This window comes from Amycolatopsis sp. NPDC034160 (assembly GCF_055575355.1).
Genome location: NZ_JBVISU010000008.1, coordinates 223,125 through 279,665, shown reverse-complemented (window position 1 = coordinate 279,665; position 56,541 = coordinate 223,125). Strand labels below are relative to the sequence as shown.

Genomic DNA, 56,541 nt, shown 5'->3' with positions numbered 1-56,541 from the left:
CGGGTACGGGAGGATCAAGGCGACGAACACCAGGATCGCGAGCGGCATGAAGAGGCCGAGCAGGTTGCGCCGGGAGTCGACGAGGTCACGGATGTAGGCCTTGACCGGACCGCGGTCGCGCGGGAGCAGGTACTTGTCGTCGCCCGCCATCATCCGCTCGCGACGTTCCTTCGCGGCGTTGCGCTGCTTGGCCTTGTACTGCGGGTCGGCCTTCGCCGCCTTGCGGAGTTCCTTGTTGCGCTTCATCGCCTCCCGCATGCTGGTGGGCGGGGGCGCCACCGGGCCACGGCGCTTGGCCTCGGCCTCACGTCGTTTGGGCGTGGCCTTGCCCTTGCCGGGCGTGTAGGCCTTGGCCTGGACCTCGACGACCTCGGTGTCGGGCGTCTCGGCGTCGGTCGTGGCGGAGTCTGTGGTGCTACGGCGCAGGAACCTCACCTCACCAGGGTAGTTGCAGGCGTCACGGTGCCACGCACCAGGCCGAGCGATATGTCACCATGGAGGGGAACAGATCGGGACTCCGAAGTGTTGGACCATGTGCAAGACGAGTACCCGCAGCGAGTTCGACCAGAGGGAGAACCATGACGACCGCTGAGCAGGCAGCAGCAGCTCAGGCCGAAACCGCCGAGGAGACCCACGGCGTCACGTTGACCGATGCCGCCGCCGCCAAGGCGAAGGCCCTGCTCGAGCAGGAGGGCCGTGACGACATGCACCTGCGCATCGCCGTCCAGCCCGGTGGGTGCGCCGGCTTGCGCTACCAGCTGTTCTTCGACGAGCGCACGCTCGACGGCGACCTGTTCCGTGACTTCGACGGGCTCCGCGTGGCCGTCGACCGGATGAGCGCGCCGTACGTCTCCACCGCCGTGATCGACTTCGTCGACTCGATCGAGAAGCAGGGCTTCACGATCGACAACCCGAACGCGACGGGTAGCTGCGCCTGCGGCGACAGCTTCCACTGACCGGCGTCGGGCATGAAGAAGGGCCGCGAACCTCACCCAGGTCGCGGCCCTTCTTCATGCCCGCGGCTTTTCACGGCCGCAGCGGATCAGACGTAGGCGTCCAGATCGTCGACCTGGGCGAGACACCGTTCGTCGACGGTCCACGGCGGAGCGATCTGCCGGGGCAGTGGCAGGTTCTCGGCCTGGAGGGACGACGGGATGCCGGCGCAGTCGGCGATGAGCTCGCCGATGGATTCCGGTTCGAGGTGATGCGTAAAAGAGGGCACGAACGACAAGTTAATGACTCGCGTACGAGTAGGACACCACTACCAACCGGTAGTGTTCGTGGCCGTGCCTGAAGCAACCCGTATGGGGCATGACCTGCGGGTAACTTAGCCGTCCTCGTCCCACGAGGCCGACAGAACAAGGAGAACCGGTGGCAGACAGCGCCAGGATCGCAGTATCCGGCAGTATCGCAACCGACCACCTCATGCACTTCCCCGGCAGGTTCGCCGAGCAGCTCATCGCCGAGCAGCTGCACCGCGTGTCCCTGAGCTTCCTGGCCGACGACCTCGTCGTCCGGCGGGGTGGGATCGGCGCGAACATCGCCTTCGGTCTCGGCGTGCTGGGTCAGCGTCCGATCCTGGTCGGCGCGGTGGGCTCCGACTTCGCCGACTATCGCTCGTGGCTCGAGCGGCATGGCGTCGACACCGCCGGTGTGCTGGTGTCCGAGGTCGCGCACACCGCCCGCTTCGTCTGCACCACCGACGAGGACCTCTGCCAGATCGCCACCTTCTACGCCGGTGCGATGGCCGAGTCCCGCAACATCGAACTCGCGCCGGTCGCCGCCCACGCCGGTGAGTTGTCGCTCGTGCTGATCAGCCCGGACGACCCCGAAGGCATGGTCCGGCACGCCGAGGAGTGCCGCCAGCGCGGCTACACCTTCGCCGTCGACCCCTCGCAGCAGCTGGCCCGGATGGACGGCGAGCAGGTGCGCGCCTTCGTCGAGGGCGCGAAGTACCTGTTCAGCAACGACTACGAATGGGAGCTTCTGCTCCAGAAGACCGGTTGGACCGAGGCGGACGTCCTCGACCGCGTCGGCATGCGGATCACGACGCTCGGGGAAAAGGGCGTCGAGATCATCGGCAAGGACGGTCTCGCGCTGCAGATCGGTGCCGTCCCGGAGCGCGGCAAGGTCGACCCGACCGGTGTCGGCGACGGCTTCCGCGCCGGATTCATCGCCGGTATCGAGGGCGGCCTCAGCCTGGAGCGTGCGGCGCAGCTCGGTTCGCTGATCGCCGTTCTGGTGCTGGAGACCGTCGGCACGCAGGAATGGTCCTTCGATCGCGCTGATGTCCTGGGCCGTCTCAAGGAGGCCTTCGGTCCGGAGTCCGCCGAGGAGATCGCCGCGGTCCTGCCCGCTTGACCTGATTCGACGCGTGAAGGCCTCCTTCCCTCCGCTCAGCCGAGGGAAGGAGGCCTTCACGCGCGTCCGGTCAGGATTCCGGCGATCTCGGCGGGACGGGACAGCTGGGGGCAGTGCCCGGCGTCGACCTCGACGGCGGTGACACCGAGCCGGTCCCTGGCCGCTCGGCGCAGCCAGCCGGGCCTGAGGGTGCGGTCGCGGGTGGGGACGATCACCGTCGACGGGATCTCCGGCGCGGGCCCGGCCGGGTGCACGGCGAGAACAGCGGGGTCGAACAGCCGCAAACTGCCCAGTGCCAGGTGTTCGGTCTCCGAATCACAGTCGTGGAAGAGGAACTCGGACGCCTTCGCGGGATCGGCCGTCGGATCCACGCCGATCCAGTCCGGTTCGAGCACGCTTTTGGCCTCGTCGCGCAGGCTCTTCCCACCGGGGAAATCGGGAATGTAGGCGGCGAGCCACACCAGCGCCCGCGCGCCGAGCGCGTCGGCGATCGCGGGAAGCAGGACCCCGGAACCCGAATGGGCCACCACGACCGGCCGCTCGCCGACGTACTGCTCGCGCACGTGCTGCGCGTAACCCGCGACAGGCAGATCTTCCGGGGTCAGCAGGTCGACCGCGATCGCGCGGTGCCCGGCCGCGGTGAGCAACGTGGCCACCCGGTCCCAGCCCGCGGGGCTCTGCGTCGTGCCGTGCACGAGGACGAAGTCCATGACTCCATGCTGGCCTCCACCGCGCGAACGGTGAAGGCCGGCAGGGAGTGTCGTGACTGGGCCGTGTCCGGCAAGTCAGTCCGCGGTCTCCGCGCCCAGGCGGCCCCTGACGGTACGGCCGGTCCGGTCGAGTACAACCCGGTACGAGTCCGAACCGGCCGCACCGTCAGGAACCACCTGGAACACGAAGCCCATCGAACCGACTTGCCGGACACGACCTAGCTAGAGCTTCACCGGGTAGACCGGTTCCGGCACCTCGGGCTTGATGCGGTTCTCGACGAAGATGCCGTGCCACAGCATGAACACCAGCAGCGCCCACAGCTGGCGGCTGCGGTCGAGCTGCCCGGCCTTGTGCTCGTCGAGCAGGGCCAGCACGGCCTTCTTGTCGAGCAGCTCGTCGGTCTGGGAGTCCGAGATGATGCCCTTGGCCCAGTCGTACATCTCGTTGCGCAGCCACAGCCGGATCGGCACCGGGAAGCCGAGCTTGCGCCGGTTCAGCACATGCGCCGGGATGATCTTCGCCAGCGCCTGGCGCAGCGCGTACTTCGTGGTGCCGTGCGCGAGCTTCTGGTCGAGCGGGATGCTCGCGGCGACCTTGAACACCTCGGCGTCGAGGAACGGCACGCGCAGTTCCAGCGAGTTCGCCATGGTCACCTTGTCGGCCTTGACCAGGATGTCGCCGCGCAGCCAGGTGTAGAGGTCGACGTGCTGCATCCGCGCGACCGGGTCCCAGCCCTCGGAGATCTTGTACCAAGGAGCGGTGACGTCCTTGAACCCGACGCCTTCCTCATAGGTGCGGAGCACGTTGCGGAGCTGGTCGTCGCGGAAGTTGCGCGCGTTGCCGTAGTAGCGGTCCTCCAGCGGCAGCGCCCCGCGCCGCAGCAGGTCCTTGCCTCGCGTGCCCTCGGGGATCTTCGTGGAGACCTTGCCGATGATCTTCCGCATCCCGCCGGGGATCTTTTCGAACGGCGCCAGCGAGATCGGCTCGTTGTAGATCGTGTAGCCGCAGAAGAGCTCGTCGGCGCCTTCGCCGGACAGTACGGCCTTGACGTGCTTGCGCGCCTCGCGGGCGATGAACCACAGCGGCACGAGCGCCGGGTCGGCCACCGGGTCGTCGAGGTACCAGACGATGAGCGGCAGCGCCTCCATCATCTCGTCCGCCGACACCGTGCGGACCACGTGCTTCACGCCGATCGCCGCGGCCGTTTCGGCGGCGACGTCGACCTCGGAGTAGCCCTCACGCTCGAACCCGGTGGTGAACGCGATCAGGTTCGGGTTGTGCTCCTTGGCCAGTGTCGCGGTCGCGGTCGAGTCGATGCCGCCGGAGAGGAACGCGCCGACCGTGACGTCCGGGTCGGAGATCATGTGCTTGCCGACCGAGTCGCGCATCACATCGGCGATGCGCTCGTACAGCGCCTCCGCCTCGGCCTCGCTGTTGACCGGCTTCGCGGCGAACTGCGGGTGGAAGTAGCGGGTGAACTCGACGTCGCCGCCCGGGACGACCCGGAACGACGTGCCGGACTCGACGCGGCGGATCCCGGTGTGCAGCGACTCGGGCTCCGGCACGTACTGCAGCACCAGGTAGTGCTGCAGGGCCGTGCGGTCCAGCTTCTCCTCGACGCCGAGGACGCTCGAAAGCTCCAGCAGACTCTTCTTCTCACTCGAGAAGGCGATCTTGCCGGGACCGGCGGAGTAGAACAGCGGCTTGATGCCGAACGGGTCGCGCGCGCCGAAGACGACCTTCTCCTGGGAATCCCAGATCATGAAGGCGAACATGCCGCGCAGCTTCTTCACCGCGTCGTCGCCGAGATAGTGGTACGCCGCGACGATCGCCTCGCCGTCGCCCTCTGTGGCGAACTTCGCACCGTGTCCGGCGGCCAGTTCGTCGCGCAGCTCCTTGTAGTTGTAGATCTCGCCGTTGAAGTTCAGCGTGTAGCGCTCAGGGGCCTCCGGCGGGCCCCAGATCAGCGGCTGGTGAGCGTGGTCGACGTCGATGAAGGCGAGCCGGTTGAAGCCGTAGACGACCTCGGCGTCGGCCCAGGTGTCGTGCTCGTCGGGACCGCGGTGGCGCTGGCAGCGCATGGCGGCGTCGACCGCCTCACGGGCGCCCGCGGCGTCGGCTTCGGTCGAACAGATCAGTCCAAGCAGGCCGCACACGTCTAGTTCACACACCTCTTGTTGGCCGAGCGGGGAGAAGGGCCCAGTATGCCGGTGCGCGTGTACACCCGGATGTGGTGGGGGATACGCGTGTTGGGGTTACCCCTTAGTCAGCGCGGCGCCACAACTCGGCTAGGCTCCGCCATGTCACGAAGATCGGTCGAGGAGGCTCTGGGTGAAAGGGCAAGGCGCAGTGGGAAATCCAGAGCGCATCCCGGTTAAGCGGGCTGGTCGCGTCGCAGCGCTCGCCGCGCTGGTGATGCTGACCGCGACAGGTTGTTCCGGAGACGAGATCCTTCGCTTCGGCTGGCCCGTCGGGGTGACCCCGCAAGCGCACGACATGCGCACCCTGTGGACGTGGACGGTCGTCGCCGCGCTGGTCGTCGGTGTCATCGTCTGGGCGCTGATCTTCTGGACCGCGATCTTCCACCGCAAGAAGAAGACCGCCGACGGCGTGGAAGAGGAACTGCCCCGCCAGTTCCAGTACAACATCCCGCTGGAGATCTTCACGGTCGTCGTCCCGACGATCATGGTCTGCGTGCTGTTCTTCTTCACCGCGACCACCGAGAACCGCGTGCTCGCCGAGACGGAGAACCCGGACGTCACGGTCGACATCGTCGCGTTCCAGTGGAACTGGGAGTTCAAGTACAAGAGCGACTCCAAGAACCACGACGACCCCGAGATCACCACGGTCGGCAGCTCGACCGAGATCCCGCTGCTCGTCCTGCCGACGAACAAGACGATCCAGTACAACCTGCGGTCGGCCGACGTCATCCACTCCTTCTGGGTGCCGGAGTTCCACTTCAAGCGGGACGTCATGCCGGACCCGGAGAAGAACAACCAGGACTTCACCTTCCAGAACTCGATCGACCGGGAAGGTTCGTTCGTCGGCCGCTGCGCCGAGCTGTGCGGTACCTACCACTCGGGAATGAACTTCGAGGTCAGGGCCCTGTCGCCGGACAAGTACGCGCAGTACATCCAGCTCCGCGGCACGGTGAACCCGAAGAGCGGCAAGCCGAACACCGCTTCCGAGGCGCTGGCGGCGATGAACTGCGGCGACCTGTGCGCGCCCTACGCCGTCACCACCACCCCGTTCAACACCGACCGCACCGCGCGGGTCGCGTCCAACTGACCCGGCTGTTCGAGCCCGAAACAGGAGTGAGGCAACGTCCATGAAGGTCGAAGGACGGATTTTCTTCCTCGTCGCGGTCTTCTCCGTCGTCGTGGCGGGTATCTACGCGTACATGACCGGAACGATGACCCGGGACGGCGTCGAGCCGGTCGGTGTGGTGGCCCTGATCCTCACCGGTGGCCTGGCTTTCCTGGCCGGAAGTTACCTGCAGTTCGTGGCGCGGCGCATCGAGCCGCGGCCGGAGGACCGGGAAGACGCCGAGATCAGCGACGGCGCCGGTGAGCTGGGCTTCTTCAGCCCGGGAAGCTACTGGCCGATCGCTCTCGCGGCGGCCGCCGCACTGGCCGGTCTCGCGCTCGCGTTCTTCCACATCTGGCTGCTGATCATCGCGCTGGGCCTGGTCATCGTCGCCATCGGCGGGCTGGTGTTCGAGTACCACACGGGCCCGAACCACGAGTGACGTTCTGACGCTTCGCATTTAGAGGACTAAATGCGGGCTGTGGGGGTTTGGCCCACTTCGGGCTTTCCCACTTTGACTTCCTTCACTTCGGGCTTGGCCGCGCGTTTCGGTGCCAGCGCCGCCGCCAGTACCGCCAGCATCCCCACGATCTCCGGCCACGTCGGCCGGTGGCCGTAGGCGAGAACGTCCACCACCACCGCGACCACGGGATAGACGTAGGACAGCAGCGCCACGGTCGTGGTGGGCAGCTTGCCGATGCTCGCGTACATCAGGACGTACATCAGCGCGGTGTGCACGGTGCCCAGCAGCACCAGCCACAGCAGCCCCGACGTGTCCGTGGGCAGCGGTGTGACGAGCAGCGCGGGCGCGAGTACGACCGTCCCGGTCACCAGTTGGACGGCGGCCAGGACGTGCGGGCGGAGGTGTTTGAGCTGCTTCGCGACGAACGAGGCGCCGGCGTAGAGCGCGGCCGCTCCGAGGGCGAGGGCGATGCCCGCCAGTTCCACGGGCTTGCCGTCGGCGCCATGCGCGGACAGTGAGATGAGCGCCACCCCGCCGAATGCGATCAGCGCCCTGACCAGCTGGCTCTTCGCCATTTTCTCGCCGAGGAACGCCGCGGCGAGACCGACCAGCATCAGCGGCTGGGTGTGGTAGACGACGGTGCTCACCGAGATCGACGAAAGCGCGTAGGAAGCGAAGAGCAGCACCCAGTTCCCGACCAGGAACAACCCGCCGAGGACGGCGAACAGCAGGTCTCGCCGGGGCAGCGTCCATGGCCGGAACCAGCCGCGCGCGGCGCTCCAGACCAGGAGGAGCAGGCCGCCGACGAGGCTCCTCGCGAACGCCACGGCGGGCGCGTCGGCGCCGCTTTCGAGGACGACGGCGCCGATCGTGCCGGACAGCGCCATCGCGGCCGTCCACTGCAGCAGGGGGTTGTTCTTGTTCATGGGGACCACTTTCGGCCTCCGGCACCCGCGCGACCAGTGTCAGAGATGACATCGACCGCAAAACTTATGACACACTGCCCGCGTGGATGTGAAGAAGGTCGCGGTGGTGCTCGCCGACCACGTCTCGCCGTTCGAACTCGGCGTCGCGTGCGAGGTCTTCGGCACCGATCGCAGCGCCGACGGCATCGAAGGCTGGGACTTCGCCGTCTGCTCGCCCGGCGGCGAGAACGTCCTGAGCTGGTCCGGCTTCGGGCTGAACAGCCTGGAGACCCTGGACTTCGCGGCGTCCGCCGAGCTGCTGATCGTCCCGACCTGCGCGCCGCGCAGCGCGAGCCCGCCGGAGCCGGTGCTGGAGGTTCTGCGCGACGCGGCGAGCCGAGGCGCTTGGGTCGCGGGCTTCTGCGCGGGCGTCTTCTCGCTCGGGTACGCGGGGCTGCTCGACGGGCGCAACTGCACCGTGCACTGGGTCTACGAGCAGGAGTTCCGGTCGCGTTTCCCGACGGCGAAGGTCGACCCGAAGGCGTTGTACGTCGACGACGACGGCGTCCTCACCAGCGCGGGGACCGTCGCCGCCGTCGACCTCTGCCTGCATCTGGTGCGCGAACTGCGGGGCGTCGCCGCGGCCACCACGCTGGCCAGGCGGATGGTCGCGGCCCCGCACCGGGTCGGCGGGCAGGCGCAGTTCGTGCAGGCGCCGGTTCCCGAGACCGCCGCGCCCGACGACACCGTGCTCGCCGAGGCGCTCGAATGGATCGAGCGACGGCTGGATCAGCCGTTCACCGTCGCGGAACTCGCCCGCCGCAGCGGTTTGGGGGAGCGCACGTTCCTGCGCCGGTTCTCGGCGGCCACCGGCACGACCCCGCACCGGTGGCTCACCGAACGCCGTCTCGATCGCGCACAGGCGTTGCTCGAAGAAGGACGTCTGTCCATTGAGGACATCGCGGTCGCCTGCGGGTACGCCTCGGCCGCGGCGCTGCGGCATCAGTTCGGCAAGCTCCGCGGCACCAGTCCCAGCGCCTATCGCAAGACGTTTTCCGCCGGCTGAGCGGAAATGTCGTGTCCGACGGTTACGTCGACGTACTCGGGAACCTCTTCGTGCGCGTCGCCGACCGTGAGCGTTCCGGTCGGTTCGAACAGCAACAACGATGCACCGTCCACTGAGGACGGTTTGTGGTAGGTGCCGCGCGGGACGACGAACACCGAGCCGCGCGGCAACGTGACGACGCGTTCGCCCGCCTCCTCCCGCAACGCGATGTCCAAGGTCCCGTCGAGGACGAGGAAGAACTCGTCGGTGTTCTCGTGGACGTGCCAGACGTGCACGCCCGCGACCTTGGCGAGGCGGACGTCGTAGTCGTTGACGTGGGCGACGATCCGCGGGCTCCAGATCTCGTCGAAGCCGGCCAGTGCGGTCGCCAGGTCGATCGGCTGCTTGCTCATGTCCTCGATCCTGGCCGCTGGACCGGCAGGGGCGTGAGTGCTAGGAATCGCATATGTCGCATGATTTCTCGCACAGGGTCGCTGTCCTGGTGGACGAGGGGTCCAACCCCTTCGAAATGGGGGTGGCGACCGAGCTCTTCGGCCTGCGGCGGCCGGAGCTGGAGCGGCCTTGGTACGACCTGACGCTGTGCGCCGCCGAGCCGTCCGTGCGCATGCACCTGGGGATGTTCACCCTCACGGGAATTTCCGGGCTCGAAGCCGTGGCGTCCGCCGACACGGTGATCGTGCCCAACCGGCCCGATCCGGAGAGCCCGGCGCGGGAATCGGTGCTGAGGGCCGTCCGCGACGCGGCCGCACGAGGCGCCCGGCTGGTGAGCTTCTGCACCGGAGCCTTCACCCTCGCGCAGGCGGGTGTCCTGGACGGTCGGCGCGCGACGACGCACTGGAAGTGGGCTGATCTGTTCCGCGCCCGGTTTCCCGAGGTGCGGCTGGAGCCGGACGTCCTGTTCGTCGACGACGGCGACGTCCTGACCGCGGCGGGTAGCGCGGCCGCGCTGGACCTGGGCCTGCACCTGATCAGCCGTGACCACGGCGCCGAGATCGCCAACGCGGTGAGCCGCCGTCTGGTGTTCGCGGGGCACCGGGACGGTGGACAGCGGCAGTTCGTCGAACGTCCGGTGCCGTCGGTGCCGGACACCTCACTGGCACCGGTGCTCGAATGGGCCCGCGCACGCCTGGACCGGCCGCTCACCGTCGCCGACCTCGCCACGCGGGCGGCGACCAGCCAGGCGACCCTGCACCGGCGGTTCCGGGCCGAACTGGGGACGACACCGCTGGCGTGGCTCACGACGGAACGGATCGCGCTGGCGTGCCGGCTGATCGAACGCGGGGAGCAGCGGCTGGACCGGGTGGCGCGGGCGTCGGGTTTCGGTACCGCGGCGAACCTGCGTACCCAGCTTCGGCGGGCTACGGGGCTGACGCCTACGGCTTACCGGGCGCGGTTCAGCACCGCTTCGTAGGCGCCCCCCGTGCCATGAAAGGTCCTTTCCTTGCAAAATTTGCAAGGAAAGGACCTTTCATGGCACGGGCAGGAAGGATCCACCGGGGCAGCACCGCTCCACCCGGTCTCGGCGCGCGTGTCGTGTCCGTGAGGGCCTCCTTCCCTACTCTCAAGGTAGGGAAGGAGGCCTTCACGGACTTTCGAGACTTGAGGCTTGCCGCCGGGGTGCCCGTCAGCACCACGCGTGTGAGCAGAGCGTCAGGCGAAAGCGATCCACCGGTTCAGCAGATCGGCCGCCGCGCCCGAATCGATGGCCGAGGCCGCCCGCGCGAGCCCGGTCGTCAGGTCGTCTTCCAGTGATCCCGAGAAGCCGGTGAAGGCCGCCAGCGCGGCCGCCGAGTTGAGCAGCACCGCGTCCCGCACCGGCCCGGTCTTCCCGGCCATCACCTGGCGGAAGACCTCGGCGTTGTGCGCGGCGTCACCACCGCGGAGGTCGTCCGCGGTCGCCCGCGCGATGCCCAGCGCCGAAGGGTCGAAGCTGCGCTCGGTGATTTCGCCGCCGGAGACCACCCACACCGAACTGGTGGTCGTGGTGGTGATCTCGTCGAGCCCGTCGTCGCCGCGCACGAGCAGCACGGTCATGCCGCGCCGCGCGAACACCTCCGCCAGCACGCGGGTCTTGTCCTCGTACGCGCAGCCGATCAGCGAACTGCGCGGTTGCGCCGGGTTGGTCAGCGGGCCCAGCAAATTGAACGTCGTCGGCACGCCGAGTTCACCGCGGGTCGGGCCGGCGTGGCGCAGGGCGGGGTGGAACTTGGGCGCGAAACAGAAGCCGATGCCCAGTTCGTTCACGCTGCGCTGGACCGTCTCAGGCGGCAGGTCGATGGTGACGCCCAGCTCCTCCAGCACATCGGCCGCACCGGACTTCGACGACGCGCTCCGGTTGCCGTGTTTCGCCACCGGCGCGCCGGCCGCGGCCGTCACCACGGTGGCCATGGTGGAGATGTTGACCGAGTTGGACCGGTCGCCGCCGGTGCCGACGATGTCCACCGAAGGCCGGTCGATCGTCACCCGTTTGGCGTGCGCCAGCATGGCATCGGCCATGCCGGAGATCTCCGCCGGTGTCTCGCCCTTCGCCCGCAGCGCGACGGCGAACCCGGCGATCTGGGAGGGCGTCGCCGCCCCGCTCATGATCCGGTCCATCGCCCACGCGGTGTCCTCTTCGGACAGGTCCGTCCGCGCGATGAGCTGGTTGAGCAGGGACGGCCAGGTCTTGGCTGCCGCGCTCATCGGGTCAGCCGTGCACGACCGGCACCCGCCGGGCGCGCAGTACGTCGGCGACCGTCTCCGCGGCCGTCAGCGGGTCGAGCGGGTGGACGAGCACCGCGTCGGCCTGCGACCAGGTCGCGAGCCACCGGTCGTCCTTGCGCCGCACCGCCACCACGATCGGCGGGCAATCCTCGATCTCGTTCTTGAGCTGGCGGGTCAGCCCGATGCCGCCGGTCGGCTGCGCCTCGCCGTCGAGGATGGCCAGGTCCACGTTGCCCGCGTCCATCTCGACGAGCACCTCGGAGATGCCGGACGCCTCGGTGTAGTCCACCCGGCCGAGGTCGGCGGCGGGCCGGCGGCCGACGGCGTTGATGATCGCCTCGCGCACCTCCGCCTTGTGGCTGAACACCAGGATCCGCATCGCCTGCTCGCCCATGAGCGCGCCTCCGCCTCGTCTAGTCATCTCGACACCGGCGATGTTATCCGCCATGACCGACATCACGTGGACGCACCCGACGGCTGGAGCGCGTCCCAGCCCAGCGAATCGCCGCCGAGCCGCTGCGCGAGTCCCGCCATCCGTGACCGTTCCTGCGCGCAGTGCAGCGCGTCGAGGGGCTGGACGCGCAACGCGTGCGCCAGGATGAAGTCACCGTCCGGTCCCTGTTCCCGCAGTTCCCAGCCGTCCTGGGCGAGGATCGAGGTCGCCTCCGCCACCTTTTCGGGCGGCAGTTTCAAGTGGTGGCGCAGGATCGCCGGTGCTTCGGCGACCCAAGCGGGTGATCTCGCCAGCACCGAAGAGTCCGCCTCGGCGGGGTCGAAAGCCGTCACGACGATCTCCACGCCGGGCGTGTCGACGGTCAGACCTGGGAGCTTCGGCTTCTTGACCAGGTCACGAAGCCGATCTAGTAAACCCATGAGTAGCCCTGTCTCCACTTTCGTTCAGATGTGACCCGACACGCACGCGACTTGCCGTGGACCCACCCGGCGGGCCCCGTGCGTGAGAGGACATAATGCGACGCGTGACAACGGCAGCTCCCACCATCAGCCAGCGGGTCCACTCGCTGAACCGGCCGAACATGGTCAGTGTCGGCACCATCGTGTGGCTGTCCAGCGAACTGATGTTCTTCGCCGGACTGTTCGCCATGTTCTTCACCGTGAAGGCGCAGAACGCCTCCGGTCAGTGGCCGCCGCCGCTGCATGGTGAGCCCTTCCACCTGAACATCGCGCTGGCGATCCCGTTCACCGTGATCCTCGTGGCGTCGTCGTTCACCTGCCAGTTCGGTGTGTTTGCCGCCGAAAAGGGTGACGTGTTCGGCCTGCGCCGCTGGTACATCATCACGTTGATCATGGGCGCGATCTTCGTGGGCGGCCAGGGCTACGAGTACCTGAACCTGATCCACGAGGGGCTGACCATCCCGTCCGGCGCGTACGGCACGGTCTTCTACCTCGCGACCGGGTTCCACGGCCTGCACGTCATCGGCGGGCTCATCGCGTTCGTGTACCTGCTCATCCGCACCAAGCTGAGCAAGTTCACTCCGGCTCAGGCCACCTCGGCGATCGTCGTGTCGTACTACTGGCACTTCGTCGACATCGTGTGGGTGGGCCTGTTCGCGGTGATCTACATCCTTCCGTGAACGAAGCCGCCACCACGACCTATCGGCCTGAACTGACAGCAAGGGTTGCCGCAAGATGACCTCCAGCAAGGACAAGACGGATCGCCGCCGCTTCCGCGCGCGGTCCAAGCTGCACCGGCGGTTCGCCGGCGCGCTGGCGCTCGGGATCGCGCTGCTGAGCGTGGGCGGGCTGTACGCCGTCTTCGCCCCGGAGCCGCAGACCGCGCAGGCGCAGGGCGAGTCCGCCCTCCTGCGCGAGGGCGAGAAGCTCTACAACAACACGTGTATCGAATGTCACGGGCCGAAGCTCGAAGGCGTCCCCGACCGTGGCCCGAGCCTCATCGGCATCGGTGACGCGGCCGTGTACTTCCAGACCTCGAGCGGCCGCATGCCCGCGGTGCGCCAGGAAGCCCAGGCGCAGCGCAAGCCGCCGAAGCTGAACGAGGCCGAGATCAACGCGCTGGGCGCCTACATCCAGGCCAACGGCGGCGGCGCGCAGCGTCCGGCCGAGAAGGGTGACGCGCTGCGTGGCGACGACGTCGCGCGCGGCAGCGAGCTCTTCCGCCTCAACTGCGCCTCGTGCCACGGCTTCACCGGCCGCGGCGGCGCGCTCTCGTCGGGCAAGTTCGCCCCGAACCTGGACCCGGCCACGGAAGAGCAGATCTACACCGCGATGCTCACCGGGCCGCAGAACATGCCCAAGTTCTCCGACCGGCAGCTTTCGCCGGAGGAGAAGAAGGACATCATCGCGTTCGTGAAGTCCGTGAGTCACGGGAACAACTCACCCGGCGGTAACTCGCTCGGCGGACTTGGCCCGGCCTCGGAGGGCGCGATCGCGTGGATCGTCGGGATCGCCGCGCTGATCGGCGTGACGTTGTGGATTGGATCGAAGGCATGAGCGCCGAAGGGCCGAAGCCGCCGACAGAGGCGGAGTTGGCGGACATGGATCGCGACCAGCTCGTCAAGCTGGGTACCGCGCTCGACGGGGTCGAGATCATCGAGTACCCGACGCCGTGGCCGGTCGAGGGAACGCGGGCGGAGAAGCGCGCCGAGCGTGCGGTCGCCCTCTGGTTCGTGCTGGCCGCGCTGTCCGGCCTCGCGTTCGTGGTCCTGCTCGCGTGGCCGCACTGGTTCGAGTACAAGGAGCCGGGCAAGGCCGGCTACACCATGTACACGCTGTACACGCCGCTGCTCGGTGTCACGCTCGGCGTGGCCGTGCTCGCCATCGGTGTCGGCGCGGTCCTCTACACCAAGAAGTTCATCCCGGCCGAGGTCGCGGTGCAGGAGCGCGGTGACGGCGCGTCGAAAGAGGTCGACAAGGCCACCATCCTCGCCCAGCTGGCCGACTCGGGCAGCCGCAGCACCATCGCGCGCCGTTCGATGATCAAGCGGTCCGCGGGCGCCGGTGCCGGTGTGCTCGGCCTGGCCGTCGCGGCGCTGCCGATCGCGTCCTTCATCAAGGACCCGTGGAAGGACACCGAGAACCGCGACTCGCTGTGGCACTCGGGCTGGAAGAAGAACTTCCCGGACGAGAAGGTCTACCTGCGCCGCAGCACCGGGCGTCCGCACGAGGTCTCGCTCGTCAAGGTCGAGGACCTCGACGCGGGCGCCATGGAGACGGTCTTCCCGTTCCGCGAGTCCGAGCGTCACGACGAACACGCGCTCTCGGCCGCCTTCAAGCGGGTCGACAACCCGGTCATGTTGATCCGCCTCCGTCCGACCGACGCCGCCAAGGTCGTCAAGCGCCAGGGCCAGGAGGACTACAACTTCGGGGACTACTACGCGTACACGAAGATCTGCAGCCACGTCGGCTGCCCGACCTCCCTGTACGAGCAGCGGACCAACCGCATCCTCTGCCCCTGTCACCAGTCGCAGTTCGACGCGCTCCACTACGCCAAGCCGATTTTCGGACCGGCGACGCGGCCGCTGGCCCAGCTTCCGATTACAGTGGACGAAGAGGGCTACCTGATCGCGCGCGGAGACTTCAACGAGGCCGTCGGACCGGCCTTTTGGGAGCGTAAGTCATGAGTTCACTCACCACCCCGACGAAGGGGACGAACCCGGTCGAGAAGGCCGCGGGCGCTGGTGCGAAGTGGGCCGACGACCGGTATCACCTGGCCAAGGGCATGCGGCACCAGCTCAACAAGGTGTTCCCGACGCACTGGTCGTTCCTGCTCGGCGAGATCGCGCTCTACAGCTTCATCATCCTGTTGCTGTCCGGTGTCTATCTCACGCTGTTCTTCGACCCCTCCATGGAGGAGGTCGTCTACAACGGCAGCTACACCGGCCTCCAGGGCGTCGAGATGTCGCGGGCCTTCGCGACCACGCTGGACATCTCGTTCGACGTCCGCGGCGGTCTGTTCGTCCGGCAGCTGCACCACTGGGCCGCGCTGATCTTCGTGGCCTCGATGATGGTGCACATGTTCCGGATCTTCTTCACCGGCGCGTTCCGGCGCCCGCGTGAGGCGAACTGGGTCATCGGCGCGCTGCTGCTGGTCCTGGGCATGTTCGAAGGCTTCTTCGGCTACTCGCTCCCGGACGACCTGCTCTCCGGTACCGGTATCCGCGCGACCCTGTCGGGCATCGTGCTCTCGGTGCCGGTCATGGGCACCTGGATCCACTGGGCGCTGTTCGGCGGGGAGTTCCCCGGCAACGAGATCATCCCGCGCCTGTACACGATCCACATCCTGCTGCTGCCGGGCATCATGCTCGGCCTGGTGGCCGCGCACCTCGCGCTGGTCTGGTACCAGAAGCACACGCAGTTCCCGGGCGTGCGTCGCAAGGAGACCAACGTCGTCGGCGTCCGCATCATGCCGGTCTTCGCGCTCAAGGGCGGTGCGTTCTTCGCACTGGTCACCGGCGTCATCGCGCTGATGTCGGGGCTTTTCCAGATCAACCCGATCTGGAACATCGGCCCGTACAACGCGGCGCAGGTCTCGGCGGGTTCACAGCCGGACTGGTACATGGCCTGGGCCGACGGCATGCTGCGGATCTGGCCCGCGTGGGAGCTCTACCTCGGGAACTACACGGTCCCGGCGGTGTTCTTCCCCGGCGCGGTCGGGATGCCACTGCTGATCGGGTTGCTGGTGATGTATCCCTGGATCGAGCGAAAGCTGTCCAAGGACACCGCGCACCACAACCTGCTGCAGCGTCCGCGCGACGTCCCGGTCCGGACCTCGCTGGGCATCATGGCCCTGACGTTCTTCGCGGTCATCATGCTTTCGGGCTTCAACGACATCATCGCGTTCGCCTTCGACATCTCGCTGAACGCGACGACGTGGGCGGGCCGGATCGGTGTTCTGCTGCTGCCGCCGCTGGCGTACTACATCACCTACCGGATCTGCCTCGGTCTGCAGCGGGCCGACCGCGAGGTGCTGGAGCACGGTGTCGAAACCGGCATCATCAAGCGTCTGCCGCACGGTGAGTTCATCGAAATCCACCAGCCGCTCGGCCCGGTGGACGACCACGGCCACCCGCTGCCGCTCGAGTACCAGGGCGCGTCGGTGCCGAAGAAGATGAACAAGCTCGGTTCGGCCGGGCACGCCGTCGCGGGTTCGGCCTGGTCGCCGGACCCGGTCGAGGAGACGATCGCGCTGGAGCGCGCCCGGGCCAACGGGCACGGCAACGGCAAGGTCGACGACATCGGCGGCGAGCCCTCGGAGGAGCGCAAGGAGATCACCTCCGGGCACTAGTTCCCAGATACGTGTGAAGGCCCCCTTCCCTCGGCTGAGCCGAGGGAAGGGGGCCTTCACACGTCGTGGGGAGTACGGGCCGGAGGGTGAAGCGTCAGCCGGTGACCTTGAGTTCCCCGGGACGCATGTCGTCGTCGCTCGGGACGACGACCAGTCCCGCGGCGGTGAGGACGGCGGTGAGCGCCGTCCTCACCGCCGCGTGGACCGCGATCTGCTGCCGCACCCGGGGGTGCTGCTTGTCACCGGCCACCAAGAGGTGGAAGGCCTCGTCGCGCCAGGACATGGCCACCACCCAGTCGACCCAGACCCCGCAGGCGCCCTCGAACAGGTCCACCTCGACCACAGCGCCTCCGGCGTCCCGGTGATCGTCCGGATCGGGCTCGACGACCACCGGGAACCCCGCCTCACGCAACACGGCTTCGGTCCGGCCGCCCAAAGCGAGCAGCCGTTCCTGTTCGGCGACGGAGACACGGCGGAGCGGGGTCATCCGCCCGCTCCGCTGCCCACCAGAACACGCTCCGCCGCCTCGGCGTCCTTCGACGAAGCGGAGAAGAGACCACGCCTCTTGTAGGACTTCTTGATCATGTCGATCAGACTTCCCTTGTAGATCTTGTCGATCTCGGGATCACCGGTCCACGGTACCGAGAACGACGTCTTGAGATCGGGCGCCATCTTGCTGAGCCAGTTCCGTTTGCAATCGGGGCACGGCTCCCGTTCGCTGTAGAGGCCCTTGATGTTCTTGGGATCGAAACCCTGCTCGATGACCTGTTCGACGATGTGCTGCTCGGAGTGACGGCCGGCGTCGTTGCTGTTGCCCGCCACATAGCCGTCGGGGAGCTTTCCGTTCGGGTCCTGGTAACCGGGGAGGTAGGCGACGGCGACGTTCCGGCTCGTCCCGTAACCGTTTCCGATCCGGTAATCCAGCGCGATGCCCGGCAAGGTCCCCCCGTTGTCACCGTGATCCACCAGTCCGCAGGAGAAATCGGGGAGACTCGACGTTCTCGCGGTGGCGGGTACCTGGCTGATCCGGTTGCACCATTTGCGGATGGAGGTGAAGACCGGCGCGACCTTGTCCGCGACCTTGCGGAAGATCGCGGACCTGTTCAAGAACTTGGAAATGTTCTGGATGATCTTCACGACCGCCGAAGCCACCTTGGGCAGCTTCAGGAAGATGACGACGATCGACGCGACGTTGACGACGGTCCAGATGCAGGCCTCGATGTTGCCTTCGCCGAAACACCGTTCCGCGTCACGCCAGCCGATCACTTCGAGCAGGACTTCGGCTCCGACCTCCACCAGGAACGCCGTCACACTGCCGCCGTTCTTGGCCTGCTCGGCGGCCTGGCGGTACTCGTCCAGCAGCATCCGGCCGAATTCGGTCGTCGACAGCATGCTGATCTCTTCCGGGGTCAGATCGGGCAGTCCGGCCCCGGTCTGCTCCGCCGCGCGGCGTCTCGCTTCCTCCTCGTCCTTTCGTTGCTGCTCCTCCGCGCGGTCGGCGGCCTGCTGAGCCTCGGTCGCGCTTTGCCGTGCCCGTTCCGCGGCCGCGGCCGCGTTACGCGCGTGTTCCTCCGCCCGGTCGGCCGCGGTCCTGGCTTCGGCCGCCGAGGCTTCGGCGGCGGTCGCCGCGTCCCTGGCGACTTGGGCGTCCCGTTCGGCACGCGATGCCGTGTCCCTGGCCGCCTGTGCGTCCCGTTCCGCCGCGGCGGCGCTGCGGCCGGCGATGGCGGCGTCGGCGTTGGCCTCGTTGGCCGCGGCACGCGCGGTTCGCGCGTCCGCCCGGGCGGACGCGTCCGAAGCGTTCGCCCGTTCGCCCGCGGCGCGGGCCAGCGCGCCTTCGGCCGCGGCGACGGCTGCCGCTTCCTGCGCTTCGGCTGCCGACTTCGCCGCCGCGGCGGCTGAAGCCGCTGCCCGCGACGCCGCTTCGAAGGCGGGTTTCACCTCGTTGTTCGCCCGGGCCGCGGCCTCGGCGGCGCGCTCCGCCGCCTGCGCCGCTTCGGTGGCCCGGGCGCGGGCCGCTTGTGCCTGCTCGGTACCGACTGCCCTGGCCTGTTCGGCGACCAGGATGACGAAATCGGCGTCGAGGTCCGAACCCGCGTACGGCGCGACGACGGTGATCGCCCGGTTGGCCGGATCCGTGATAGCGCTCGACGACGACCGCGCGGCGGTGGACGCCCGCAGGGCGATATCCGCTTGCGTTGCCGCCGAGACCGACTCGTTGAACGCCGCGTCGGCCTCGGCGCGGGTACGCTCCGCCGCCATCAGCGAACGCATCGCTTCGCCGGCCGCTTGTTCCGCGAGCTGGACCGCGTTCCGTGCCGCCTCGGCCGCCTTGGTCTCCTCAGCGGTCGCCTCGGCCGCCTTCACGTTGGCCTGGGTGGCATGGTGATGGGTCTCCGCCGCCGAGGACTCGGCCCGGTTGGCCGCGTGGTTGGCCGCGGCGGCGGCGGCGCGGGCTTCCTGGGCGGCCGCGCGGGCCCGTGCCGCCGCTCGGGTCGCTTCGCCCGCTGCTTCCCTGGCGACCACGGCGGCACCGGTCGCCCGGTTGGCGGCGTCCCGGGACGCGGTGGCCGCGGCGGTCGCGTTGGTGGCCTCGTTCCGTGCCGCGAGGGCGGCGTTCTTCGCGTCCGTCTCCGCCGCGGTACCCCGTGCGGCGGCTTCGGCCGCGTTCAGCGCGTCCGCCTTCGCCTGCGCACTCTGCTTCAGTCGTTCCGCGGTGAAGGCTGCGTCGCGGGCGGCTCTCGCCTTCCCTTCTTCGTCCACCGCCCGCTGTTCGGCTTCGCCGGCGAGCCGTTCCTGGTCCTGTGCGCGGAGGTTGGAATCGTGGGCGATGCCGGCTTGGCGCTGGGCTTCGCCGCGGTGACGACGTGCTTCCGCGGCCGCTTGGTCGGCACGCTGACGGGCGGCGGCCGCGTTGGCGCGCTCGGTCTCGGCGACCCTGCGGGCGCTCTTCGCCCTGTCCCGCTGCCGTTCCGCTTCTTCGCGATGCGCGCGGGTGCGGTCGGCCGAGGCCCTGGCGGCGTTAGCTTCGGCTTCGGCTGCTTCGCGGGCCTGTCTGGCCCGGACAGCCGCATCCTTGGCCGCCACCGCCTGCACTCGCGCCGCTTCGGCCACCTGTGCGGCGGCGGTCGCGTGCTCTTGGGCGTGCAGACCCCATTGGCGAGCCTGCTCGGCGTGTTTCTCAGCGCGTTCCTGGGCGTTGCGAGCCTGGTCGGTGGCTTCGGTGGCGTCGATCGCGTGCTGCGCGGTCTCCGAGGCGTGGACCGCCGCCTGCCCGGCCGCGTTCATTCCTCTCGCCATGTCGGCCCACTGAGTGCCGTAAGGGAGTCCGACGGCGACCAGTTCGGCGGCCTGGACGCCTGCCTGCTCGGCCGCGCGTACGGCGTCGGTCGCGGCGGTACGGGCGTTGCCGACCTGCCGGGCGGCCTCGGCCTTGACCAACGTGAAGGAGTCGGGTGGGTGGTTGCCCGCCGCGTCGTTCGCGTCCAGGATCTGCTTGGCCTTACGGGCTTCGTTCCCCGCGAGCACCATCGCGTTCGCGATCCGCTTGAGCGCGCGCAGCGCGTCCCCGTGCGCCACCATCAGGTTCTGCCGCGCGGTCATCGCCCGCGCGGCCCGCTTGGCGAGGTCGCTCAGCTGCTCGGCGGCGCGTGCCGCGGCTTCCTGATCGCGGAGCTGCTTTTCCCGGTCTTCGGCGTCACGTTTCGCCGCGGCGAGGTAGCCGGTGTCGAGGAACTCCGCGATCGCCGCGTCACCCGCGTCGAGCGCGGCCTGTGCCGCCGTCTTCACGTGATGTCCGGCGACGCCGAGCAGCGCCGTGACCCTGGCGCGCAGCTGCTCGGCGCGTGCCTGGCCGCCCGCCGCGACCTGTGCGTCGCGCTCCTTGGCGATCTCCTTGCCGTAGGCGAGGAACTGCTCGCGGTCGGTATCGCTTCCCGCGAGAACCCGGGCGACCTCGGCGTTGAAGATCGGCCCGCCGGTGCCCGCCATCGCCTGGATGGTGGCCCGGTTCTGACGCGCGGTTTCGGCTTCACGCGCCGCGGCCCTCGCCTTGGCGGCGTCGAGACCGTTCTCGAGGAATTCGTGCAAAGCCGCTTCGGTGCCCGCGTCGAGAGCCGCCCGCGCGGCCTCACGTACTTCGGGCTCCTCGGCCAGCTCGGCCTGATCGGCGATGATCTGCCGGACGACGGGACTGCCCACCAGAGCGGGTACGCCCGATCGGCCGTCCCAGTTGCGGTACGGGTCCTCCGGCATGGGGCGGGCCGGGGACGTCGGTGGTGGCGTGGTCGGTGGTGGATCGGCGGCGGCCACCGCGGGCGCCGGGTTGATGAGTCCGGCGAGTACGGCGGTGGCCAAGAAGACAAGGAACGTTCTCAGTAGATATCTCGTTCTCGACATTAGAACCCCCAGGCATCGGTGAAAAGAAATACTGCGGGGTGAAAGAGGTGCCTTGCCGGTGTACCCGGCAAGGCACCTCGGGCTGGTCAGTTGTAGTACTCTTTCGCGCCTTCGGCGGCGGTGTGTTCGATCCTTCCGTACTGGAAGTAGCTCACGCGTTTACCGGGTACGCCGGGGAAATCCATCTCGTCGGAAGTGGGATAGCCGAGTCTGCTTCGTTCGTATTGCAGGGTCGCCCACCGATCGAGAATGGCTCCGTAGATCAGCTTCGGGCCAATGTTCGGGTGGTACCAGATGCCTCTGGGGCCGGCGAACAGGTTGCGCATGCCCTTCCCGTCGGGCAGGTATCCCGTGTCCCCGCTGGGAATGAATCCCGGGATGCTACGGCCACCGGATTCGAGGTACTTGGCGAGCAGCGGGTCCATTATCCGAACCACGCCGTGCTGGGCCGACCAGAAGGCGCCACCCTTCTGGAAGCGTTTGTACCGGATGCCGTTCAAGATGTTCTCAGGCTGGATTTGCGGCCCGAGTCCGTTCCAGCCCCACCAGTCTTCGTTGAGCCAGCGCTCGTCGATCTTCGTGGTGATCGAGGGATTGGGGCCGACGGGAATCCAGCTGACGTCGGCGGCGAAGTTGCCGTCGGTGTCGAAGTTGTTCTCCTTGCTCTGACCGTTGGCCGCCCAGAGCTCGCCCCAGTACTGACGCAGGTAGCGGCCGGGGTGGGCTTTCGCCTCCAGCGTCACGTTGGTCGGGCTGCCGTCCTTGCCCGCCTTGGCGCACCAGGTCGCATTGAGCTTGTAGACGTCGGTGCCGTCGTTGCCGGCCAACTGGACGCGCAGGTTGGCCGCGATACGCAGGTAACTGCCGACCCGCGTGGCCGATTCGAGGGAGAAACAGGCGGGGTCGGCGAGCCCTGGCACGATCTTCCAGGTGGCGTCACCCAGCGGTGCGGTGACGATGTTCGACGGCTGGGTCCCGGGTGTCGCCCAGGCATCGCCACCGGCGCTGCGGACATGCCAGCCTCGCCGTCCGGCGGTGACTCCGGCGAACGCCTGTTCCAGGACGGTGTACTGGCCTTTGGCGAGGAAGTCCTTGACCTGGTCCCAGGTGCCGTTCGCGGCGACGTCGGCCGCCGCCGCGGCGAGCCGGGGACGGAGCCTGCTCACGTCGGCCTTGGCCTTGATGTCGCGGACCTTCTGCCGGTCGGCCTCTTCCCGTTCGCGCAGGATCCTGGCGTCGTCCCTGGCGCGGGCCTCGGTGACCCCGGTCCTGATGTACCGGTCCCAGTCGGCCGCCACCCCGGCGAGGGCGACGGTGGCCGCGTTCTTGATCTCGCGGTGCGCGGGGTCGGCGAGTTCCGGGGTCTTGAGCAGCTCGCGGATGAAGTCGTCGTCGGCGAGGTCGAGCCAGGCGGGGACGGCGATGAGGGGGACCTTGTCGCAGGCGTCCTTTTTCGCCATTCTGGCGGCTTCCCGGCGGGCGGCCTCCTGGTTCTCCCGGTTCAACCGGTCGAGGTAGTCGAGCTGGTCCTGGTGGTGCAGCTCCCTGATCTTGTTCTCGATGAAGTCCTTCCACACCGCCGCGTCACCGCCGAACGCGTCGAAGGCACCCTGCTTGAGTTTCGGATGCTCTGGTTTGGCCTTCTGGTGGACCTTGTAGACGAACATCTGGTCGTTGTCGTTGAGCATGACGTCGTCGAAGTCGATGATGTCGGCGTCGATCAGGATTTCCCGGCGCAGCTGGACGGTGCGGTCCCAGGCCTCCTGGCGCCGCTGCCGTTCGATGCGGTCGCGGGCGGCGAAATCGAAGACACCGGTGCGGATGAACGCGGTGGCGTCGGGCGCGGTGTTGGTGTCGAGCATGACCTTGTAGACGCGGTAGGCCTCGGCCTTGGTGACGGGGAAGTTCGTCGGGCTGATCTTGTCGTAGACCTTGAAGACGAAATTCATGTCGGTGGCTTCGCGCCATTCCTTGGTGGCTTCGCCGACCTCGATTTCGAAAACCGCGCGTACCTTTTCGAGCTCGGTGGCGGACGGCAGTTCGGCCGCCGCGGCGTCCGGGCTTTCCTGGGGGACCGGTGCCGGGGGGACCTCCGGGGCCGGCGCCTCGACGGTCGGGCTCGACGGTGCCGGTGGAGCGGCGTACCCGGTGGCCGGGGTGAACAGGCCGCACAGCACGGTCGCCGCGGTCACAACAGCGACACTCCTGACAGGTCTTCTGCCGAATATCAGTGATCTTCGCATTTCGATACCTTTGTTCAGCGGAAAGGCCAGCCGGGGGCCTGGGAGCGTTTCCCAGGCCCCCGGCTGGAGCAGATCGAAATCGGTTACTGGCCGGAAATGGACCGGTACACGAGCATTTCGTAGGTGGTGGAGTTCCAGGTGATGTAACCGTGCTGGAAGTTACTTTGGCGGCCGATGGGGATGGTGAACTCGTCACTGGTCGGGAAACCGAGTACGCCGCTTTCCGCGCTGAGCGAATTCCATTTGTCGCGGATGGAGCCCATCACGTACTTGGCGCCGGTCGCGGGTGACCAGTAGATCGCCATGTTGTGGCCGTTGAAGTTGATCATCGACCGGCTGATCCCGTTGACCTGGTTGCTGCTCGGCAGCAGCCACTTGTGCCCGCCGAGACTCAGATAGCGGTCGAGGACCGGGCCGTTGATGAACTTCGCACCGGTCTCCGGGCCCCAGTACAGGCGGCCGTTGGTGAATTCGCGGAACCGGACACCCGCGTCGTGGACTTCCGCCGCCTTGGGGTTCCCGGCGAGTCCGCGCAGCGCGTCGTCGTTGAACCAGTCCAGCATCAGTGGCGTGGATACTTCGGGATTCGGGGCGACCGTCCGCCAGTTCGAGTCTTCGTGGAAGAGACGGTCGGTGTCGAACCAGTTGCCACCGCCCAGTTGGGCGATCCACAGTTGCGCGTCGATATGCCGCATGATCCGGCCGGGCTGCGCCTTCGACTCCAGCAGGACGTTGGCGCCGGTGCGCCGCGGGCACCAGGTGGCGTCCTTCTTGAACTGGTCGGTGCCGTCGTTGCCGTGCAGTTTGACCCGCAGATCCTGCTGCCGCAGGTAGTTCCCGGCGCGGTCGGTGGATTCCAGGGAGTAACACAGCGGGTCGGCGAGCCCGGCGGCCACCTTCCAGGTCGCGTTCGGCAACGGCTTGGTCCCGTCGGTGCCGGGGTTGCCGGTGGTGATCCACGCGTCGCCGCCGCCACTGTAGACGTGCCAGCCCCTGACGCCGGGGGTATAGGTCCCGAACGACTGGGTCAGTACCTCGTACTGGCCCGTGCGCAGGAACGTGATCACCGCCTCGCGGTTGCCCGCCAGCGCCGCGTTGGCCGCCGCGACCAGACGCGGCCGGAGTCCGCTGTTCTCCGCGCGGACCTTGAGCTGCCGGACGGCGTCGCGGTTCGCCTGGTCTTCCTGCGCCTCACGGCGTGCCTTGTCCCGTCCGGCCGCCGCCTTGAGCCCGGTGTCGACGAACGCCTTCCACACCGCCGGGTCCGTACTGCGGGAGGCGCGCTCTGTCGCGTCCTTGATCTCGATGTTCGCCGGGTTGGCCAGTTCGGGCAGCCGCAGCAGCTCACGGATGAAGACGTCGTCCTCGGCGTCCAGCCACACATTCTGGAAGCCGGCCGGGATTTCGGCGACGGCGGTGCGCCGCTTGATGTCGCGCTCTTCCCGAGCCGCCTTCTCGGCGTTTTCCTGCCGGAGGCGTTCCAGGTGTTCCACGATGTCCTGCTCGGCGAGGTCGAGGATGGTGACCTCGATGAAGGTCTTCCAAGCAGTGGCGTCGCCCTTGTACGCGGTCATCGCACCGCTCTGTACCTTGGAGCCGCTCTTGGCCCGGCTGGCGACCTGGAAGACGAAGTTCCGGTCGGTGAGGTCGAGCAGCACGGGATCCAGCGGGATGATGCGGGCGTTCTCCAGCGCCTTCATCCGCGCGCCGATCCGGTCCCGCCGCTCGATGTCGCGGAGGATCTTCTCGTCGTGATCGCGCTGGACGAATTCGTGGATACCGGTCCGGATGAACGCCGAGGCGTCGGCGACGGTGAGGCTGTAGATCCGTGACGCTTCCGCCTTGGTACGGGGAAAATTGTCGATGCTGATCTTCTCGTAGACCTTGAAGACGAAGTTCTTGTCGGAGAGCCTCAGCCAATCGTCGGTCGCCTCGCCGACCTCGATGGCCTCGACGGCCAGCACCTTGTCGCGTTGCGACGCCGGAGGAACCGTGGTCGACTCGATATCGGGTTCCGCGGTGGGCACGGCGGGCGGCACACCCTGGCCGGGTGGTGTTTCGACCGCGCCCGCCGGTGCGCCCGGCAGCCCCGCGAACATGGCGGCGACGGCGGCCACCGCTATGCCACGGCTGAGCCATGGCCTTGACATGGACGTTCTTCGCATACCCCAGTCACCTATTCTCGAGAAGAAGCCGCCGCGGGAAACCGGACGGCGGAATGATCAGCTCGGGTTCTTGATTCTCTGCTCGCCTTCGAGTGCCTTCTGCAGCAACGATTCCCAGTACGCGACGTGCTCGCCGGAGAGCGACCGGTTGTCCGTCCAGTCGCCTTCCGTCGTCCTCGCGGGGTCGATGATCGCTTTCCAGTTGGGGTTCTGCGCCGCCTGCTGCGCGGCGAGCAGGATGGCGTGCCAGGTCTCCGCCTGCCGCTGGGCGAAGTCCCTTGCCTCTTCCCATTTCGACCGCGCCGGCGCGACGTCGGTGCCGACCTTGCGCCAGGCGGCCGCCGCCTGATCACGGGCCTCTTTGCCTGCCTCGCCTTCGATTTCCCGCGCGGCCTTTTCGGCGGCTTCGGCGTCGACGATCAGCTGGGCGATCGTCTGCTGCCATTGGCGGTTCTCGCGCAGCAGCTCTTCACGGAAGGTCTCGATGTCCAGTCGCGCGCCCTGAGCCCAGCCCCAGGCGAAGAAATCGGTCAGGTCATCGTCGGTCGAGCCCTCGCGTACCGCGTAGGCCGCGGCGAAGCGCACCTGGGTACCCGGGTCCCGTTCGGCGAGCATCCGGACGTATCGGCGGTCTTCCTCGACGAGGGCACGTTTCTGCTCCCCGAGTTCGGCGCGGAACTTCTGATCCCGGCCCTTCGCGGCTTCGTAGCCGCCACCGTGACAGAACTGTTCCCGTTTGGACGCGGACGTCGTCAAGTAGAGGTTCGCCGCGTCGTAGACCTCCGGCGAATACGCTCGGAGGTGGGTTTCCAGCAGCCGCCGGAGGAATCGCTTGTTGCCTTCGTCACGGTTGAGCGCCCGCTGTGTCGCGTATTCGAGCCCGCCGCCCGGATAGCGGAGGAACTCGATGGACGCCGCCTCCGGGTCTTCGCTGAGCAAGGCGGTCCACGCGTCCGTCTTCACCGTGCTGTGGACGCTGTACCTGGCGTAGTTGAGCACCTCCCAACGGGCGATCTCGCCGGGTGTCATCGCCGCGGCCGCGGCGTGTACTCCGCTTTCGGCGGCGAGTCCCGCCGGAACGGCGACCGTCCCGGAGAACAGTGCCGCGGCGCAAAGCGCGCAGGACAAAATACGCTTGTACACTCCAAGCCCCCAGTCAGCTTCGGTGTAGTGGGTTCGACGAGAACCCTTCCCGGAACGTGCCGGAAAGGGTGCGCGGGAACGGCATGCGGAATCGATGCCAGATCAGGCAGTAAATTCGATGGTTTTCGAAGCTTTATCGTGGAAAAGCCGACGATTTCCAGGTGACTGATACGTTCATCGGGAAATTGTCACAACCGTGGTCAGTGGCCGCGCATACGGCGGATTCGACGAAAGGTGGTCCGGCCGCTTCGGCCGTCGTGTCGCGCGGAAGGCAGGCGGCGGCGACCGCCGCGATCCCAAGATGGATCGATCATCGGTACATACCTCAGAATCCCCAGTACCAGAATTCCCCCAGTGAAATTCCGGTTCTGTTCCCAGCTAACCGCGACTGCCCGGTTCGCGCAAGATGCACCCCGCCGGTGAAAAAGTCACCGGCGGGGCGGGGTTCTCGTTTGTCGTCAGGCGCCTTCGACGCCGATGTCGAAGGCGGACTCGCTGTCGGCCTTCGAGTACGAGCGGAACGCGATATGCGTGACCGTGCTCAGCACGCCGGGGACCTTGCCGATCTTCGCCGGGATCAGATCCGCGAGGTCCTCATGGGCCGAGACCCGGACCGAGGCGATCAGGTCGACGTCGCCCGCGCAGGAGTAGACCTCGCGGACCCCGTCGATGTCCGCGATCGCCTGGGCCGCCTCGGGGATGGCGTCCGCTTCGACTTGGATCAACACGATCGCGGTGATCACTGGAGGTCCTCCTACGTCGATGATTCCGGTGCCGCGATCCTAGCCCGCCACCCGCTCCAGCGCCGTCGCGCTCGCCGCCAGGTCGAGCCATTCGCCCCAGCCGCCCGCGACGGCGGCCGGCTCCGCCCAGGGGTGCGTGGTGCGCACGAGCCGGACACCGGGGCGGGCCAGCCAGCGCAACAGGATGCGGACCTCTTCCGGGAACGCGCCGAAGAGCGGGCCGGGGCCGGGGAGCACCGTTTCCGCCGAGGCCACCAGCATCTCGACCACCGGCATCGGCGGCACCCCGCGCCGCGCGACCCCCGCCGACGCGAGCCTGCCGTACCGGATCACCGCGAGTTCCCAGCCGCCGTTGCCGTCCGGCCCCGCGGCGATCAGTTCCGGGATACCGGCCAGCGCCGACTGCCGGTGCGCCCGGCCGACCGCGCGGATCAGCCCGGCCAGCTGATCGCGGTGCTGGGCGGCTTGTTCGTAGTGCTCGGCCGCGGCGAGCCTGGCCAGCTGATCGGCGGCGGCTCTCAGTGGCCGCCCGTCCGTCCCGGCGATGAGCCCGGACACCGCCAGTACGCCGGGCCGGTACTCCTCGACCGTCTGGAGCCCCGCGCAGGGCGCCCCGCAGCGCCCGAGTTCGGCGAGCACGCAGGGTTTGCCGTTCGGCGCGGTCGCGGAAATGCGCTGGGTGCACGTCCGCAGTCCGGAGGCGCCGGCGAGGGTGTCCGCGGCCGATCGGGCGTCCGTCTGGCTGCGAAAGGGCCCCAGCATCCCGTCTCGCGGCATGCGGACCACCGACAGGCGGGGGAACGCCTCCTCGGTCAGCGCGACCCACCAGGCGTTGCGCGGGTTCTTGGAACGGCGGTTGTACATCGGTCGGTGGGCGGCGATCAGCCGGAGCTCCCGGACCGCGGCCTCCAGCGCGTGGGCGCATTCGACCGCGTCGACCCGTTCGGCCAGCGCGACCATCTCCCGGATCCGGCCCCGGCTCTCCGAGCCGGTGAAGTACTGCCGGACCCGGCGGCGCAGGTCCGACGACGTTCCCACGTAAAGCACCTCGTCGCTGGGGCCGCGGAACAGGTAGACGCCCGGCCGCGAAGGCAGGTGTTCGGCAAGCGAACGTTTGCGCCGCTGGGCCGGAGTCACCTCGGGCAGGTAATCCAGCAGTTCTTCCAGCGTGTGGACGCCGATGTTGCCGACGCGTTCGAGCAGCGCGTGCAGGACGTCCACGGTCGCCCGCGCGTCCGCGAGGGCACGGTGGTTGGGCGTCGTCCGCGCGCCGAACAGCGCTGCCAGCGCGGAAAGCCGGTAGCTGGGCGTCTCGTCGCGGGAAATGACCCGGCGGGCGAGCCGGACCGTGCAGACGACGGCCGTTTTCGGCCAGTGGTACCCGTGGCCTTCGCAGGCCGCGCGCATGAAACCGGTGTCGAAGGGGGCGTTGTGCGCCACGAGCACGGCCCCTGAGATGAATTCGAGGAAGGCCGGCAGCACCCGATCGATCCGGGGAGCGTCGTAGACCATCGCGCCGGTGATGCCGGTGAGCTCCACGATCTGCGGCGGGATCGGCATCCCCGGATTGACGAAGGTGGCGAACTCGCCGAGGATCTCACCCGCGCGGACCTTGACCGCGCCGATCTCGGTGATCCCGTCCGGACCGGGTTTCGTGCCGGTGGTCTCGAGGTCGAATACGACGAAAGTGGTGTCCCGCAAAGGGGTTCCCAGCTCGTCGAAGGCGAGTTGCGCCGCGCCGGGCCGCCGTCCGGTGTCCATGATCGGGCACAGTAGGGGCGGGCACCGACAATCCCGGGATCGTCGCAGGCCGTCCCATCCAGCGCGCCCCGAGCCCATGGGGCCTACGCTGGAGCGATGCAGCCGCAGCCCGCAGTGCCCGAACTGCCCGAGGACGCCACCGGCGGACCCTCGGGTGTCGTGGCGTCGGCAGGTGGGCACGAGGAGTCCGAAGAGGTCCCGGCCGACGGCTGGACGGCCTTGCCGGAGGCGGTGCGTGAGCGGATCGCCGAGCTCGCCGCGGCCGCCGTCGGCAAACTGCCGGCCGCCGACGTGCCGAGGCAACTGCGCCCGGTCGCGAAGTTCGCCCCCGCGAAACGCGCGAAACTCGGCGGGACGGCGTTGCTCGCCGCGCTGGGGGAGTCGTCGCAGTTCCGGGTCGCGGTCACCGAATGGCTGCGGGACCACCGCAAGGACGCACTGGACCCGAACGCCCCCGATTCCGTCGCCGCCGCGGCCGCGGCCGTGCTCCTCGGCGAGGCGGGTGCGGCCGGACGCGTCCGGCTGGTGGCGAAGAACGCCGACGAGACCGCGTTGCGGGCCGAACGTGATGCCGCGCTGGCCCGCAATCAGCGGCTCGAGGCCGAACTGGCCCAGCTCCGCGGAGAGTTGCGCGAGGCCAAAGAGATGGCGGCCAACGCGCGGGGTGAACGCGAAGCCGAGGTCGAGAAACTGCTGAAACGCCTGCGAGAGCAGGGTGTCCAGCTGCGCCAGGCCAAGGACGCGGTCGCCGAGGCCCGCGCCGACTTGGAGACCGGCGGCGCCGAGCGCGCCGAGGAGATCAAGGCGCTGAAGGCCCAGTTGGACCGTGAGCGGCAGCGAGTCGCGGCGGAGAAGGCGCGGGCGGAGAAGGCCGTCACGGACGCCGAGATCGCCCGTCAGTCCGCCCGCGAAGCGCGTCAGGCCGACGAGGTCAGGCTCGGGCTGCTGCTGGACACGATCGAAGGCGCCGTCGGCGGGCTGCGCCGGGAACTTTCGGTGAGCGCGAGGGGGCAGCGTCCGGCGGACATGGTCCGCGGTGCGACGTCGGGGCTGGGAGCGGGCGGCAAGATCCAGGACGTCACCGCGCTCGACCGGCATCTCGCGCTGCCCAACGTGCACCTGATCGTCGACGGCTACAACGTCACGAAGACCGGCTATCCGGAATTGGCGCTTTCCGACCAGCGCGACCGGCTGATCCACCAGCTTTCCGCGCTGGCCGCGCGGACCAGCGCCGAGGTGACCGTGGTGTTCGACGGCGCCGGTGTGCTTTCCGTGCCCGCGGCGGTGCCGCGCGGGGTGCGGGTGCTGTTCTCCGAACGCGGCGTGCTCGCGGACGATGTCATCCGGTCGCTGGTCGCGGCCGAGCCGCCGGGGCGGCCGATGGTGGTCGCGAGCACGGACCGGGCGGTGGCGGACTCGGTGCGGCGCAAGGGCGCGCACCCGGTGCCGTCGGCGGTACTGGTGTCGCGGCTCAGCCGGGTGTGAAGAGCGCGGCAGGCCGTCTGGGCTCGTGAGTGGTAATGACGGTTAGAACCGTCATTACCATTCACGAGCAGTCCGGGCAGGTGACGCGGTCGGCCGCCGGTCGCCACCCTTCCCGGAGGAGGATCGTGCGGACCTCGGCCGCGACTTGGCAGGGTGAGGCCCGGACGTCCTGCCAGCCGTAGACCAGGCGTGCCCGGTCCGCGAGCTCCGCGGCGTTGTCCCGGCGGCGGTCCCGGAAGGCGACGTCGGCCATCGCGTGGGTCGCGCGCCCGTCGAGGCGGACCGTCACGGCCGCACCGTGGGAGTCGTAGGTGACGTCCTCCCACAACGTCTTCCCGTCGACCTCGACCGGCGTCTGCCGGTCACCCGGCGGCAGCCCGTGCCTTTCCTCCACCTGGTCCTTGAACTCCACTTCGAGCGCGGACATGAGACCGCTGCCCACCAGATCGAGACCCCGCAGTATTTCGGCGCGAAAGCGGAACGGCGGGCGCATCGAGACGCAGTCCCGCATCGACGGCACCGCGACCTTGCTCCGGCTCACCAGATCGACGACGACGTTCACGGCTTCCCTGGCGGACTCCGCGGAAGTCGCCAGGTCGACGATCGTGTCCGTGATCTTCGTGCGGGGTGGCCACGTTTCCACCGTCGAATGATCGAGTGCGCGGGAACGGTGCACTTTCACCAGCGGAGGCTGGGAGATCGCCGAACTCGAATAGGGCACGGTGATCTCCACCGGCCCCTCGGTGAGGGGCAGAAGACCCCATTCTTCGGCCGCGGTGTGGTGGCTCAGCACCGCGTGTCCGCCGCCGTAGCGGAGAGCGGCGTGGACCATGGCCGCCCGTGAGAGAGCACCGGTGAAGGTGGCGTAGACCCGCGGAAGTACCCGCTGCCATCGCCCGGCCTCCAGGTTGGCGACGATGTCCGCCGCCGAGTGCCCGTAGGCCCGGAGCTGCGCTCTGGTCACGATGCCGTGTTGCTCCTGCAGCAGGATGGGCCAGCTCGGCCGTTGTTCGGCCGGGATGGCTTCTTCCGACCAGCGTTTGTGTAAGGGCACCTCCCCACGATCTTCGGGGATCCGGTCCAGTGGGGACGGCGGGCGAAAATTGTGGATGGTTGGAGTGGTTGTGGACAACACCAGTCTCGTGAGTGGTAACGACGGTTCTAACCGTCATTACCACTCACGAGCCCGAAACTGTCAGTGGTCGCTCTTATCGTGTGTGTCATGACCGAGATAGCGGATAGAGAGACGCTCGTCATCGATTGCGATCGCTGCGCGGTCCGGGGTGACGCATGTCATGACTGTGTCGTCAGTGTCCTCCTCGGCGCGCCCCCGTCGCTCGAATGGGACGCCGACGAGCGAAAAGCGGTCGACGCGCTCGCGGAAGCGGGGATGATCCCGCGCCTCCGGATGGTCCGGAGGGTCGAGCGGGAGCGTCGGATGACGGCCTGAGACACGCTGCGACCGGGGCGTTCGACGAGTGGTCGATCCGACCAGGCGAACGGTAGGTAGTCGTAATGGTCCCCAGGATGTAATGCCCGTCACATTTTTCCACTCATGCTGGTCCGAAGGTGTTTCGGCGCATCACGGAGAGTTTTTGCGGTTGGCGTGGTGGACGTGGTGCCTGTGGTTTCGTAACCTGTCCGAGATCTCGTGGCCGGAAGTCGTCGCCAGACGGCGACACGGGATCGCCACTGAAGCAGCTTTGTCGGGGAGTTGCACCAGAACCAGCCGGGCGCCAAACCTGTTGCGATAGCAGTCGGCCAGGTGCCAGGTGGGAACGCGGAGAACCGCGCGGGCTTCACGGCCGGCGACGCGGCTTCGCGGAAGAGGGCCCCCGACCTCTTCGTCCCCGGTTCGGAGTCAGTGGCCGACAGCAAAGGAGACACGCGCGACCGTGCAGTCGCATCCAGTCAAGCGCGTGGTGTCAGGAGCTTTGGCCGCGGCCGCGGTGATCACCGCAGTAACGGTCGCTCAGCCTTCCGCCACCGCTGCCCCAGTCCCCGCCCAACAACAGCCCCCGTCCGGTTCGGAAGCGCTCGCCAAGTACCGCGACCTCGCGGCGCAGGCGGAGAAGGCGAACGAGGACCTTCTCAAGGCGAAGGACGATCTCGCCGCGAAGCAGGGCGAGCTCGACAAGGCCACCGCGGACGCCGCGGCGGCCAAGGACGCCGGCCTCAAGGCCGCCGGTGACGAGAAGACGTTCCAGGCCGAGGTCAACAAGTTCGCCGGTGCGTCGTTCACCAGCGGTGTGCAGCTGAACAAGCTGTCGTCGCTGCTGTCGGGCGCGTCGACCCAGGACTTCCTGGACCGCTCCTCGGCGCTCGAGGTCCTCGCCGCGAACAAGAACACCGCTTTGAACAACTTGAGCGGCGCCGTCGCCCAGGCCGCGGCCTCCGCGAAGATGGCAGCGGACGCGCAGGCGGCGGCCACCGCCGCCCGTGACGCCGCCGCCAAGCTGACGACGGACATCGAGGCGCGTCAGAAGACGCTGAACGACCAGCTCAAGGAAATCGAGCGGGCCAGCGGCAACCTGAGCGCCGCGGACAAGGCCGCCCAGAAGGACAAGGGCGGCGCGTTCCCCAACCTGCCGGCTCCGGGCCCCGCCGCCGCCGCGGCACTTTCGGCGGCGAAGAGCAAGCTCGGCAGCGCGTATGTGTGGGGCGCGACGGGTCCGTCGACCTTCGACTGCTCGGGTCTGATGCAGTGGGCCTACAAGCAGGCCGGTCTTTCCCTGCCGCGGTCGAGCCGTCAGCAGGCCACCTTCGGCGCTCCGGTCGAGAAGTCGCAGCTTCAGCCGGGCGACCTGGTGTTCTACTACTCGCCCGTCTCGCACGTGGGCATGTACGTCGGCAACGGCATGATGGTGCACGCGCCGACCTCCGGTGACGTCGTCAAGGTGTCGCCGCTGCAGAACAACTACGTCGGAGCCCGTCGCCCGACGGCCTGACGAAGGAATTTTCGTCCCCTCACGGGGACGGTGAAAGGGGCGGTACCGCGCAGGCGGTGCCGCCCCTTTCGCGTGCCGGGGGCCAAGTAGCCTGCAGGGGTGCTGAGGACGCTGCTGGTGACCAACGACTTCCCTCCCCGGCCGGGCGGTATCCAGAACTACCTGAACTCGCTGGCCACCCGTCTGCCCGCGGACGATCTCGTCGTGTACGCGCCATCCTGGGAGTCGAGCACCGGCTCGCACACCGAGTTCGACGCCGCCGCCCCGTTCGAGGTGGTACGCCATCCGACGTCCCTGATGCTGCCGACACCGGACGTGCTCAAGCGGGCCAAGGAGATCATGCGGGCCCGCGACTGCGAGGCCGTCTGGTTCGGCGCGGCCGCGCCGCTGGCGTTGCTGGGGCAGCCGCTGCGATCGGCGGGTGCCCGCCGCTTGCTCGCCTCGACGCACGGCCACGAGGTCGGCTGGTCGATGCTCCCGGGGTCGCGGCAGGCGTTGCGGCGGATCGGTGAGACCGTCGACGTGATCACCTACGTCAGCAAGTACACGCGGTCCCGGTTTTCGGCCGCTTTCGGTCCGATGGCGGGGCTGGAGATGCTGCCGTGCGGCGTCGACACCGCGCTCTACCGCCCGGATCCCGCCGCGGGCAAGGAGATTCGCGATCGGCACGGTCTCGGCGACCGGCCGACGATCGTGTGCGTTTCGCGGCTGGTGCCGCGTAAGGGCCAGGACATGCTGATCAAGATCCTGCCCGAACTCCGCAGGCGGATCCCGGACGTGGCGCTGCTGCTCGTCGGCGGCGGCCCGTACCGCAAGACGCTCACCGGGCTGGTCGGCGCACTGGGTGTCGAAGACAACGTGGTCATCACCGGGTCGGTGCCGTGGAAGGAGTTGCCGGCCCACTACAACGCCGGTGACGTCTTCGCCATGCCTGCCCGGACGCGCGGAAAGGGCCTCGACGTCGAAGGGCTCGGCATCGTCTACCTGGAGGCTTCGGCGACCGGGCTGCCGGTCGTCGCCGGCAATTCCGGTGGGGCGCCGGAAACGGTGCTGGACGAGGTCACCGGGCACGTCGTCGACGGCCGTGACGAACAGCAGTTGCGGGAGACGCTGGCCGCGTTGCTGGCCGACCCGGTGCGGGCGCGGCGCATGGGGGCCGCCGGCCGCGAATGGGTCGCCGGACATTGGCGGTGGGACACCATGGCGAGCAGGCTTTCCGGCCTGCTCGACGGCGACCCGGTCGCCGCGGTGCGCTGACGGCGAGTGCCGTCAGGGTTCGTAGCGTGCCGGGTGGTTCGGGTCGTCGACGCGGATCACCAGGTCGGCCAACGCCACCGGGTCCACTTCGGCTTCATAGCGCTCGTAGGCGGGCAGCGCCCATTTGTCGGGCACCCGCCGCTTGAGCGCGGCGGGGGAAAGCCACAGGTGCACGCTCAGATCGAACGCGAGGCCCGCGCCGAACAGGAACTCGCCGTCCAGCAGGACGACACCGCCCTCGGGAAGGTCGACGCGCTCCGCGCGGGTGGCGCGGTCGCGGACCGGATCCCGCAGCGAGGGGAGTACCTGTCCGCTGCCGCCCTCGGCGAGCGGGTCGAGTACCTCGCGGCGCAGGGCGCCGAGGTCCAGCCAGTCGGTGTAGCGCGCGTCGGGGTCCTCTTTGCCGCGTTCGAAGCGCAGGGACGCGGGGCGGAGGAAGTCGTTCGCCGAGACCCGCAACGCCGCGTGACCGGCGACGCGCAGGGGATCGACCAGGGCGTCCGCGAGTTCTGTGGTGTCGGTCGCACCGGCCGCGCCGTCGACGGCGACCGCGATCCGGCGGCGGCCCGTGATCGTCGTGATGCGTTCGGTCAGTTCGGAGACCAGCAGAGCGGGAGAAATCGGACGGTAGCGCACGGAATGAGATCCTCCACCCGGACCGGTGAACCTCGCACGGTACACCCGATGCGAGGATGGGCCGGTGACGAGAGCAGTGGCCAAAACAGCCGGAAGTGGTTGGCAGGTAGGTGTTTCCCAGACCGTGCCGTACAGCGGCGCACAGGTGTGGGACTTCCTGGTCGGACGCGAGGGCGTGGAGATCTGGCTCGGCCCGGGTGCCGACCTGGGCCGTGAACTGGGCGCGCCCTACGAGACGGCCAACGGGACGACCGGCGAGATCCGCGGCCGTTCCGAGGGCGACAAGCTCCGGCTGACGTGGCGGCCGAAGGACTGGGATCACGACTCCACCCTGCAGATCACGGTGAATGGCACCGAGCAGAAGACCACGCTCCGCTTCCACCAGGAGTGGCTCGCGGGCGCCGACGAGCGCGAAGAACAGCGGGCGTACTGGACCGAGGTGACCGAGCGAGTGGTGGCCGCGCTGGCCGGACGCTGACCGGCGCGCCGGAGAGGAACTGCTGGACGGGATCGGCGACGCGGAGCGCGTCGACCTGCTCACGCGTATCTCGTCGACCTCGTCGAGGAAAAGCGTGCGAAGCCCGCCGAAGACCTGCTGTCGGGCCTGATCCACGCCAGTGGCGAAGGCGCTTCACTCGCCGGGGAGCAATTGCCGGCCATGGCGTTCCTGCTGCTGGTGGCGGGCTTCGAGACGACCGTCAACCTGATCTCGAACAGCGTGTTCGCCCTGCCGCGCGAGCCGGAGCAGCTGGCGGCGCTCCGCGCCGAGCCCGTCCAGGTCGGCGACGTCGAGATCCCGGCGGGCGAGTTCGTGTTCGTCTCCCTGCTCGGCGCCAACCGGGACGCCGGACACTTCCCGGATCCGGACCGCTGGACGTCACGCGGCCGGCGAACGGGCATCTCGCGTTCGGCCACGGCATCCACTACTGCGTCGGTGCCCCGCTGGCCCGCCTGGAGGCGGAGATCGCCTTGCGCTGCCTGCCGGAGAGGTTCCCGCGGCTGAGTCTCGACGCCGAGCCGGAAACCTTGCGGTGGCGGGAAAACGCCCTGGTCCACGGTCTGAAGACCCTCCCTGTGCTGCTGCGCTGACCAGGGCATGTCGTAGGGTCGCGGGATGGACGCCGCAGAACTCCTCGCCCTCGACGCGGAACACGTCTGGCATCCGTACTCACCGATGCCGGGCACGGTCGACCCGTTGCTGGTCCGCGAGGCGAGCGGGGTGCGGCTCACCCTCGAAGACGGCCGCGAACTGGTCGACGGCATGTCGTCCTGGTGGTCGGCCATCCACGGCTACCGGAACCCGGTGCTGGACGCGGCGCTGGCCGACCAGGCCGGCCGGATGAGTCACGTCATGTTCGGCGGACTCACCCACGAACCGGCCATCACCCTGGCCAAGACCCTGGTGGACCTCGCCCCGGACGGGCTGCGGCACGTCTTCCTGTGCGACTCCGGTTCGGTGTCGGTCGAGGTCGCCGTCAAGATGTGCCTGCAGTACTGGCAATCGGTGGGGCGGAAGGATAAGCGGCGCCTGATGACCTGGCGCGGCGGCTACCACGGTGACACGTTCACGCCGATGAGCGTCTGTGACCCCGACGGCGGGATGCATTCGCTGTGGCGCGGGATCCTGCCGGAGCAGCTGTTCCTGCCCAAGCCGCCGGGCGCGTTCGACGACGAACCGGATCAGGCGTACCTCGGCCTGCTCGCGGCCGAGGTCGAGCGGCACGCGGGCGAACTGGCCGCGATCATCGTCGAGCCGGTCGTGCAGGGTGCCGGCGGAATGCGGTTCCACCCGCCCGCGTACCTGCGCGCGTTGCGGGAGATCACCGAAGCCAACGACGTTCTGCTGATCTTCGACGAGATCGCCACCGGGTTCGGCCGGACCGGCCGGATGTTCGCCGCCGAACACGCCGGGGTGACCCCGGACGTCCTGTGTCTCGGCAAGGCGCTGACGGGCGGTTACCTGACGATGGCGGCGGCACTGTGCACGCCGCGGATCGCCGACGGCATCTCCCGCGGCGAACTGCCGGTGCTCGCGCACGGGCCGACGTTCATGGGGAACCCGCTGGCCTCGGCGGTGGCCAACGCCTCGCTGGGGATCTTGGCCGAAGGCGGCTGGAAGTCCGACGTCCCGAGGATCGAGGCCGCGCTGAAAGCCGGGCTCGAACCCGCTCGTGAGCTGTCTTCGGTCGCCAACGTGCGGGTGCTCGGGGCCATCGGCGTGGTGGAACTGGACCATCCGGTGGACATGGCGGTGGCGACCGAGGTCCTCACCGCGAACGGGGTCTGGCTGCGGCCGTTCCGGAATTTGATCTATGCGATGCCGCCCTACATTTCCGACGCCGACGACCTCACGGCGATCACTTCCGCAATGGTGGCGGCCGCACAAAAAGCGTAAAAACGACAAAATTCCGCCTAAAGAGTGTGACGGCAGTCACGGGAAACCGGGAAGGCCACGCTCGGTACAGTCCGTGATCATCAGTTGATCTTGGTCAGGCGAACGGGCGAGTCCGATCGGGATGTTTGACGGGCGATTTGTCGTAAAAGACCGCTATGCCCCAGTTCTTCGGTGCACAAGCAAACCTGAGAATCCTTTGCGTAGCGGACTTTTGCGCGCCGATCCGGTTTCCTGCCCCCATGATCGACATCGTTGGTGACGAACACGACACCGGGCCCCCGGGCCGCCGCAACCCCACATCGACCCTCCTGAAGAACCTTCGCCACGACATCCCGGCTTCGGTCGTCGTCTTCCTCGTGGCCGTCCCTCTCTCGCTCGGCGTCGCACACGCCGCCGGAGCACCCTTGCTCGCCGGACTCGTCTCCGCCGTCGTCGGCGGACTCGTCGCGAGCCTCTTCGGTGGTTCCGCCCTTCAGGTCAGCGGCCCGTCCGCCGCGCTGACCGTCGTCCTCGCGGAGACCATCGCCACCTTCGGCTGGGCCGCCACCTGCGCCATCACCGCCGCCGCCGGCGTGGTCCAGATCCTCTTCGGCGTCAGCCGCGTCGCCAGGGCCGCGCTGGCGATCTCGCCGGCCATCGTGCACGGCCTGCTCGCCGGGATCGGCCTGATCATCGTCCTCGGCCAGCTGCACGTCGTACTCGGCGGAGCGGCACAGGGTTCCGCGATCGCGAACGTCCTCGCCCTGCCCGGTCAGCTCGTCGGCCACCACGACCAGGCCGCGCTGATCGGCGTGGTCACCGTCGGTGTCCTGCTGGCGTGGACCCGGATGCCGAGTCCCGTGCGCCGCGTCCCCGGCCCGCTCGCCGCCGTCGCGGCGGCCACCGGCCTTTCGCTCGCGGCGGGGATGGACCTGCCGCGCGTCGACCTCCCGAACGGCTTGCCGGGGCTGGGTTTCGTCCCCGAGGCGCCGTCCGGTTCCTGGGCGGCCATCGCCGCCGCCGTGCTCAGCATCGCGCTCATAGCCAGTCTGGAAAGCCTGCTGTCGGCCCTCTCCATCGACAAACTGCGCGACGGGCCGCGCACCGACCTCAACCGCGAACTGATCGGCCAGGGGTTGGCGAACGTCGCCGCCGGCTCGTTCGGCGGCTTCCCGGTCACCGGCGTCGTCGTGCGCACCATGACCAACTTCGAAGCGGGCGCCCGCACCCGGATGTCGGCGATCCTGCACAGCGTGTGGATCCTCGGCTGCTGCCTCTTCCTCACCGACGCGCTGCGGCTGATCCCGCTCGCCGCCCTCGCCGGACTCCTCGTCTACGTCGGCGCCAAACTCGTCAACGTCACCAGCCTCCGCGAAGTCCGTCGCCACGGCGACCTGCCGGTCTACCTCGCGACCCTGCTCGGCGCGGTCGCCGTCAACCTGCTCACCGGCGTCGTCGCGGGGATCGCGGTGGCGCTCGTGCTCATGCTGCGCCGGATGCTGTTCTCCGGAATCCACATCGAACCGGACGGTGCGCGGACCCGCGTCGTCATCGAAGGCGCGCTCACATTCCTATCCGTGCCAAGGCTGACGACCGTCCTTGCCGCAGTTCCGGAGCGTTCGGAAGTGACACTGGAACTCTTCGTCGACTATCTGGACCACGCCGCTTTCGACTGCCTGCGCGGCTGGCAGCGCGCGCACGAGCGGGGCGGGGGAGTCGTGGTCGTCGACGAGATCGGGCATCCGTGGTTCGGCCGTGGCAAGGCCGGGGTGCCGACCGTGCGGCGCGGCGTCGCGTCCCGCGTGGTGCCGCGCTGGCTCGCGCCGTGGTCGGAATGGCAGGCGGAACATCTCGAACTGCCGGGTCAGCGCGGCGGCAGTGTCCCGTTGTGCCGCGGTGCTTCGGAGTTCCAGCGGCGGACGGCGCCGCTGCTGCGGCGGACCTGGGACGGACTGGCCGACAAGCAACGACCGCATACGCTGTTCGTCACCTGTGGCGACGCGAGGATCGTGCCGAACCTGATCACCACCAGCGGACCCGGTGACCTGTTCACCGTGCGGAACATCGGAAACCTCGTCCCGCACGCCAGTACCGAAGCGGATTTCTCGGTGGGGGCGGCGATCGAGTACGCCGTCGGGCTGCTGCGGGTGCGGGAAGTGGTGGTGTGCGGGCATTCCGGCTGCGGTGCGATGAAGGCGCTGCTCGGGGACGCGCCCGCCGGGTTCGCGCGGCTGGGCGGCTGGCTGCGGCACGGCGAACAAACGTTGCGACGCTGGGAAAGCGAGGGGCCGGTGCTGCTCGACGGCGCCCGTCCCGCCCGCGAGGCCGATCGGCTCGCCCTGCACAACGTGGTGCAGCAACTGGAGAACCTGCGCTCGTACCCGGTCATCGACGCCGCGCTGGCGCGCGGTGAACTCCGGCTGACGGGGATGTACTTCGACGTCGGGAAGGCGAACGTGTATCTGCTCGACGCGGCGCGCCGGTCGTTCACTTCGGCGGCGACTCCCGTGAAGTCCTGAGCCCCCTTGCCTCATCACTGGTCCGTGAAGGACTCCTTGAGGGACTCAGAAGTCCTTCACGGACCGGTTCGCCCGGCGTGCGTCTTGGCCAGGCGGCCGATCGATAATTCCCAGTATCCGGGAGCTGGCAAGGGTTTCTGAAAGGTAGAAGACATCTCCAAGTAACAATGCAGCCCAAAAGTGGGCTACACCACCCGCTTGAAGGACAAGATTCACTCGATTAGGTGGTGCATAGCGGACAAATCACCAGTTTCCTGGTGATCATGCTGGCCACGTCAAAGAAGTTCCAACCTCGCGTCGTGCTTCGGCACGACCTGCCCGCATCGCTGGTGGTGTTCCTCGTCGCCGTCCCGCTCTCGCTGGGCATCGCGCTCGCTTCAGGGGCGCCCATCGTCGCGGGGTTGATCGCGGCCGTCGTGGGCGGTGTGGTCGCGGGCGCGCTCGGTGGCTCGCCCCTTCAGGTCAGCGGTCCGGCCGCCGGACTGACGGTGATCATGGCCGAAACGATCGCGACCTTCGGGTGGGCGACCACTTGCGCCATCACCGTCGCCGCCGGCGCACTGCAGATCCTGCTCGGCCTGAGCCGGATCGCCCGCGGGGCGCTCGCGATCTCGCCCGCCATCGTGCACGGCATGCTCGCCGGGATCGGTGTCACCATCGTCCTCGGTCAGCTCCACGTCGTGCTGGGCGGATCGGCGCAGAGCTCCGCGCTCGCGAACATCGCCCAGCTGCCCGCCCAGATCATCGGCCACCACGACACCGCCGCCCTGATCGGTGTCCTCACCATCGGCATCCTGCTGCTGTGGCCGCGGCTGCCCGCGTCCGTCCGGAAGATCCCCGGCCCCCTGGCCGCCATCGCGGTCGTGACCGTGCTGTCCGTGACCACCGGAATGACCCTGCCCCGCGTCGACCTGCCCGGAGACCTGCTCGCCATCCGCTTCGCTCCTCAACTGCCGGACGGCGGCTGGGGCGCGTTCGCCGTCGCGATCATCACCATCGCGCTGATCGCCAGCGTGGAAAGCCTGCTGTCGGCCGTCGCGGTCGACAAGATGCACACCGGACCGCGCTCGAACCTCGACCGTGAGCTGATCGGCCAGGGCGCCGCGAACATGACCTCGGGCGCGCTGGGCGGTCTCCCCGTCACCGGCGTGATCGTCCGCAGCTCGACCAACGTCGCCACCGGTGCCCGCACTCGCGCCTCCGCGATCCTGCACGGTGTCTGGATCCTGGTGTTCGTCGCCGCGTTCGCCGGGCTGATCCAGAACATCCCGCTCGCGGCACTGGCCGGTCTGCTCGTCCACGTCGGTGCGAAGCTGGTCAACCCCGGGCATATCAAGGTGGTCCTCAAGCACGGTGACCTGGGCCTGTACCTGGTGACCCTCGCCGGTGTCGTCGTCTTCGACCTGCTCACCGGGGTGCTGCTCGGTATCGCGTTGTCGGTACTGCTGATGGTGCACCGCACGGTGTGGTCCGGGATCCACGCCGAACGCGACGGTGACGAGTGGCGCGTCGTCGTCGAAGGCGTCCTGACGTTCCTTTCGGTGCCGAGGCTCAGCCGGGTGCTCGCGACCGTGCCCAACGGCGCGAAGGTGACGCTGGAGCTTGTCGTCGACTACCTCGACCACGCCGCCTTCGAGAGCCTTTCGAACTGGCAGCACGGCCACGAGCGCGCCGGCGGCGAAGTGATCGTCGACGAGATCGGGCATCCGTGGTTCGCCAACGGCAAATCCGACGATCCCACCTTGTCCAGGACGGCCGCGTCGCGTTCGGTGCCCCGGTTGCTCGCGCCCTGGTCGGACTGGCAGGCCAAGGACGTCGAGGTGCCCGGCCAGCGCGGCGGTCCGACCCTGCGCGGCGCCACCGAGTTCCAGCGGCGCACCGCCGCGATCATGCAGCCCGCGCTCAGCAGGCTGGCGGGCGGTCAGTCGCCGCATACCCTGTTCATCACCTGCGGTGACGCGCGCATCGTGCCGAACATGATCACCACCAGTGGGCCCGGCGACCTGTTCACCGTCCGCAACATCGGGAACCTGGTGCCCGCCCGCCAGGCCGATCCGTCGATGGGTGCCACCGTCGAGTTCGCCGTCGGCGTGCTGAAGGTGCGCGAAATCGTGGTCTGCGGGCACTCCGGCTGCGGCGCGATGCAGGCGCTGGCCACCGGAGCCCCCGACGACACGCCGATGCTGACCTCCTGGCTGCGGCACGCCGAGCCGAGCGCCGAGCGCAAGGTCCCGGTGACCCTCGACGGCGAGCCCCCGGAGGCCGAGGTCAACCGGCTGGCCCTGCAGAACGTGCTGCAGCAGCTGGACCACCTGCGTGACTACCCGCTGATCGCCGAGGCGGAGGCACGGGGCGAACTGCACCTGACCGGGATGTACTTCGACGTCGGCGCCGCCCAGGTCTACCTGTCGGACGACGGTGGACCGTCCTTCTCGCCCGTCGGCGCCGTCACCGCCGTGCCCAATCAGGGGAGCTGACGGAGCCGTTCAGCACGACTCGATCCGGACCCACTAAGTTCTCGGTACGTGAGCATGCTGGTCATGACCGGCACCGGTACGGGTGTCGGCAAGACGATCTCAACCGCCGCCATCGCCGCACTGGCCGCCGGTCAAGGCCAGCGTGTCGCCGTACTGAAACCGGCGCAGACCGGGGTGGGTCCGGACGAACCCGGCGACCTCGCCGACGTCGTCCGTCTCGCCGGTCCGGTCACCACCCGGGAGCTGCGGCGATATCCGGATCCGTTGTCGCCGGAAGCGGCCGCGCGGCTGTCCGGGCTGCCGACGCTTTCCCCGAGCGAGATCGCCGCCGCCGCGAGTGAGCTCGACGGCGACCACGACCTCACCCTCATCGAGGGCGCGGGCGGTCTGCTGGTCCGGTTCGACGCCGACGGCGCCTCGCTGGCCGACGTCGCCTGGTCGCTCGGCGCGCTGGTCATCGTCGTGGCCGAGGCCGGGCTGGGCACACTCAACGCGACCGCGCTGACCGCCGAGGTCGCGACCAAACGCGGCCTCACCGTGGCCGGGGTGATCGTCGGGGCCTGGCCTGACGAGCCCGACCTGGCGGCGGTGTCGAATCTCGAGGACCTGCCGGTCGCCGCCGGTGCCCCGCTGCTGGGCGTGCTGCCCGCCGGGATGGGCACGGCCGAGCTGGCGGAGTTCACCGCGCTGGCCAGGGCGGGTCTCTCGCCGTGGTTCGGCGGGGAATTCGACCCCGAACGCTTCGCCGGCCGCGCGTCGGCCCAGAAGTGACCTGCGTCGCTGTGTGCGAGGCGTCCGGTCGTGCACGATGATGTGCCTTTGCTTTGCCGCCCCACCCCGAACAGGAGCCGCCTCGTGACCACAGCCCCGGAGACCGTCGACATCCTCGCCGTGGCGCGCGACCAGGTCCTCGAGCGTGGCGTCGGGCTCAGCGAGGAACAGATCCTCGAAGTGCTGCGGCTCGACGACGACCACCTGACCGATCTGCTGGCGCTCGCCCACGAGGTCCGGATGCGCTGGTGCGGCCCCGAGGTCGAGGTCGAGGGCATCATCAGCCTCAAAACCGGCGGCTGCCCCGAGGACTGCCACTTCTGCTCGCAGTCCGGCCGGTTCCCGACGCCGGTGCGTTCGGCGTGGCTGGACATCCCCGGCCTGGTCAAGGCCGCCCGCCAGACCGCCGAGACCGGCGCGACCGAGTTCTGCATCGTCGCCGCCGTCCGCGGTCCCGACAAGCGGCTGCTCTCGCAGGTCCGCGAAGGGATCAAGGCGATCCGCGAGGACGGCAACGACATCCAGATCGCCTGCTCGCTCGGCATGCTCACCCAGGAGCAGGTCGACGAACTCGTCGAGATGGGCGTGCACCGCTACAACCACAACCTGGAGACCGCGCGCTCGCATTTCGCGAACGTCGTCACCACGCACACGTGGGAAGAGCGCTGGGAGACCCTGCGCATGATCCGCGAGGCGGGCATGGAGGTCTGCTGCGGCGGCATCATCGGCATGGGGGAGAGCATCGAGCAGCGCGCCGAGTTCGCCGCGCAGCTTGCCGAGCTGAACCCCGACGAGTGCACGATGAACTTCCTCATCCCGCAGCCGGGTACGCCGTACGAGGGCTACGAGGTCGTCGAAGGCAAGGACGCCCTGCGCACCGTGGCCGCGTTCCGGCTGGCGATGCCGCGGCCGCTGCTGCGGTTCTCCGGCGGCCGTGAGCTGACCTTCGGCGATCTGGGCACCAAACAGGGCATGCTCGGCGGGATCAACGCGATCATCGTCGGCAACTACCTGACCAACCTCGGCCGCCCGGCCACCGCGGATCTGGAGATGCTCGAAGAGCTGAAGATGCCGGTGAAGGCGATCAGTGACGTCCTCTGAGCGACCGGCCTTCTGTGTCCATTGTGGACAACCGTCCGATGGCGGCGCCGAACATCCCGCTTGCCACAACCCGAGAACGGCACTCGAACCGCCGCGCTACTGCACGTTCTGTGCGCGGCGGATGGTCGTCCAGATCACTCCGGTGGGCTGGACCGCGAGGTGTAGCCGTCACGGCGAACTTGCGGGCTGACGCGCTCCGCGTTTAGTCCTCTGAATGCGGTCCTCGCGCGTGCAACTACCGCATTCAGAGGACTAAACGCGCGAGAGAGAGGGGCGCGACTCGGTGCCGGGTTGCGTGCGCTGGGGCCGTCATTGGTTACGCTCTGCACAAGCAGCGTGAGAGGGGTCCGGGTTGGGCGAGACGTCGGGCAAACCGGCACACCTGTCTTCCAGCGTGCCCGACCCCTGGTCGGTCCCCATGCTGCCGAGGCCGCGCCGCCCGTACCCCAAGGTCGTCGTCAAGGCCGATCTGCTGCCCGCGGTCAGCGTGCTGTCCACGGCCGGGCTGCTCGGCTTCCCGCTGGCGTGGCTGTGGGCACGGCTCGCGCCGCCGCAGCGCATACGGGTGCTCGACGCCGAAGGTGGCCTCGCGCCGCTGGAACTGGAGAGCTGGCACCGCTTCGACGACCTCGCCATCTACGGGTTCCTCGCGCTCGGCGCCGGGCTGCTGATCGGTGTCGTGACCTGGCTCCTGCGCGAGCGCCGCGGTCCGGTCGTGCTGATCGCCGCGACCGGCGGCGCGACCCTCGCGGGCTGGCTGGGCACGACGATGGGCGTCTCGTTCGCCAACAGCCGCTACGAGATCGGAGCGGCGCCCGCCGTCGGCGACGTCATCATGAAGGCGCCGCAGATCGAATCGCCCTGGATCATGCTCGCCGCGCCGCTGATGACCACGCTGGCCTACACGCTGCTGACCGCGTGGAACGGCCGGGAAGACCTGGGTCGCAGACTCGGCTGACGGTTTTCCTCTAGGGTGGGCCGGGACTTCTCTAGGGGGCTTTCTTGACTGACGACATCGAGGTTTCCCGGCACAACGCCGTCCGGTTCCCGGGCATCAGCCCGCGGGCCTACGAACACCCCGTCGACCGTGGGGCACTGGCCACCCTGCGCGCGGTACCCGGATTCGCGCAGGTCGTGAAGGCGATTTCGGGTTTCTACAGCGAACGCGGTGAGCGGCTCATGGCGTTGGCCTCCGCGATCCGGGTCGGCCCGACGCAGTATCCGGAACTGGACAAGCTGCGCAACGAATGCGCCGAAACGCTCGACCTCGACCGCGTGCCGAACCTGTTCGTCGCCCGCAGCCCCGAGGTCAACGCGCAGACGATCGGCATGGACGAGCCGTTCATCGTGCTCAACACCGCGACCGTCGAATCGATGGACCTCGCCTCGCTGCGGTTCGTGATCGGGCACGAGATGGGGCACGTGCTGTCCGGGCACGCGGTGTACCGCACGATCATGCTCCGGCTGATCGGCCTGCAGATGTCGATGTCGTGGACACCGGTGAGCGCGATCGGCATCCGGGTCGTCATCGCCGCGCTGCGCGAGTGGTACCGCAAGGCCGAACTGTCCTGCGACCGCGCCGGGCTGCTGTGCTCGCAGGACCCGACCGCCGCGCTGCGGTCGCAGATCCTGGTCGCGGGCGGCATCGACCCGTCGAAGATCGACATCCCGGCGTTCCTGCGGCAGGCGTCGGAGTACGAGTCGGTCGACGACATCCGCGACAGCTACCTGAAGCTGCGCTACGTCGAGACGATGTCGCATCCGCTGGCCGTCGTGCGCGCCGCGCAACTGCAGAAGTGGGCCGCTTCGGAGGAGTACCGGGCGATCCTGGCCGGCGAGTACCCGCGCCGCGACGAGGACGCGCCGTCCGCCAACTGGACCGACGACCTGAAGTCGGCCGCGAAGTCGTACAAGGACTCCTGGAACAGCTCGGCCGACCCGCTGACGAAGGTGTTCAGCGACGTCGGCGAGGCGGTTTCCGGGGCGGCGGGCAAGGTGTGGAGCAAGTTCGGCGGCGGGAACGGGGCCGAAGAGGGCTCTGAAGGGGCTTCGAAGTCCGGTAAGTAGGGTCTCGCGCGTGCTATGAAAGGTCCTTTCCTTGCAAAATTTGCAAGGAAAGGACCTTTCATAGCACTTGACGGGTCTCAGTTCAGGTTCGAAGGGCGCGTGAACTCGCCGAGTTCCCCCGGCGGCATCGGCACGGCGCCGAGGGTGTTCAGGAATCCGGCCTCACGCGTCAGCAGGCGGCATGCGATCCGCAGCCGCCGCAGCGGGTTGGTCTCCTCCAGCAGGCGCTGCCGGTCCTCCAACGGGACCAGGCAGTCCGCGGTGAGCCGGTAGGCGAGCGCGGCGATGTCGCCGTCGTCGGGCGGGGTGGTCCAGTCGTCGGCGTGCCAGGCGGATTCGCAGTAGCGGCGATGCGCGGTCTTGGCGACGTCGGCGAGCCTGGTCACGGTGTCGCCGTGCACCGTGGAAAACCGGTCGTCGGGCACCCATTCGACCGAGCCGATCAGGTACGGCGCGGAAACGCGGTCGATCTCCAGCAGCCGGAACCGGCGCCGCGCGGTGGTGACGACGTCGAATCTGCCGTCCGGCAGCCGTTTCGCCTCGCGCAGCACCGTGCTGCAGCCGACCTCGTGGACGTGCTCGATTCCGCTGACCTCCCTGTTCATCGTCGTGCGCAGCGCGATGACACCGAATTCGCGGTCCGGGATGACGTCGCCGACGAGATCCGTGATCAGCTGCCGGTATCGCGGTTCGAAGATGTGCAGTGGGAGGTGTGTTCCAGGCAGAAGCACGGTCTGTAGCGGGAACAGCGGCAAGATCGCCTTCCCGGTGGACTCCTCGCTCGGCTCGGTCACCCGTTCAAGGTACGGGGACCGCGAGGACTTCGCAGGACGGTCACTTCCGGACAGGCGGGCGGAACACCGCGAACGGGTCGGTGATCTGCATCCCCTTGCCCGCGAAGGAGAACAGCGCCGCTGGCCGACCACCGCTCCGGCCCGGCGGCGCGGTGTGCCCGGTGGGGACGAGCAACCCGCGCCGGGACAGCACGCGCTGCAAATTCGTCGCGGACACCCGGTAACCCAGCGCAGCCGAGTACAGCCCCCGTAACGCCGATACGGTGAACTCTTCCGGGGCAAGCGCGAACCCGAGATTCGTGTAACAGAGCTTCGAACGGAGCCGGTCGCGCGCGCGCAGCACGATGGACTCGTGGTCGAACGCCGTGCGCGGCAACTCGGAGACGTCGTGCCATTCGGTGTCTTCCGGGATCTCTGGGTCCACATCGGACGGCACGAGGCCGAGGAAGGCCGTCGCCACGACGCGCGGGCCCGGCACCCGGTCCGGTGCGCTGAACACCGCCAGCTGCTCCACATGCTTCAACTGCCGAACGTCGACCTTCTCGGCGAGCTGCCGCCGGATGGACGCCTCGACGTCCTCATCCGGCCGCAGCCTGCCGCCGGGAAGCGACCAGCGGCCCAGATGCGGATCGAGCGCGCGCCGCCACAGCAGGACCCTCAGTGTGTCCGAGCGCACTTGCAGGACCGCTCCCAAAACCTCGTGGGCGAGGGGGGTCTGGGTGTTAAGATGACTTCGCACGGTTTTCGATTGTAAGGCGAAAACCGGGAGTGGACAAATCGGTCCGGAGGGCCAGAACGATGACGAGCACGCTGCAGAACGACCTGACCCCGTACGGTGGCGTCGTCGCCGACGCCGCATGGGCGGAGGAGGTGCGGAGCCTCGCTCGCAAGCGCGACGCCGTCCTGCTCGCGCACAACTACCAGGTCCCCGAGATCCAGGACATCGCCGATTTCACCGGCGATTCCCTCGCGCTCAGCCGCATCGCGGCGAGCAGCGACGCGTCCACCATCGTCTTCTGCGGCGTGCACTTCATGGCCGAGACGGCGAAGATCCTGGCGCCCGAGAAAACGGTCCTGATCCCGGACGCGCGGGCGGGCTGCTCGCTCGCGGACTCGATCACCGGCGAGCAGCTGCGCGCCTGGAAGGCCGAGCACCCCGGCGCCGTCGTCGTCTCGTACGTGAACACCACGGCCGAGGTCAAGGCGGAGACCGACATCTGCTGCACGTCGTCGAACGCCGTGGACGTGGTCGCCTCGATCCCCGCTGACCAGGAGGTTCTGTTCCTGCCGGATCAGTTCCTCGGCGCGCACGTCAAGCGGGTGACCGGCCGCGAGAACATGCACATCTGGGCCGGGGAATGCCACGTGCACGCCGGCATCAACGGGGCCGAACTGGCCGAGCGGGCCGCGGAGAACCCGGACGCCGACCTGTTCATCCACCCGGAATGCGGCTGCGCGACCTCGGCGCTGTACCTGGCGGGAGAGGGCGCTGTCGCCCCGGAACGGGTCAAGATCCTCTCCACCGGCGACATGGTCCACGCCGCCCGCGACACCAAGGCGAAGTCGGTCCTAGTGGCCACCGAGATCGGAATGATCCATCAGCTGCGCAAGGCCGCGCCGGAGATCGACTTCCGCGCGGTGAACGACCGGGCGTCGTGCCGGTACATGAAGATGATCACGCCCGCCGCCCTGCTGCGGTCGCTGCGCGAGGGCGCCGACGAGGTCCACGTCGACGTCGAGACCGCCGCCCGCGCCCGCGCTTCCGTGCGGCGCATGATCGAGATCGGGCAGCCTGGCGGCGGAGAATGACCGATCCGGTTACCGACCTACAGGCGAAAACCCGCCCGGTCTGGGAGGCCGCCGCCGACCTCGTGGTGATCGGCAGCGGGGTCGCCGGGCTCACCGCCGCGCTGCGCGCGCGGGAACTCGGGCTGCATGTCCTGGTGGTCACCAAGGCCGCGGTCTCCGACGGGAACACCCGCTGGGCGCAGGGCGGGATCGCCGTCGTGCTGGAGGGTGAGCACGAGCGAGGCGACTCGGTCGGCAAGCACGCCGCGGACACACTCACCGCCGGTGCCGGGCTCTGTGACGAGGACGCCGTCCGCTCGATCATCGCCGGTGGCCCGGCCGCGGTGGCCAGGTTGCGGATCGACGGCGCCCGCTTCGACCCGGCCGTCGAAGGCCGTGACGAACTGGCGCGCACGAGGGAAGGCGGACACAGCGCGTTCCGCGTCATCCACGCCGGAGGTGACGCGACCGGGGCCGAGGTAGAACGCACACTGGTCGCGAAGACCGGTGACCGGCGGATCCCGGTCCTGGAGCACCACATCGCCGTCGACGCGATCCGTACCCCCGCCGGCGAGGTGGTGGGCGTGTCCGTCCTGGACCGCAACGGTGTTCCCGGCGTCGTCCGGGCACCGGCGGTGCTGCTGGCCAGCGGCGGGCTGGGGCAGCTCTACCAGGCGACGTCGAATCCGGAGATCGCCACGGGGGACGGGCTCGCGCTCGCGCTGCGCGCCGGAGCGCAGCTCGCGGACGTCGAGTTCGTCCAGTTCCACCCGACGGTCCTGTTCACCCCCGGCGCACGCGGCCGCCTTCCCCTGGTCACCGAGGCGGTGCGCGGTGAGGGCGCGACCCTGCACGACGCGACGGGCGCCTCGGTCATGCACGGTGTGCATCCGCTCGGCGATCTCGCACCGCGGGATGTCGTGTCGGCGGCGATCACCCGCCGGATGGTGCAGGCGCCCGGCGGCATCGACGACCACGTTTTCCTTGACGCCACCGGAATCGCGGGCTTCGCGAAGCGGTTCCCGACCGTGCACGCGGCGTGCGCGGCGATCGGCCTCGACCCCGCGAAGGATCCGATCCCGGTCACACCCGCGGCGCATTTCGCCTGCGGTGGTGTGGTGACCACTGTGGACGGACGGTCCGGGGTGCGCGGGCTCTACGCGGCGGGTGAGGTCGCGAGGACCGGTCTGCACGGCGCGAACCGCTTGGCGTCCAACAGTTTGCTCGAAGGCCTCGTCGTCGGGCAGCGGGTCGCGGAGGCGATCGCCATCGATCTCGCCGCCGGACTGCTGGCCGACCCGCGCCGCGGGGTGCTCACGCCGCCGCCGACGGTCGCGGTGGCCGACCGCGACGCGCTGCAGCGGGCGATGAGCCGGTACGCGGCGATCGGCCGGGACGCCGACGGTCTCGCGGTCGTCGGTTCGGTGCTCGACCTTTCGGTGATTGAAAGTCCTTTGTGGACTCCTCGGCTCGTCGAGGACGCGGCGCTCACCCTGGTGGCGGAGGCGTTGGTCGCGGCGGCCGCACGGCGGACGGAGTCCCGCGGCTGCCACGTGCGGACCGATTTCCCCGAACGCGACGAAGGCACCTGGCAACGCGGTCAGCTCATCCGGCTCAGCCCGTCGGGCCAGCCGGTGCTGGCCGATCCGATCGCTTTGGAAGGTGTGGCATGAGTGAGTTCTCCCCGTGGATTGTCAAGGCGCTGGCCGATCACGGCCTCGACGTCCCCGACGCGCACCGCGTCGTCACGACGGCCTTGACCGAGGACCTGCGGTACGGGCCCGACGCGACGACGAACGCCACCGTGCCCGAGTCCGCCACCGCGCTGGCCGAACTCACGCCGAGGACGGCGGGCGTGGTCGCCGGGATCCCGGTGGCGCTGGCGGTGTTCGACCTCGTCCTCGGCTCCGGACTGGAGGTCATGGCCGCCCGCGACGACGGTGACCGGCTGACCGCCGGCGAGCCGGCGCTGGTCGTGCGCGGCCCGGTGCGCGGTCTGCTCACCGCCGAACGCACCGCGCTGAACCTGTTGTGCCACCTGTCCGGCATCGCCACCGCGACCGCGGCCTGGGTGTCCGAAGTGGACGGTACCGGCTGCCGGATCCGGGATTCCCGCAAGACTTTGCCCGGACTGCGCTTGCTGGAGAAATACGCCGTCCGCGCGGGCGGCGGGGTGAACCACCGGCTCGGCCTCGGCGACGCGGTACTGATCAAGGACAACCACGTCGTCGCCGCCGGTTCGGTGACCGCGGCGCTCGCCGCGGCCCGTGAGCACGCGCCCGAACTGCACTGCGAGGTCGAGGTCGACGACCTGGCCCAACTGGAGGAGGCACTCGCCGCCGGTGCCGACGAGGTACTGCTCGACAACTTCACGCCGGGGGAATGCGCGAAGGCCGTCGACCGGCGCGACGAGGTCTCGCCGAAGACCCGGCTGGAATCCTCAGGCGGGTTGCGGCTAGACGTCGCGCGGGCCTACTCGGAGTCCGGTGTGGACTTCCTCGCGGTCGGGGCGCTCACTCACTCCTCACCCGCGCTGGACCTCGGGATGGACCTGCGCTGACCTGGAGCACTAGAATTTCCTTGTGTGACAAGGGAATTCTGGAGGAATGGTGGGCTTTGCCGGTAAAAGTGCCGTCGCGGGAAGCGCCCTGTCCGTGGGAGCACTCAGCGTGGTACTGCTGGGCGCACCCGTCCCGGCGACGGCGGTCGCCGAGCAGTGCGCGAACCCGACGGGCACCTACACCGCCGCCGTTCCATGGGGACAACGGCTGATCGATCCCGCGCGGGTCTGGCCGCTTTCGCGCGGCACCGGCCAGCTGGTCGCGGTGATCGGCACCGGCGTGGACGGCGGCAACCGCCAGTTCGCTTCCGGACAGCTCGTCGGCGGACAGGGCACCGCGACCGACGACTGCGACGGCCGGGGCACGATCGCCGCCGGCATCGTCGGCGCCCAACCGGATCCGTCCACGACGTTCGCCGGGATCGCACCCGGGGTGAAGCTCCTGCCGCTCCGCTACACGCAGGTGAACGGCGGTGGCGACCCAGGCCAGCTCGCGTCCGCCATCGAGACCGCGCTGAACCGCGGCGCCGGGATCATCCTGATCGCCGTCCCGGCCGCTTCGGACAGTCCCGCGCTGACCGGCGCGGTGTCGCGCGCCAGGGAGAAAGGCGCGCTGATCGTCTCGCCCGCCGCGGGCACGCAGCAGGGCCAGACGTCCTACCCCACCGCGACGCCCGGCGTCCTCGCGGTGGGTTCGACCAACCAGACAGGCGAGGCCGTGCAGACGGAATCCGGCTCCTATCTGGGGATCTCCGCACCCGGCGCCGAGCTGGTCAGCACGTCGGCCGGAGCGGGCGGGACCGTGGCGCACCGATGGCCGGTGAGCGATCCCAGCCTGGCCGCCGCGCACGTCGCGGGCGTCGCCGCGCTCGTCCGCGCGTATCACCCCGAGTTGTCGCCCGAACAGGTCGTCACCCGGCTGACCTTGACCGCGCACCGCGGCCCGAGCGGCGGCCACGATCCGCGCCGGGGCTGGGGTTCGATCGACGCCTACGCCGCCGTTTCCGCCGTCATCCCGGCTGGTACGCCGGGGCCGGGAGGGCCGCCGAGTGTCGGCCCGGAGACCGTCGTCGTCCCGGCGGCCGCACCCGCCCGCGGAGGCGCGGACAAGGTTTCCGGTGTACTCGCCATCGCCGGGGTGGCCGCCGCCGTCGCGGCGGGCGTGGTGGTGGCGGCGGTCCGGCGCGGCAAGCGCCGGGGCTGGCGGCCTTCGCGTTTCCGTGCCTCGTGAGCGGCAGCGGCGTACTGGGGGACACCACTGCCGCTCACGAGGTCTTTCGCGACCCCCGGGGTCCTAGGGGACGGATACGCAGGCTGTCGAGCCCACGATGGCCACGCCGTCACCGACGCGGGAGACATGCACGTTGAAGTCGGCGCCGTCACGGCTGAACTGGGCGATCAGCTCACGCGGATTGCTGCGGTCGCGCGTCCGCCAGCCCTGACCTTCCAACATGGGCAGGACGACGTCGACGAGTTTGCGGACCGCGTCGGAGGCGTCGTCGACGCGAAGACCGTACTGCCGGCAGAAAACCCGCCCCGGCTGGGTCGGATCGCAGTCCAGTTCGCCGTCCACGGTGCGCTCCGCGCTGGTACCGAAGGTGCCCGCGACGCCGTCGATGACCGCTGTCAGCTCCTCGGCCAGCCGGTCGAGTTCGGTGCTCCCGGTGATCATTCCCCACCCCTCACAGGCCTCGGCCCACGCCTTCGACGGCCATCTCACGCAGCGAGCCGCCGGTGAAGCCCTCGTGCGTGACCGGTCCGCCCGTGAGCACACCGTAGATGTTGTTCCACGAATCCGAACCGGGTTTGAGCACACCGCTGTGGGAATCCATACCCCACTGCAGATCGCCGTTCGCGTCCCGGCCGGTTTCCAGTTCGACGACGCCGGGGAAGCGGTCGGGGTCCGCTCCGTGCCCGGCGCCGAGCCCTTCGATCAGTCCCGCGTTGCCCTGCGCGACCACGATCGGATCGAGGGGGGCCGTCATGGAATACCGCTGCACCCCGGCCTGGCTCGCCGGAAGGTCGTCCGGGCGCCAGATCCCGTGGCCCATCCCCGCGGACTCGACGTGCAGCACCTGGTCGGCCTTGAGCCCGAGCTGCTCCGCGAGCCCCACGGTGGCGCCGCCGTAACTGTGCCCGACGGCGGTGACGACCACGCCGGGACCAGCGTGGCTGTCGATCTGCCCGCGCAGCTCGTCGCCGAAAGCCTTGAGTTCGGGGGCCATCGTCTGCGCGTAATGCGCGGCCGGTCCTTCGGTGATGACGTTCTGGGGGAAGACGCCGTCGGCCCAGACCACCATCGCGGTCCGCCCGGTGGCGTCCGCGGCGACCAGGCTCGTGCCGAGGTCGGCGTAGCTCTGGAAGTTGCCGAACGAGGTGTTGACGCCGGGGACGAACAGACCGACGTTGCGGGTGCCGGGCTCGATTCTGCCGACCAGTTCGGCGATACGCCCGTTGCCCGCCGGGTCGAACCGCAGAATCTGCCGGTCGTTGGCGAGGATGTCTTCGTACAGCGCGATCCTGGTGCGCGCGTTCGCGATGTCGTCGACTTTTCCGCCGTGCGCCAAGAGATTCGCGAGCCTGTCACGTTCCGCCGTCAGCGCGTCGGAGACCTTGACGCGATTCCGGGCGATCGCCGTGGCCCACTGCCCGGTGTCCGCCGCGCCACCGATACCCGCCGGATTCCCGGCTTTGGGCAAGGGATTCTCCGGCATCAGCGCCCGGTAGGAGGCGGCGACCTGGACGTCGGCGCGCCGATAGCCGCCCGCCGCCGCGGTGAGTCCCTGGTGGATCACCGTCGCCTTGGTGAGCTGCCCGTCCAGTTTGCCCGCGACGTCCTTGATCGTCTTGGTGAACGTCGCCGAAGCCGCGTTGGACGCCGAAACCTTGCCGAACGCGGCGGCGGGGACGTTCTCACCCGCCAGCGCGGTCTGCGCGGTCTTGAGCACGCCGGCGCGCTGTTCGAGTTCGGCCGCCGCCGCTTCGAGCCTGGCGGGGGCGACCCGGTAACCGCCCGCACTGGATGCCATCACCGAGCCGCCTCTCCTGTTTCAGGGAATCAGTACTGTTCGGGTTCTTCGCCGAGCACGGCCGGAGCGACCGGGGCCGACTGGCCCCAGACGTTCTCGGTCTCCACGAGCCACGGCGGGATCCGCCGTCCGGAGCCGAGGTCGCCGCCCGCGCCCATGCCCATCGGCATCATGGGCATCATCGGCATCGCGCCCTTGGCCGCCGCCGCGCCCGCGGCACCGGCGGCTCCGCCCGCCAAACCGCTCATCGCGCTGCCCGCGCCGCCATCGCCGGCCAGGCCGGAGAACGCGGCCGGTGCCTCGCCGGGACCGGAGAACCCGCCGCCGCCGGCGCCGATCGCGCCACCGTCCAGCGACGGCGCGCCGCCACCGCCGATCGGGATGCCACCCCCGGCACCGCCCGCGGTCGCGCCAGTGCCCGCACCAGCGCCTCCGCCGACGACCTCGCCGTCTTTCTTGTCCTCTTTGGGATTCTTGCCGGTCGCCCAGCCGGGTACGCGCGGCATGATCGACCCGAACCGGCCGAACGCGGCGGCCGAGGCCGCGGCGAGACCGGCGGTGAACATGTCGCCGAACAACGGGTTCGACTTGCCGGGCTGGCCAGGCTGTCCCGTGGTGGGCGGTGTCGCGCCGTCCGACGGCAACGGGTGCGTGTTGTCGCCCGGCACGACGCCGACACCGGGCGTTCCGCCGACGTTGTTGCCGACAGAGCCGCCGCCAGGGGCGGTGCCGCCACCGGTGACCGGGGGCGCGGACACGGCGTTCGGCGAGGCCGGAATGGACTCCTCGGTCGCGGTGTATTCGCCCGCGAGCTGGGTCATCACCACGATCGCCTTGCTGTGCGCCGCGCTGGCCGCCCCCGCCGCCTGCTGCTGGGCTTCGACGTTCGCGATCGCCTGCTGCCGCTGCTGGGCGGCGTTGATGATCGTCGCCGGTGACGAATCCGGGGGCAGCAGCGGCGGATTGACCGCGAGCGCCACGTCGGCCGGGGAAACGTCCGGCACCGCGACCGGCGGCGGCATCTCCTTCTTGGCCTTCACCAGCGCGTCCGCCGCGTCCTCGAGAAGGTTGTTCATCGCGAGCGCGGTCTGGGCGACCTTGCGGATTCCGCCGACCAGGTCGGTGATCATCGTGTGGTACTTGTCGGCGGCGCCGCCGGTCCAGCTGCCGGAGAACTCCTTGAGCTCGCCGGTGAGGTTCTCGGCCTGTTCGAACAGGCCGGATCCCGTCGACTGCCATTTGTGAGCCGCGTGGCGCGCCGTGTTGGGGTCACCCGCCTGCAGCATCGCGTAGAGCTGCTGGTGGGAATAGGCGGCGAAGTTCGTGTGCGCGGTGTCGGTCATCCCTTGTTACCCCCGCCCTGAGAACCGCCAGTGCCCCCGAGGACTCCGCCGAGCACGTTGAGCAACGGATCGAGCAACCCGGTCTGCTGGCCGGCGTGGTTCATGTCACCCGCCACCGACTCGTCGGCGGCCGCGTAGCCGTCGGCGACGGTCGTGGTGAC

At 69.1% G+C, this 56,541-nt stretch carries 51 protein-coding genes and 1 pseudogene (2 of these 52 running past the window's edge); 28 read left to right on the top strand and 24 right to left on the bottom strand.

Features of this window, described 5'->3' with window-relative positions; all coding sequences use genetic code 11:
• Nucleotides 1-435, bottom strand: the 5' portion of a protein-coding gene (locus tag ACZ54P_RS19160) for a DUF3043 domain-containing protein (RefSeq protein WP_465462870.1). It extends 222 nt beyond the left edge of the window; 435 of the gene's 657 nt are visible here — the first part of the coding sequence; it begins with the start codon at nt 433-435; its stop codon lies off the left edge, out of view.
• Nucleotides 436-578: 143 nt separating this feature from the next.
• On the opposite strand from ACZ54P_RS19160, the gene ACZ54P_RS19155 reads away from it, so the two are divergent.
• A complete protein-coding gene (locus ACZ54P_RS19155; protein ID WP_465462869.1) occupies nt 579-956 on the top strand; it encodes a HesB/IscA family protein in 378 nt (125 codons plus the stop codon).
• 86 nt (nt 957-1,042) lie between these two features.
• On the opposite strand, the gene ACZ54P_RS19150 is transcribed toward ACZ54P_RS19155, so the two are convergent.
• Nucleotides 1,043-1,222, bottom strand: a complete 180-nt coding sequence (locus ACZ54P_RS19150; protein WP_465462868.1) for a hypothetical protein — start codon at nt 1,220-1,222, stop codon at nt 1,043-1,045.
• A 149-nt stretch (nt 1,223-1,371) separates the two neighbouring features.
• Here ACZ54P_RS19150 and ACZ54P_RS19145 point away from each other — a divergent pair, with 149 nt between their 5' ends.
• Nucleotides 1,372-2,361: a carbohydrate kinase family protein gene (locus ACZ54P_RS19145; protein WP_465462867.1), complete on the top strand. Its 990-nt coding sequence runs from the start codon at nt 1,372-1,374 to the stop codon at nt 2,359-2,361.
• Between the two features lie 56 nt (nt 2,362-2,417).
• On the opposite strand, the gene ACZ54P_RS19140 is transcribed toward ACZ54P_RS19145, so the two are convergent.
• Nucleotides 2,418-3,071 carry an alpha/beta fold hydrolase gene (locus ACZ54P_RS19140; RefSeq protein ID WP_465462866.1) on the bottom strand — a complete coding sequence of 218 codons (654 nt, stop codon included), beginning with the start codon at nt 3,069-3,071 and terminating at the stop codon, nt 2,418-2,420.
• Between the two features lie 222 nt (nt 3,072-3,293).
• The gene (gene asnB / locus ACZ54P_RS19135; protein WP_465462865.1) at nt 3,294-5,228 is read right to left on the bottom strand and encodes an asparagine synthase (glutamine-hydrolyzing); all 1,935 of its coding nucleotides are present in this window, start codon (nt 5,226-5,228) and stop codon (nt 3,294-3,296) included.
• A gap of 193 nt (nt 5,229-5,421) precedes the next feature.
• Here asnB and ctaC point away from each other — a divergent pair, with 193 nt between their 5' ends.
• Together ctaC and ACZ54P_RS19125 are read left to right on the top strand one after the other, a co-directional pair.
• Nucleotides 5,422-6,360: an aa3-type cytochrome oxidase subunit II gene (ctaC, locus tag ACZ54P_RS19130; protein ID WP_465462864.1), complete on the top strand. Its 939-nt coding sequence runs from the start codon at nt 5,422-5,424 to the stop codon at nt 6,358-6,360.
• Nucleotides 6,361-6,400: 40 nt separating this feature from the next.
• Nucleotides 6,401-6,820, top strand: coding sequence for a cytochrome c oxidase subunit 4 (locus ACZ54P_RS19125; RefSeq protein WP_465462863.1), 420 nt, complete (start codon nt 6,401-6,403; stop codon nt 6,818-6,820).
• Between the two features lie 26 nt (nt 6,821-6,846).
• On the opposite strand, the gene ACZ54P_RS19120 is transcribed toward ACZ54P_RS19125, so the two are convergent.
• Nucleotides 6,847-7,767: a DMT family transporter gene (locus ACZ54P_RS19120; protein WP_465462862.1), complete on the bottom strand. Its 921-nt coding sequence runs from the start codon at nt 7,765-7,767 to the stop codon at nt 6,847-6,849.
• Nucleotides 7,768-7,849: 82 nt separating this feature from the next.
• Here ACZ54P_RS19120 and ACZ54P_RS19115 point away from each other — a divergent pair, with 82 nt between their 5' ends.
• The gene (locus ACZ54P_RS19115) at nt 7,850-8,812 is read left to right on the top strand and encodes a GlxA family transcriptional regulator (protein WP_465462861.1); all 963 of its coding nucleotides are present in this window, start codon (nt 7,850-7,852) and stop codon (nt 8,810-8,812) included.
• Here ACZ54P_RS19115 and ACZ54P_RS19110 read toward each other — a convergent pair.
• On the bottom strand, nt 8,785-9,204 hold the full coding sequence (locus ACZ54P_RS19110; protein WP_465462860.1) for a cupin domain-containing protein: 420 nt from the start codon (nt 9,202-9,204) through the stop codon (nt 8,785-8,787). The two genes, ACZ54P_RS19115 and ACZ54P_RS19110, sit on opposite strands and share 28 nt — an antisense overlap.
• A 53-nt stretch (nt 9,205-9,257) precedes the next feature.
• On the opposite strand from ACZ54P_RS19110, the gene ACZ54P_RS19105 reads away from it, so the two are divergent.
• Nucleotides 9,258-10,223 (top strand): helix-turn-helix domain-containing protein, encoded by a 966-nt coding sequence (locus tag ACZ54P_RS19105; RefSeq protein ID WP_465462859.1) that lies wholly within the window; start codon nt 9,258-9,260, stop codon nt 10,221-10,223.
• Nucleotides 10,224-10,462: 239 nt separating this feature from the next.
• On the opposite strand, the gene trpD is transcribed toward ACZ54P_RS19105, so the two are convergent.
• The 3 genes from trpD to ACZ54P_RS19090 all read right to left on the bottom strand — a co-directional run bounded on the left by trpD (nt 10,463) and on the right by ACZ54P_RS19090 (nt 12,388).
• Nucleotides 10,463-11,494: an anthranilate phosphoribosyltransferase gene (gene trpD / locus ACZ54P_RS19100; RefSeq protein WP_465462858.1), complete on the bottom strand. Its 1,032-nt coding sequence runs from the start codon at nt 11,492-11,494 to the stop codon at nt 10,463-10,465.
• Between the two features lie 4 nt (nt 11,495-11,498).
• Nucleotides 11,499-11,909, bottom strand: a complete 411-nt coding sequence (locus tag ACZ54P_RS19095; RefSeq protein WP_093938733.1) for a hypothetical protein — start codon at nt 11,907-11,909, stop codon at nt 11,499-11,501.
• A gap of 62 nt (nt 11,910-11,971) precedes the next feature.
• Nucleotides 11,972-12,388: a hypothetical protein gene (locus ACZ54P_RS19090; protein WP_465462857.1), complete on the bottom strand. Its 417-nt coding sequence runs from the start codon at nt 12,386-12,388 to the stop codon at nt 11,972-11,974.
• A gap of 95 nt (nt 12,389-12,483) precedes the next feature.
• Here ACZ54P_RS19090 and ctaE point away from each other — a divergent pair, with 95 nt between their 5' ends.
• The 4 genes from ctaE to qcrB are packed head-to-tail and all read left to right on the top strand — an operon-like array spanning nt 12,484 to nt 16,778.
• Nucleotides 12,484-13,107, top strand: a complete 624-nt coding sequence (ctaE, locus tag ACZ54P_RS19085) for an aa3-type cytochrome oxidase subunit III (protein ID WP_076168078.1) — start codon at nt 12,484-12,486, stop codon at nt 13,105-13,107.
• A 55-nt stretch (nt 13,108-13,162) separates the two neighbouring features.
• Complete coding sequence (qcrC, locus tag ACZ54P_RS19080; RefSeq protein ID WP_465462856.1) at nt 13,163-13,984, top strand: cytochrome bc1 complex diheme cytochrome c subunit; 822 nt, start codon at nt 13,163-13,165, stop codon at nt 13,982-13,984.
• Nucleotides 13,981-15,114 (top strand): cytochrome bc1 complex Rieske iron-sulfur subunit, encoded by a 1,134-nt coding sequence (gene qcrA, locus ACZ54P_RS19075; protein WP_465462855.1) that lies wholly within the window; start codon nt 13,981-13,983, stop codon nt 15,112-15,114. Before qcrC ends, qcrA begins: the two co-directional genes overlap by 4 nt.
• Nucleotides 15,111-16,778 carry a cytochrome bc1 complex cytochrome b subunit gene (qcrB, locus tag ACZ54P_RS19070; RefSeq protein ID WP_465462854.1) on the top strand — a complete coding sequence of 556 codons (1,668 nt, stop codon included), beginning with the start codon at nt 15,111-15,113 and terminating at the stop codon, nt 16,776-16,778. The genes qcrA and qcrB overlap by 4 nt, the downstream gene beginning before the upstream one ends.
• A 94-nt stretch (nt 16,779-16,872) precedes the next feature.
• Here the strand turns inward: qcrB and ACZ54P_RS19065 are convergent, their stop codons facing one another.
• From ACZ54P_RS19065 to ACZ54P_RS19035, 7 genes are all read right to left on the bottom strand, one after another.
• Entirely contained in the window at nt 16,873-17,265 is a 393-nt protein-coding gene (locus ACZ54P_RS19065; protein WP_465462853.1) for a hypothetical protein, read from the bottom strand.
• On the bottom strand, nt 17,262-21,134 hold the full coding sequence (locus ACZ54P_RS19060) for a nucleic acid/nucleotide deaminase domain-containing protein (protein WP_465462852.1): 3,873 nt from the start codon (nt 21,132-21,134) through the stop codon (nt 17,262-17,264). Before ACZ54P_RS19060 ends, ACZ54P_RS19065 begins: the two co-directional genes overlap by 4 nt.
• A gap of 128 nt (nt 21,135-21,262) precedes the next feature.
• Nucleotides 21,263-23,368 carry an AbfB domain-containing protein gene (locus ACZ54P_RS19055; protein ID WP_465462851.1) on the bottom strand — a complete coding sequence of 702 codons (2,106 nt, stop codon included), beginning with the start codon at nt 23,366-23,368 and terminating at the stop codon, nt 21,263-21,265.
• A 134-nt stretch (nt 23,369-23,502) separates the two neighbouring features.
• Complete coding sequence (locus ACZ54P_RS19050) at nt 23,503-25,569, bottom strand: AbfB domain-containing protein (RefSeq protein ID WP_465462850.1); 2,067 nt, start codon at nt 25,567-25,569, stop codon at nt 23,503-23,505.
• A gap of 72 nt (nt 25,570-25,641) precedes the next feature.
• Nucleotides 25,642-26,727: a hypothetical protein gene (locus tag ACZ54P_RS19045; RefSeq protein WP_465462849.1), complete on the bottom strand. Its 1,086-nt coding sequence runs from the start codon at nt 26,725-26,727 to the stop codon at nt 25,642-25,644.
• 458 nt (nt 26,728-27,185) lie between these two features.
• Nucleotides 27,186-27,470 (bottom strand): Lrp/AsnC family transcriptional regulator, encoded by a 285-nt coding sequence (locus tag ACZ54P_RS19040; protein WP_061983148.1) that lies wholly within the window; start codon nt 27,468-27,470, stop codon nt 27,186-27,188.
• 39 nt (nt 27,471-27,509) lie between these two features.
• Complete coding sequence (locus tag ACZ54P_RS19035; protein ID WP_465462848.1) at nt 27,510-29,231, bottom strand: DEDD exonuclease domain-containing protein; 1,722 nt, start codon at nt 29,229-29,231, stop codon at nt 27,510-27,512.
• 96 nt (nt 29,232-29,327) lie between these two features.
• On the opposite strand from ACZ54P_RS19035, the gene ACZ54P_RS19030 reads away from it, so the two are divergent.
• On the top strand, nt 29,328-30,716 hold the full coding sequence (locus tag ACZ54P_RS19030; protein WP_465462847.1) for an NYN domain-containing protein: 1,389 nt from the start codon (nt 29,328-29,330) through the stop codon (nt 30,714-30,716).
• 61 nt (nt 30,717-30,777) lie between these two features.
• Here ACZ54P_RS19030 and ACZ54P_RS19025 read toward each other — a convergent pair whose 3' ends face one another.
• Nucleotides 30,778-31,770 carry a hypothetical protein gene (locus tag ACZ54P_RS19025; protein ID WP_465462846.1) on the bottom strand — a complete coding sequence of 331 codons (993 nt, stop codon included), beginning with the start codon at nt 31,768-31,770 and terminating at the stop codon, nt 30,778-30,780.
• A 168-nt stretch (nt 31,771-31,938) separates the two neighbouring features.
• Between ACZ54P_RS19025 and ACZ54P_RS19020 the strand changes: the two genes are divergently transcribed.
• From ACZ54P_RS19020 to ACZ54P_RS19010, 3 genes are all read left to right on the top strand, one after another.
• Nucleotides 31,939-32,166 carry a hypothetical protein gene (locus ACZ54P_RS19020; RefSeq protein ID WP_465462845.1) on the top strand — a complete coding sequence of 76 codons (228 nt, stop codon included), beginning with the start codon at nt 31,939-31,941 and terminating at the stop codon, nt 32,164-32,166.
• Nucleotides 32,167-32,611: 445 nt separating this feature from the next.
• Entirely contained in the window at nt 32,612-33,664 is a 1,053-nt protein-coding gene (locus ACZ54P_RS19015; RefSeq protein ID WP_465462844.1) for a C40 family peptidase, read from the top strand.
• Nucleotides 33,665-33,763: 99 nt separating this feature from the next.
• The gene (locus tag ACZ54P_RS19010) at nt 33,764-34,921 is read left to right on the top strand and encodes a glycosyltransferase family 4 protein (protein ID WP_465462843.1); all 1,158 of its coding nucleotides are present in this window, start codon (nt 33,764-33,766) and stop codon (nt 34,919-34,921) included.
• Between the two features lie 12 nt (nt 34,922-34,933).
• Here ACZ54P_RS19010 and ACZ54P_RS19005 read toward each other — a convergent pair whose 3' ends face one another.
• A complete protein-coding gene (locus ACZ54P_RS19005; RefSeq protein ID WP_465462842.1) occupies nt 34,934-35,557 on the bottom strand; it encodes a nucleoside/nucleotide kinase family protein in 624 nt (207 codons plus the stop codon).
• 124 nt (nt 35,558-35,681) lie between these two features.
• Between ACZ54P_RS19005 and ACZ54P_RS19000 the strand changes: the two genes are divergently transcribed.
• The 10 genes and pseudogenes from ACZ54P_RS19000 to ACZ54P_RS18955 all read left to right on the top strand — a co-directional run bounded on the left by ACZ54P_RS19000 (nt 35,682) and on the right by ACZ54P_RS18955 (nt 46,866).
• A complete protein-coding gene (locus tag ACZ54P_RS19000) occupies nt 35,682-36,035 on the top strand; it encodes an SRPBCC domain-containing protein (RefSeq protein WP_465462912.1) in 354 nt (117 codons plus the stop codon).
• 54 nt (nt 36,036-36,089) lie between these two features.
• Nucleotides 36,090-36,646, top strand: a pseudogene (locus tag ACZ54P_RS18995) (cytochrome P450); the annotation flags it as partial.
• Nucleotides 36,647-36,671: 25 nt separating this feature from the next.
• A complete protein-coding gene (locus ACZ54P_RS18990; RefSeq protein WP_465462841.1) occupies nt 36,672-37,952 on the top strand; it encodes an adenosylmethionine--8-amino-7-oxononanoate transaminase in 1,281 nt (426 codons plus the stop codon).
• Nucleotides 37,953-38,191: 239 nt separating this feature from the next.
• A complete protein-coding gene (locus ACZ54P_RS18985) occupies nt 38,192-40,450 on the top strand; it encodes a bifunctional SulP family inorganic anion transporter/carbonic anhydrase (RefSeq protein WP_465462840.1) in 2,259 nt (752 codons plus the stop codon).
• Between the two features lie 263 nt (nt 40,451-40,713).
• Nucleotides 40,714-42,927 (top strand): SulP family inorganic anion transporter, encoded by a 2,214-nt coding sequence (locus ACZ54P_RS18980; RefSeq protein ID WP_465462839.1) that lies wholly within the window; start codon nt 40,714-40,716, stop codon nt 42,925-42,927.
• A 54-nt stretch (nt 42,928-42,981) separates the two neighbouring features.
• Nucleotides 42,982-43,698, top strand: coding sequence for a dethiobiotin synthase (bioD, locus tag ACZ54P_RS18975; RefSeq protein WP_465462911.1), 717 nt, complete (start codon nt 42,982-42,984; stop codon nt 43,696-43,698).
• A gap of 84 nt (nt 43,699-43,782) precedes the next feature.
• Nucleotides 43,783-44,799, top strand: coding sequence for a biotin synthase BioB (gene bioB, locus ACZ54P_RS18970; RefSeq protein WP_061983158.1), 1,017 nt, complete (start codon nt 43,783-43,785; stop codon nt 44,797-44,799).
• Complete coding sequence (gene bsaP, locus ACZ54P_RS18965; RefSeq protein ID WP_465462838.1) at nt 44,786-44,989, top strand: biotin synthase auxiliary protein BsaP; 204 nt, start codon at nt 44,786-44,788, stop codon at nt 44,987-44,989. The genes bioB and bsaP overlap by 14 nt, the downstream gene beginning before the upstream one ends.
• 162 nt (nt 44,990-45,151) lie before the next feature.
• Entirely contained in the window at nt 45,152-45,757 is a 606-nt protein-coding gene (locus tag ACZ54P_RS18960; RefSeq protein ID WP_465462837.1) for a DUF2567 domain-containing protein, read from the top strand.
• Nucleotides 45,758-45,801: 44 nt separating this feature from the next.
• Entirely contained in the window at nt 45,802-46,866 is a 1,065-nt protein-coding gene (locus ACZ54P_RS18955; protein ID WP_465462836.1) for a M48 family metallopeptidase, read from the top strand.
• Nucleotides 46,867-46,943: 77 nt separating this feature from the next.
• On the opposite strand, the gene ACZ54P_RS18950 is transcribed toward ACZ54P_RS18955, so the two are convergent.
• On the bottom strand, nt 46,944-47,660 hold the full coding sequence (locus ACZ54P_RS18950; protein WP_465462835.1) for an LON peptidase substrate-binding domain-containing protein: 717 nt from the start codon (nt 47,658-47,660) through the stop codon (nt 46,944-46,946).
• 40 nt (nt 47,661-47,700) lie between these two features.
• On the bottom strand, nt 47,701-48,336 hold the full coding sequence (locus ACZ54P_RS18945) for an NUDIX hydrolase (protein WP_465462910.1): 636 nt from the start codon (nt 48,334-48,336) through the stop codon (nt 47,701-47,703).
• 122 nt (nt 48,337-48,458) lie between these two features.
• On the opposite strand from ACZ54P_RS18945, the gene nadA reads away from it, so the two are divergent.
• Genes nadA through ACZ54P_RS18925 form a run of 4 tightly spaced genes read left to right on the top strand, consistent with a single transcriptional unit; the run spans nt 48,459 to nt 53,239 of the window.
• Entirely contained in the window at nt 48,459-49,469 is a 1,011-nt protein-coding gene (gene nadA / locus ACZ54P_RS18940) for a quinolinate synthase NadA (RefSeq protein ID WP_465462834.1), read from the top strand.
• Nucleotides 49,466-51,121, top strand: coding sequence for an L-aspartate oxidase (locus ACZ54P_RS18935; protein WP_465462833.1), 1,656 nt, complete (start codon nt 49,466-49,468; stop codon nt 51,119-51,121). The genes nadA and ACZ54P_RS18935 overlap by 4 nt, the downstream gene beginning before the upstream one ends.
• The gene (gene nadC / locus ACZ54P_RS18930; protein WP_465462832.1) at nt 51,118-52,008 is read left to right on the top strand and encodes a carboxylating nicotinate-nucleotide diphosphorylase; all 891 of its coding nucleotides are present in this window, start codon (nt 51,118-51,120) and stop codon (nt 52,006-52,008) included. Before ACZ54P_RS18935 ends, nadC begins: the two co-directional genes overlap by 4 nt.
• Before the next feature lie 46 nt (nt 52,009-52,054).
• Nucleotides 52,055-53,239 (top strand): S8 family serine peptidase, encoded by a 1,185-nt coding sequence (locus ACZ54P_RS18925; protein WP_465462831.1) that lies wholly within the window; start codon nt 52,055-52,057, stop codon nt 53,237-53,239.
• 63 nt (nt 53,240-53,302) lie between these two features.
• On the opposite strand, the gene ACZ54P_RS18920 is transcribed toward ACZ54P_RS18925, so the two are convergent.
• The 4 genes in view from ACZ54P_RS18920 to ACZ54P_RS18905 are tightly spaced (at most 29 nt apart) and all read right to left on the bottom strand, a layout consistent with a single transcriptional unit that may run on beyond the window.
• Complete coding sequence (locus ACZ54P_RS18920; RefSeq protein WP_465462830.1) at nt 53,303-53,680, bottom strand: hypothetical protein; 378 nt, start codon at nt 53,678-53,680, stop codon at nt 53,303-53,305.
• A 10-nt stretch (nt 53,681-53,690) separates the two neighbouring features.
• Nucleotides 53,691-55,037 (bottom strand): alpha/beta hydrolase, encoded by a 1,347-nt coding sequence (locus ACZ54P_RS18915; RefSeq protein WP_465462909.1) that lies wholly within the window; start codon nt 55,035-55,037, stop codon nt 53,691-53,693.
• 29 nt (nt 55,038-55,066) lie between these two features.
• Nucleotides 55,067-56,380, bottom strand: a complete 1,314-nt coding sequence (locus ACZ54P_RS18910) for a WXG100 family type VII secretion target (protein ID WP_465462829.1) — start codon at nt 56,378-56,380, stop codon at nt 55,067-55,069.
• Nucleotides 56,377-56,541 carry the final stretch of a hypothetical protein gene (locus ACZ54P_RS18905; RefSeq protein ID WP_465462828.1) on the bottom strand. 240 nt of this gene lie beyond the right edge of the window, so only the last 165 of its 405 coding nucleotides appear in the window; its start codon lies beyond the right edge, outside the window; its stop codon occupies nt 56,377-56,379. The genes ACZ54P_RS18910 and ACZ54P_RS18905 overlap by 4 nt, the downstream gene beginning before the upstream one ends.

What these genes read in the sequence shown, in the direction of transcription:
- ACZ54P_RS19155 (WP_465462869.1), top strand. Translation starts at nt 579, where the DNA reads ATGACGACCGCTGAGCAGGCAGCAGCAGCTCAGGCCGAAACCGCCGAG.
- ACZ54P_RS19140 (WP_465462866.1), bottom strand. Translation starts at nt 3,071, where the DNA reads ATGGACTTCGTCCTCGTGCACGGCACGACGCAGAGCCCCGCGGGCTGG.
- ACZ54P_RS19125 (WP_465462863.1), top strand. Translation starts at nt 6,401, where the DNA reads ATGAAGGTCGAAGGACGGATTTTCTTCCTCGTCGCGGTCTTCTCCGTC.
- ACZ54P_RS19120 (WP_465462862.1), bottom strand. Translation starts at nt 7,767, where the DNA reads ATGAACAAGAACAACCCCCTGCTGCAGTGGACGGCCGCGATGGCGCTG.
- ACZ54P_RS19110 (WP_465462860.1), bottom strand. Translation starts at nt 9,204, where the DNA reads ATGAGCAAGCAGCCGATCGACCTGGCGACCGCACTGGCCGGCTTCGAC.
- ACZ54P_RS19105 (WP_465462859.1), top strand. Translation starts at nt 9,258, where the DNA reads ATGTCGCATGATTTCTCGCACAGGGTCGCTGTCCTGGTGGACGAGGGG.
- trpD (WP_465462858.1), bottom strand. Translation starts at nt 11,494, where the DNA reads ATGAGCGCGGCAGCCAAGACCTGGCCGTCCCTGCTCAACCAGCTCATC.
- ACZ54P_RS19095 (WP_093938733.1), bottom strand. Translation starts at nt 11,909, where the DNA reads ATGGGCGAGCAGGCGATGCGGATCCTGGTGTTCAGCCACAAGGCGGAG.
- ACZ54P_RS19090 (WP_465462857.1), bottom strand. Translation starts at nt 12,388, where the DNA reads ATGGGTTTACTAGATCGGCTTCGTGACCTGGTCAAGAAGCCGAAGCTC.
- ctaE (WP_076168078.1), top strand. Translation starts at nt 12,484, where the DNA reads ATGCGACGCGTGACAACGGCAGCTCCCACCATCAGCCAGCGGGTCCAC.
- qcrC (WP_465462856.1), top strand. Translation starts at nt 13,163, where the DNA reads ATGACCTCCAGCAAGGACAAGACGGATCGCCGCCGCTTCCGCGCGCGG.
- qcrA (WP_465462855.1), top strand. Translation starts at nt 13,981, where the DNA reads ATGAGCGCCGAAGGGCCGAAGCCGCCGACAGAGGCGGAGTTGGCGGAC.
- qcrB (WP_465462854.1), top strand. Translation starts at nt 15,111, where the DNA reads ATGAGTTCACTCACCACCCCGACGAAGGGGACGAACCCGGTCGAGAAG.
- ACZ54P_RS19065 (WP_465462853.1), bottom strand. Translation starts at nt 17,265, where the DNA reads ATGACCCCGCTCCGCCGTGTCTCCGTCGCCGAACAGGAACGGCTGCTC.
- ACZ54P_RS19050 (WP_465462850.1), bottom strand. Translation starts at nt 25,569, where the DNA reads ATGTCAAGGCCATGGCTCAGCCGTGGCATAGCGGTGGCCGCCGTCGCC.
- ACZ54P_RS19035 (WP_465462848.1), bottom strand. Translation starts at nt 29,231, where the DNA reads ATGGACACCGGACGGCGGCCCGGCGCGGCGCAACTCGCCTTCGACGAG.
- ACZ54P_RS19030 (WP_465462847.1), top strand. Translation starts at nt 29,328, where the DNA reads ATGCAGCCGCAGCCCGCAGTGCCCGAACTGCCCGAGGACGCCACCGGC.
- ACZ54P_RS19020 (WP_465462845.1), top strand. Translation starts at nt 31,939, where the DNA reads ATGACCGAGATAGCGGATAGAGAGACGCTCGTCATCGATTGCGATCGC.
- ACZ54P_RS18990 (WP_465462841.1), top strand. Translation starts at nt 36,672, where the DNA reads ATGGACGCCGCAGAACTCCTCGCCCTCGACGCGGAACACGTCTGGCAT.
- ACZ54P_RS18985 (WP_465462840.1), top strand. Translation starts at nt 38,192, where the DNA reads ATGATCGACATCGTTGGTGACGAACACGACACCGGGCCCCCGGGCCGC.
- ACZ54P_RS18980 (WP_465462839.1), top strand. Translation starts at nt 40,714, where the DNA reads ATGCTGGCCACGTCAAAGAAGTTCCAACCTCGCGTCGTGCTTCGGCAC.
- bioD (WP_465462911.1), top strand. Translation starts at nt 42,982, where the DNA reads ATGCTGGTCATGACCGGCACCGGTACGGGTGTCGGCAAGACGATCTCA.
- nadA (WP_465462834.1), top strand. Translation starts at nt 48,459, where the DNA reads ATGACGAGCACGCTGCAGAACGACCTGACCCCGTACGGTGGCGTCGTC.
- ACZ54P_RS18935 (WP_465462833.1), top strand. Translation starts at nt 49,466, where the DNA reads ATGACCGATCCGGTTACCGACCTACAGGCGAAAACCCGCCCGGTCTGG.
- nadC (WP_465462832.1), top strand. Translation starts at nt 51,118, where the DNA reads ATGAGTGAGTTCTCCCCGTGGATTGTCAAGGCGCTGGCCGATCACGGC.
- ACZ54P_RS18925 (WP_465462831.1), top strand. Translation starts at nt 52,055, where the DNA reads ATGGTGGGCTTTGCCGGTAAAAGTGCCGTCGCGGGAAGCGCCCTGTCC.
- ACZ54P_RS18920 (WP_465462830.1), bottom strand. Translation starts at nt 53,680, where the DNA reads ATGATCACCGGGAGCACCGAACTCGACCGGCTGGCCGAGGAGCTGACA.
- ACZ54P_RS18915 (WP_465462909.1), bottom strand. Translation starts at nt 55,037, where the DNA reads ATGGCATCCAGTGCGGGCGGTTACCGGGTCGCCCCCGCCAGGCTCGAA.
- ACZ54P_RS18910 (WP_465462829.1), bottom strand. Translation starts at nt 56,380, where the DNA reads ATGACCGACACCGCGCACACGAACTTCGCCGCCTATTCCCACCAGCAG.